At 68.8% G+C, this 42,166-nt stretch carries 39 protein-coding genes and 1 pseudogene (1 of these 40 only partly in view); 21 read left to right on the top strand and 19 right to left on the bottom strand.

What is annotated here, in order from left to right; translation table 11 throughout:
- Positions 1–756 precede the first annotated feature (756 nt).
- The 3 genes from dnaQ to F618_RS0102620 are packed head-to-tail and all read right to left on the bottom strand — an operon-like array spanning position 757 to position 2,694.
- Entirely contained in the window at positions 757–1,467 is a 711-nt protein-coding gene (gene dnaQ / locus F618_RS0102630) for a DNA polymerase III subunit epsilon (protein ID WP_019567691.1), read from the bottom strand.
- Positions 1,468–1,478: 11 nt separating this feature from the next.
- Complete coding sequence (rnhA, locus tag F618_RS0102625; RefSeq protein ID WP_018145389.1) at positions 1,479–1,940, bottom strand: ribonuclease HI; 462 nt, start codon at positions 1,938–1,940, stop codon at positions 1,479–1,481.
- Positions 1,933–2,694: a hypothetical protein gene (locus F618_RS0102620; protein ID WP_018939211.1), complete on the bottom strand. Its 762-nt coding sequence runs from the start codon at positions 2,692–2,694 to the stop codon at positions 1,933–1,935. The genes rnhA and F618_RS0102620 overlap by 8 nt, the downstream gene beginning before the upstream one ends.
- On the opposite strand from F618_RS0102620, the gene F618_RS0102615 reads away from it, so the two are divergent.
- Positions 2,693–4,273, top strand: a complete 1,581-nt coding sequence (locus F618_RS0102615; RefSeq protein ID WP_018939000.1) for a LysM peptidoglycan-binding domain-containing protein — start codon at positions 2,693–2,695, stop codon at positions 4,271–4,273. The two genes, F618_RS0102620 and F618_RS0102615, sit on opposite strands and share 2 nt — an antisense overlap.
- 94 nt (positions 4,274–4,367) lie before the next feature.
- Here the strand turns inward: F618_RS0102615 and F618_RS0102610 are convergent, their stop codons facing one another.
- From F618_RS0102610 to F618_RS0102575, 8 genes are all read right to left on the bottom strand, one after another.
- Positions 4,368–5,792, bottom strand: a complete 1,425-nt coding sequence (locus F618_RS0102610) for a rhodanese-like domain-containing protein (protein WP_019567690.1) — start codon at positions 5,790–5,792, stop codon at positions 4,368–4,370.
- 101 nt (positions 5,793–5,893) lie between these two features.
- Positions 5,894–7,234: a ribosome rescue GTPase HflX gene (hflX, locus tag F618_RS0102605; protein WP_026287993.1), complete on the bottom strand. Its 1,341-nt coding sequence runs from the start codon at positions 7,232–7,234 to the stop codon at positions 5,894–5,896.
- 24 nt (positions 7,235–7,258) lie between these two features.
- Complete coding sequence (gene hfq / locus F618_RS0102600) at positions 7,259–7,519, bottom strand: RNA chaperone Hfq (RefSeq protein WP_018175824.1); 261 nt, start codon at positions 7,517–7,519, stop codon at positions 7,259–7,261.
- Positions 7,520–7,647: 128 nt separating this feature from the next.
- Entirely contained in the window at positions 7,648–8,616 is a 969-nt protein-coding gene (gene miaA / locus F618_RS0102595; protein ID WP_018939003.1) for a tRNA (adenosine(37)-N6)-dimethylallyltransferase MiaA, read from the bottom strand.
- A complete protein-coding gene (gene mutL / locus F618_RS0102590; protein ID WP_026331123.1) occupies positions 8,616–10,493 on the bottom strand; it encodes a DNA mismatch repair endonuclease MutL in 1,878 nt (625 codons plus the stop codon). The genes miaA and mutL overlap by 1 nt, the downstream gene beginning before the upstream one ends.
- A 120-nt stretch (positions 10,494–10,613) precedes the next feature.
- The gene (locus F618_RS0102585; protein ID WP_051076222.1) at positions 10,614–11,918 is read right to left on the bottom strand and encodes an N-acetylmuramoyl-L-alanine amidase; all 1,305 of its coding nucleotides are present in this window, start codon (positions 11,916–11,918) and stop codon (positions 10,614–10,616) included.
- A 191-nt stretch (positions 11,919–12,109) separates the two neighbouring features.
- Positions 12,110–12,595, bottom strand: a complete 486-nt coding sequence (gene tsaE, locus F618_RS0102580) for a tRNA (adenosine(37)-N6)-threonylcarbamoyltransferase complex ATPase subunit type 1 TsaE (protein ID WP_019567688.1) — start codon at positions 12,593–12,595, stop codon at positions 12,110–12,112.
- A complete protein-coding gene (locus F618_RS0102575) occupies positions 12,592–14,076 on the bottom strand; it encodes a bifunctional ADP-dependent NAD(P)H-hydrate dehydratase/NAD(P)H-hydrate epimerase (protein WP_018952348.1) in 1,485 nt (494 codons plus the stop codon). Before F618_RS0102575 ends, tsaE begins: the two co-directional genes overlap by 4 nt.
- Positions 14,077–14,094: 18 nt before the next feature.
- On the opposite strand from F618_RS0102575, the gene queG reads away from it, so the two are divergent.
- From queG to F618_RS0102560, 3 genes are all read left to right on the top strand, one after another.
- Positions 14,095–15,264 carry a tRNA epoxyqueuosine(34) reductase QueG gene (gene queG, locus F618_RS0102570; protein ID WP_018939008.1) on the top strand — a complete coding sequence of 390 codons (1,170 nt, stop codon included), beginning with the start codon at positions 14,095–14,097 and terminating at the stop codon, positions 15,262–15,264.
- A 142-nt stretch (positions 15,265–15,406) separates the two neighbouring features.
- Complete coding sequence (locus F618_RS0102565; RefSeq protein ID WP_019567687.1) at positions 15,407–17,851, top strand: EAL domain-containing protein; 2,445 nt, start codon at positions 15,407–15,409, stop codon at positions 17,849–17,851.
- A gap of 110 nt (positions 17,852–17,961) precedes the next feature.
- A complete protein-coding gene (locus F618_RS0102560; RefSeq protein WP_018175830.1) occupies positions 17,962–18,753 on the top strand; it encodes a ferredoxin--NADP reductase in 792 nt (263 codons plus the stop codon).
- Between the two features lie 3 nt (positions 18,754–18,756).
- Here the strand turns inward: F618_RS0102560 and F618_RS0102555 are convergent, their stop codons facing one another.
- Both F618_RS0102555 and F618_RS0102550 read right to left on the bottom strand, forming a co-directional pair.
- Positions 18,757–19,362, bottom strand: a complete 606-nt coding sequence (locus tag F618_RS0102555; RefSeq protein ID WP_026287994.1) for a DNA-J related domain-containing protein — start codon at positions 19,360–19,362, stop codon at positions 18,757–18,759.
- The gene (locus F618_RS0102550) at positions 19,359–19,766 is read right to left on the bottom strand and encodes a YchJ family protein (protein WP_018939011.1); all 408 of its coding nucleotides are present in this window, start codon (positions 19,764–19,766) and stop codon (positions 19,359–19,361) included. The genes F618_RS0102555 and F618_RS0102550 overlap by 4 nt, the downstream gene beginning before the upstream one ends.
- Before the next feature lie 130 nt (positions 19,767–19,896).
- Between F618_RS0102550 and F618_RS0102545 the strand changes: the two genes are divergently transcribed.
- Positions 19,897–20,742, top strand: a complete 846-nt coding sequence (locus F618_RS0102545; RefSeq protein ID WP_019567686.1) for an SDR family oxidoreductase — start codon at positions 19,897–19,899, stop codon at positions 20,740–20,742.
- A gap of 281 nt (positions 20,743–21,023) precedes the next feature.
- On the opposite strand, the pseudogene F618_RS16555 reads toward F618_RS0102545, so the two are convergent.
- Positions 21,024–21,237, bottom strand: a pseudogene (locus F618_RS16555) (hypothetical protein).
- Between the two features lie 508 nt (positions 21,238–21,745).
- Here F618_RS16555 and F618_RS0102540 point away from each other — a divergent pair.
- Positions 21,746–24,523, top strand: coding sequence for a valine--tRNA ligase (locus F618_RS0102540; RefSeq protein ID WP_019567685.1), 2,778 nt, complete (start codon positions 21,746–21,748; stop codon positions 24,521–24,523).
- Positions 24,524–24,719: 196 nt separating this feature from the next.
- On the opposite strand, the gene F618_RS0102535 is transcribed toward F618_RS0102540, so the two are convergent.
- Both F618_RS0102535 and F618_RS0102530 read right to left on the bottom strand, forming a co-directional pair.
- Complete coding sequence (locus tag F618_RS0102535) at positions 24,720–25,394, bottom strand: YdcF family protein (protein WP_018937218.1); 675 nt, start codon at positions 25,392–25,394, stop codon at positions 24,720–24,722.
- A 10-nt stretch (positions 25,395–25,404) separates the two neighbouring features.
- Positions 25,405–26,718, bottom strand: a complete 1,314-nt coding sequence (locus F618_RS0102530; RefSeq protein ID WP_018145368.1) for an NAD(P)/FAD-dependent oxidoreductase — start codon at positions 26,716–26,718, stop codon at positions 25,405–25,407.
- A 221-nt stretch (positions 26,719–26,939) separates the two neighbouring features.
- Between F618_RS0102530 and F618_RS0102525 the strand changes: the two genes are divergently transcribed.
- From F618_RS0102525 to F618_RS0102465, 13 genes are all read left to right on the top strand, one after another.
- On the top strand, positions 26,940–27,212 hold the full coding sequence (locus F618_RS0102525; RefSeq protein ID WP_026182088.1) for a phosphopantetheine-binding protein: 273 nt from the start codon (positions 26,940–26,942) through the stop codon (positions 27,210–27,212).
- The gene (locus tag F618_RS0102520) at positions 27,209–27,823 is read left to right on the top strand and encodes a hypothetical protein (RefSeq protein WP_018937219.1); all 615 of its coding nucleotides are present in this window, start codon (positions 27,209–27,211) and stop codon (positions 27,821–27,823) included. Before F618_RS0102525 ends, F618_RS0102520 begins: the two co-directional genes overlap by 4 nt.
- Entirely contained in the window at positions 27,820–29,169 is a 1,350-nt protein-coding gene (locus F618_RS0102515) for an AMP-binding protein (RefSeq protein WP_019567684.1), read from the top strand. The genes F618_RS0102520 and F618_RS0102515 overlap by 4 nt, the downstream gene beginning before the upstream one ends.
- A 13-nt stretch (positions 29,170–29,182) precedes the next feature.
- Entirely contained in the window at positions 29,183–29,515 is a 333-nt protein-coding gene (locus tag F618_RS0102510) for a hypothetical protein (protein WP_018145364.1), read from the top strand.
- Complete coding sequence (locus tag F618_RS0102505; protein ID WP_019563580.1) at positions 29,512–30,411, top strand: lipid A biosynthesis acyltransferase; 900 nt, start codon at positions 29,512–29,514, stop codon at positions 30,409–30,411. Before F618_RS0102510 ends, F618_RS0102505 begins: the two co-directional genes overlap by 4 nt.
- A gap of 58 nt (positions 30,412–30,469) precedes the next feature.
- Positions 30,470–31,015, top strand: coding sequence for a LolA-related protein (locus F618_RS0102500; RefSeq protein WP_019567683.1), 546 nt, complete (start codon positions 30,470–30,472; stop codon positions 31,013–31,015).
- Between the two features lie 270 nt (positions 31,016–31,285).
- Positions 31,286–33,691 (top strand): MMPL family transporter, encoded by a 2,406-nt coding sequence (locus F618_RS0102495; protein ID WP_019567682.1) that lies wholly within the window; start codon positions 31,286–31,288, stop codon positions 33,689–33,691.
- A 67-nt stretch (positions 33,692–33,758) separates the two neighbouring features.
- Positions 33,759–34,946 carry a beta-ketoacyl-ACP synthase gene (locus F618_RS0102490; RefSeq protein ID WP_019567681.1) on the top strand — a complete coding sequence of 396 codons (1,188 nt, stop codon included), beginning with the start codon at positions 33,759–33,761 and terminating at the stop codon, positions 34,944–34,946.
- Positions 34,943–35,722: a beta-ketoacyl synthase chain length factor gene (locus F618_RS0102485; RefSeq protein WP_019567680.1), complete on the top strand. Its 780-nt coding sequence runs from the start codon at positions 34,943–34,945 to the stop codon at positions 35,720–35,722. The genes F618_RS0102490 and F618_RS0102485 overlap by 4 nt, the downstream gene beginning before the upstream one ends.
- 30 nt (positions 35,723–35,752) lie before the next feature.
- A complete protein-coding gene (locus tag F618_RS0102480) occupies positions 35,753–36,214 on the top strand; it encodes a hypothetical protein (protein WP_019567679.1) in 462 nt (153 codons plus the stop codon).
- Entirely contained in the window at positions 36,211–36,933 is a 723-nt protein-coding gene (fabG, locus tag F618_RS0102475; protein WP_018175843.1) for a 3-oxoacyl-ACP reductase FabG, read from the top strand. Before F618_RS0102480 ends, fabG begins: the two co-directional genes overlap by 4 nt.
- Before the next feature lie 7 nt (positions 36,934–36,940).
- Positions 36,941–37,666 (top strand): glycosyltransferase family 2 protein, encoded by a 726-nt coding sequence (locus F618_RS0102470; RefSeq protein ID WP_019567678.1) that lies wholly within the window; start codon positions 36,941–36,943, stop codon positions 37,664–37,666.
- Between the two features lie 92 nt (positions 37,667–37,758).
- The gene (locus tag F618_RS0102465; protein WP_018145355.1) at positions 37,759–38,154 is read left to right on the top strand and encodes a hypothetical protein; all 396 of its coding nucleotides are present in this window, start codon (positions 37,759–37,761) and stop codon (positions 38,152–38,154) included.
- 244 nt (positions 38,155–38,398) lie between these two features.
- On the opposite strand, the gene F618_RS0102460 is transcribed toward F618_RS0102465, so the two are convergent.
- Complete coding sequence (locus tag F618_RS0102460; protein WP_018145354.1) at positions 38,399–38,872, bottom strand: YhcB family protein; 474 nt, start codon at positions 38,870–38,872, stop codon at positions 38,399–38,401.
- Positions 38,873–39,031: 159 nt separating this feature from the next.
- On the opposite strand from F618_RS0102460, the gene F618_RS0102455 reads away from it, so the two are divergent.
- Positions 39,032–39,583, top strand: a complete 552-nt coding sequence (locus F618_RS0102455; protein WP_018145353.1) for a hypothetical protein — start codon at positions 39,032–39,034, stop codon at positions 39,581–39,583.
- A 67-nt stretch (positions 39,584–39,650) separates the two neighbouring features.
- Complete coding sequence (locus F618_RS0102450; RefSeq protein WP_018175847.1) at positions 39,651–40,220, top strand: hypothetical protein; 570 nt, start codon at positions 39,651–39,653, stop codon at positions 40,218–40,220.
- Between the two features lie 79 nt (positions 40,221–40,299).
- Here F618_RS0102450 and dacB read toward each other — a convergent pair whose 3' ends face one another.
- Both dacB and epmA read right to left on the bottom strand, forming a co-directional pair.
- Positions 40,300–41,709 (bottom strand): D-alanyl-D-alanine carboxypeptidase/D-alanyl-D-alanine-endopeptidase, encoded by a 1,410-nt coding sequence (gene dacB, locus F618_RS0102445; RefSeq protein WP_369772987.1) that lies wholly within the window; start codon positions 41,707–41,709, stop codon positions 40,300–40,302.
- A gap of 166 nt (positions 41,710–41,875) precedes the next feature.
- Positions 41,876–42,166: the 3' portion of an EF-P lysine aminoacylase EpmA gene (epmA, locus tag F618_RS0102440; protein ID WP_019567676.1), read on the bottom strand. The gene runs 669 nt beyond the window's last position; 291 of the gene's 960 nt are visible here — the last part of the coding sequence; the start codon falls outside the window, past its right edge; its stop codon occupies positions 41,876–41,878.

Genomic DNA, 42,166 nt, shown 5'->3' with positions numbered 1-42,166 from the left:
CCAAGAAACACGCCCGACTGCCGCGACCCCGGCCCGCTGCGCGGGCCGGGGTTTCCCTCGCTCCGAGGCTTTTCGCGGGCGGCGCTGAACTCGCTGCGCCTGCGGCTCCGCTCAGACATCCAGCGCCCCGTGTCTATTTAGAATCGTCCCGCGAAAAGCCTCTCCACTCGGCGCGACGACAACGGGGAGGAAGGTCAAGACAACGGCGATCCCAGCGTTCCTGCCGGTGGATGATGGCTAGGTCTTCGAGCATCTTCGGCACGCTCGGCCTTTGGCCATAGCGTGCCGCGCCCGCGAAGCGGGTGCCGGGGAGACGTAGGATGCGGATGAGCGCAGCGAATCGCATCAGGGTTTCGCACGACGTGGGGTATGGTGCGTTTCGCTGCGCTGAACCGCACCCTACGGGATACGGTCTGTTTTGACCTTCTCCTCCCGTATGGAGCCCCTCGCGGAGGGCGTGATGGGCCGGAAGAAGGCGCTGGATGTCTGAGCGAAGCCGCAGGCGTAGCGAGTTCAGCGCCGCCGGCCCAGCGCGTCCGGAGCGAGGTTCCCGGGCGGAATCCGGGTGCCCTTCTTTGGGTACTTTCTTGGGCAAGCAAGAAAGTACCTCGCGGTGCGCTCGCGAGAGAGCGCGTGGCAGGCGGCCGGACGAAGGCACGTAAACACTGGATGCCGAACCAGGGCCAGCCTCTCCCGGGAGGCGATTGGACGAACGTGCCTAGACTGCAGGCGCGGAGCCTGCGTCGGGCGATGAGGTCAAACGTTGGCGCGCCAGCGGCAGGTGCCGCCGGCCGCCTCGTCCAGCGTCTGCAGCAGCGCCTCGTGCGCCGCCTGCTCCTCGGGCGTCGGCTCGATCACCGGCAGCGGCTTGCCCGAGCGCCGCGCCTTGACCGGGCCGGCCGCGGCATCGCCGTCGCCTCCGGAATCCAGGGTCAGCGCCACCTGCCCGCCGGTCATCGCCAGATAGACATCCGCGAGCAGCTCGGCATCGAGCAGCGCCCCGTGCAGGGTGCGGCCGGAGCCGTCCACCTCGTAGCGCTTGCACAGGGCATCCAGGGAATTGCGCGCCCCCGGGTGCATGCGCCGCGCCATCACCAGCGAATCCAGCACGGTGCTGACCTCGGCCACCTCGGACGCCGGCGCCACATCGCCCAACAGGCGCAGCTCATTGTTGATGAAGCCGACATCGAAGGGCGCGTTGTGAATGATCAGTTCGGCCCCACGAATGAAGTCGACAAAGTCATCGACGACATCGGCAAATCGAGGCTTGTCGGCCAGAAACTCGTTGGTGATCCCGTGCACCGCGATCGCGCCGGCGTCGATCTCGCGATCCGGTTGCAGAAACTCGTGCAGCTTGCGCCCGGTGGGGCGGCGGTTGTCCAGCTCCAGGCAGCCGATCTCGATAATGCGGTGGCCGTCGGAGGGGTCCAGGCCCGTGGTCTCGGTATCCAGCACGATCTGACGCATCGTGGTTTCCTTCAGTTCTCGATCGGTTCGCCGGCCAGCAGGGCATCAATGCCCGCATTGGCCAGTTCGTCGGCGCGCTCGTTCTCCGGGTGACCGCTGTGGCCCCGTACCCAGTACCACTCGATGTCGTGGCGCTGGGCCTGTGCATCCAGCTCCTCCCAGAGATCACGGTTCTTCACCGGCGAGCCACTGGCGGACTTCCAGTTGCGCCGCTTCCAGCCGGGCATCCACTCGGTCACGCCCTGCTTCACGTATTTGGAATCCGTGACCAGCTCCACCTTGCAGGGACGCTTCAGGGTCTCCAGCGCGCGGATGGCCGCAGTCATCTCCATGCGGTTATTGGTCGTCTCGGCCTCGGCCCCGTAGAGCTCGCGCTCGCGCCCGTCGAAGCGCAGGATCGCACCCCAGCCGCCGGGCCCGGGGTTCCCGCGGCAGGCCCCGTCGGTATAGATGTACACGCGTTCGTCAGCCATGCGTTCGGCGGGCTCCAGAATGAGAGGAGCGCGAGGATACCAGCCCCGGACGCATCGCGGGGTTGGGCATGGCGAAGCGGAAACGCGGCTCCGGACGCAGGGGCATGTTCACCCGCTTGTGGGCCACGGTCAGGATCATGCTGGCCAGCGGCGGCAGACCGCGCAGGGTCCAGGCATCCATTGTGGCCAGGCGTTTCTGCCAGGCGGCGGGCAGCCCCGGTGGGAGCAGGCTCAGGCTCCACTGATCCAGCACCTCGAGATCCGCCGCCTCCAGTAACTCGCGATACTGGCGCCGCCGCAGGCCTTCGGGCAGAGGCGAGGCGCGCACCCCGTTGCGCCCACCGCGTTGCAGGCGGTTGCCTTCCAGCAGAAACACCCGTCCCTCGGGCTCCAGCACCCGGGCCGCCTCGGCCACCACCGCCGCCGGTTGCTCGCTCTGGGCGCAGGGATGGGCGAGCACGATGCGCCCGGCACAGGCGGACTCCAGCGGCCAGGCCTCGGGGTCCATGCGCAGCGCCGGGCGCGCCGAGGCGATCCGGATCAGCGGGGCCTGCAGGGCATCGCTGTCCTCCAGGATCGGCACCGGCGCCAGCTCCACCGCCAGCCCCCCGGGGCCCGCATCGCCATAGCGCCGAATGCGTTCCAGAAAGCGCTCGCGGACCCTCCGCCCCTGCGGCTGGGCATACCAGTGCGCCAACCAAGTCAGGAATGGGTCTTGGTGATCCCCCATCTCTGGTTTATCCTCCAGCGCCATGACACCACGCCTCCGCACACGACTGACCACCGCCCTGATTCTCGGCCTGACGGCGATCTTCGCCTCTGCCTGTAGCCTACACGACTCCGAGCGCACGCTGGACACCTCGGCGGCGGATCGGCCGATCGTGGAACCGCGCACGACCGAGGACGTGCAGGCCGCGATGGAACGCCAGCAGCGCGACGCCGCGCAACGTGCCGCCGAGACCGACGACCTGTGGGAGCGCGCGCGCCTGGGCTTCGGCTTCAACGACGCGCTGGACCACGAGCGCGTGGATCGCTATATCAGGCACTACCGTGACCATCCACGGATCATCGAGTACAGCACCCGGCGCGCGGAGCCGTTCGCCTACTTCATCCTGTCCGAGATCGAGGCGCGCGACATGCCCGCCGAGCTCCTGCTGCTACCGATCGTGGAGAGCGGCTTCGTCGCCCAGGCGACCTCGCGCAGCCGCGCGGCGGGGATCTGGCAGTTCATGCCGGCCACCGGCGACTATTTCGATCTGTCGCGCGATCACTGGTACGACGGCCGCCGCGACGTCTACAAATCCACCCTCGCCGCGCTGGACTACCTCCAGGCGCTGCATCGACGCTTCGACGACTGGTACCTGGCCCTGGCCGCTTACAACTACGGCCAGGGCAACATCCAGCGCGCGATCGACCGCAATGCCGCTCGCGGTGAGCCCACTGACTACTGGAGCCTGGACCTGCCGTCCGAGCCGACCGCGTACATCCCGCGACTGCTGGCCCTGCGCCACCTGTTCCTGGACCCCGATGCCCACAACATCGCCATCGCGCCCATCGCCAACGAACCCGCGCTGGAGATGATCGAACCCGGCCAGCAGGCGGACTTCTCGCTAATCGCGGAGCTCGCCGACCTGGATACCGAGACCCTCAAACAGCTCAACCCCGGCTACCACCGCCATGCCACCCACCCCGGCGGCGCCCAGCACCTGTTCGTCCCGCGCGAGGCGCTGCCCACCCTCGAGGCGGCACTGGAGACCCGCAACGATGAACCGCTGCTCCGGTTCCGCGAATACACGGTGCGCTCGGGCGACAACCTCGGCCAGATTGCCCAGCGCGCCGGCACCCGCGTCGCCGTGCTGCGCGACATGAACAACCTCGACGACGACATGATCCGCGCCGGTCAGACCCTGCGCCTGCCGGCCTCCGCCCCGAGCGAAGAGGCTCCGCTGCAGGTGGCCGGCGACAACGGCCAGTTAGCGGAGGACTATCAGGTGCAGGCTGGCGACAGCCTGTGGCACATCAGCCAGCGCACCGGCATGTCCATCGGCGCCCTGCGCGCCGCCAACGATCTCGAGCCGGATGCCATCCTGCGGCCCGGCGACACCCTTAAGGTGGTGCGTGCCGACCCCAACCGCGGTCCCGACGGCCAGCGCATCGAGTACGAGGTCCGTCCAGGCGATTCCCTCTCGACCATCGCGCGGCACCACCAGGTCAGCATCGGGGACCTGCGCCGCTGGAACGGGCTAAACGGCGACGGCATCCGAGCCGGAGAGACCCTGACCGTCTACCTGGCCAGCGCCGACCGGGAGACCCTCGCCCAAGGCGACGCCTGAATCACGACATGCCCCCACGCAAAAGGCCCCGGGTGGAACCGGGGCCTTTTGCGTAGGGGAGCGGGCGGCGCTTGCCACCCGCTCGGCGCCGAGATCAGGCGGCGCGCCGGTCGCCCTCGCCCGCCGCGGTCACACGGTCCCAGGCCTGCATGCCACCCACCACGTTGTAGACCTCGTGGTAGCCCAGCCGCTGCAGGATGGAGCCCGCAACCGTCGAACGGTAGCCACTGCCGCAGACCACGGCGACCGGTTCGGTCTTGTCGATACCGGGGATGCCGGTACGGGTGTCGGCCACCGGCTGGTTGACCGCGGCCTCGGCATGTCCTGCCTCGAACTCGGCCACGGCGCGCACGTCCACCAAGCGAATCCGCCCGTCGGCGACCGCGGCCTGCGCCGCCGGGGCATCCAGCTGGGCCAGGGTCGCCAGAGGCAGGCCGGTGCCGGCCCAAGCCGCCATGCCGCCGCGCACGTAGCCCTCGATATAGTCGCGGCCAGTGCGCACCAGATGGCGGACGGCCCGCTCGATCACCGCCGGATCGCCGGTCTGGTCGATCAGGACAATCGGCGTTTCATCCGGCGTAACCCAGCCGGCCCAGTTGGCGAAACCGCCGTCGATCCCGATGCCCAGTGCATTGGGAGTATGCCCCCCGCCAAAGGCCAGCGGATCGCGCAGGTCGATCACCGTCACCTCGCCGGCCGCGGCCCGCCGGGCCACGTCGGCCGGGTCCAGCGCCGTCATACCGGGCAACGGGATGACCGCCTTCGGCCCCTCGGAGTTGATCCGCTTGTTGCGCGGATAGAAATCCGGGATCGGCGGCAGTCCGTGCAGCAACTTGTGCACGAAGGCGTCCTCGTCCAGCGACGGGTCGAGGTACGGGTTGGTCCGGCGCTCGTAGCCGAGCGTGGAGACCGGCCGGCCGGCCATGCCGGCGCCACAGGCGGAACCGGCACCGTGCCCGGGATGCACCTCGACCCCGTCCGGCAGGTCCGCCAGCTGCTCGCGCACGCTGTGGAACATCTGCCGTGCCAGGGCCTGTTTGGCCTCCTCGCCGAGCAGGTCGGGCCGGCCCAGCGAGCCCACGAACAGGAAATCGCCGGTGATAATCGCGATCGGATCCTCGCCGGACCGGGCGCCGTCATACACCACGAACATCAGGTGTTCCGGGGTATGCCCCGGTACATGGCGGGTCTCGATGCGCACGTTGCCAAGCTCGATGCGGTCGCCCTCAAACAGGTCGTCATGCGGGAACTGCACCTGGAAATGCTCGCCCACATCGTGCCCGGACAACAGCAGACGGGCGCCGGTCTTGTCCGCCAGTTCGCGGGCACCGGAGGCGAAGTCGGCGTGGATGTGGGTGTCCATCACGCGGGTGATGCGATAACCGTTGCGTTCGGCGTAGTCCAGGTACACATCGACGTCGCGCTGCGGGTCAATCACGGCGATCTCGCCGCTGCCCTGACAGCCGACCACGAAGGAGTGCTGGGACAGGCCGGCATCGACAAAGCGTTCAAGGATCATGCGGACCTCCTCGCGTTGGCTTTTGCATGAATGTCTGACTGATTTGGTCAGGTATTAACACAAAAGTTCCTGGTGGCGCGGGGCGCCGGGAGGTCGCGTCGTCAGTGGTGGGCGGCGGTCGGTCCGGGTACTTCCGGCTGCAGGCGCACCGCTTCGGGATCCAGCCCGGCCGCCCGGAAGAGCTGCTCGAAACGCCGCTTCGGCACATGCAGGCGCAACTGGATCGACCCATCCGGCGTGGTCTGCTCGGCCTCCACGGCCTTCTCTTCGTAGAGCTGGGCGCGCAGGCGCCCGGCCGAGGCCGGGAGCTCGACCCAGCCCTGGGTCATGGACTCGGTGAAGGTCTCGGCCAGGCGCTGCTCCAGGCGCTCCACACCCTCGCCGGTATGCGCCGACAGCCAGAAGGCATCGTCCGCCATGCCGAAACGGTCGTCCGGGTCCTCGGCCGGGTTCTCCAGCTGGTCGATCTTGTTGTACACCCTCCAGCAGGGGACGTCCTCGGCACCGATCTCCTCGAGCACCTCCTCGACCTGCCGGATGCGCGCCTCGCGCTCCGGGTCGGCGGCGTCGATCACGTGCAGCAGCAGCGCCGCCTCGCGGGTCTCGGTCAGGGTCGCCTTGAACGCAGCGACCAGCTCATGCGGCAGGTCGCGCACGAAGCCCACGGTGTCGGCCAGGATCAGCGACTGGTGCGGGGCCAGGTCCAGACGGCGCAGGGTCGGGTCCAGGGTCGCGAACAGCTGATCCGCCTGGTAGACGTCGGAATGCGTGAGGCGATTGAACAGGGTCGACTTGCCGGCGTTGGTGTAGCCCACCAGCGAGACCGTCGGGATCTCGTTGCGCAGGCGCGCCTGACGGCCCTGTTCGCGGGTGCGTTCGACCTTCTCCAGACGCCGCTCAATGTGCTTGATGCGCCCGGCCAGCAGGCGGCGGTCGGTCTCCAGCTGGGTTTCCCCCGGACCGCGCAGGCCGATCCCGCCCTTTTGCCGCTCGAGGTGGGTCCAGCCACGGACCAGGCGCGTGGACATGTGGCGCAACTGGGCCAGCTCCACCTGCAGCTTGCCCTCGTGGGAGCGGGCGCGCTGGGCGAAGATATCGAGGATCAAGCCGGAGCGATCCAGCACCCGGGCCTTCAGGTGGGCCTCGAGGTTGCGTTCCTGGCTGGGCGAAAGGGCGTGGTTGAAGATCACCACGTCGGCACCCGACGCCTCCACCGCATCGCGGATCTCGTCGGCCTTGCCAGCACCGACGAACAGCTTGGGGTGCGGCCGGTCGCGCGAGCCGCGCACCACCGCCATGATCTCGGCCCCGGCGGAACGCACGAGCTCGTCGAATTCCTGGACCTGGGCCTCGATATCGGGGTTGTCCCCGACATTCAGCGCGACCAGGACCGCGCCATTGCCGACGCGCTCGTCGCCGGCACTCTCCGGACGCTCAAACAAGCTGGAGGAGACCTCCACTCATGTTCAGGACTCGGCCTCGGCGGAGGCGGGGGCCGCTGCCTCGCCCTCGAGATTCATGTTCACCTGACGGGCCGGCACGATCGTGGAGATGGCGTGCTTGTACACCATCTGCGAGACCGTACTGCGCAGCAGCACCACGAACTGGTCGAAGGATTCGATCTGCCCCTGCAGCTTGATCCCGTTCACCAGGTAGATGGAGACCGGGATCCGGTCCCGACGCAGCGCATTCAGGAAGGGTTCCTGCAACATTTGCCCTTTGGCCATCGGTGCGTTCCTTGATCGTTATTATTGGTTCGCGACCCGCGCCGGCGGCTCGAAGTCGGCCCGCCGCACGGTCAGGTTGAAGCGTAGCATACCGGCTTCGCGGCGCCGTTCCAGGCGTACACCGGGCGTTATTCGGACATCGCCGCTGCCGGGGCCGCCATCCGTGCAGCCTGGATGGCCCGCAGAGCCTGCGACAAATCCGCGTCCTCGGCGTTCAACCGGGCATGCAGGGGGAAGCGCCGCAGCCCGGTGAGCTGGCGTTTTGCGAGCTGTCGAGTCGCGGCGATGGCCCGCTCGCGAAAGGTCGCAAAGTCGCATTCGCCGGCCAGCCACTGCCAGCCCTGGCGATACCCCACCGCCCGCTGCGACGGGTGCTCCGCGGTCAGGCCGGGGCGACGGGTCAGGGTCATCAGTTCGTCGACAAAGCCGGCCTCCAGCATCACATCGAAGCGGTCGGCGATGCGCGCACGCAGGCGCTCGCGATCCGCCGGCCACAGGGCCAGCGACACCCAGCCCGCCGGGACCGTCGCGGCCGCGCCACTCTGGAAGCCCGACAATGGCTGGCCACTGGCCGCGTACACCTCCAGGGCGCGCAGGATGCGTTGCGGGTCGTTCGGGTGGATGCGCGCGGCGGCCTCCGGGTCCACGGTGGCCAGCTCGGCATGGAGGGCCACGGCGCCCTCGTGTTCCAGACGGCCACGCACGGACTCGCGGACCGCATCCGGGACCGGCGGGATCGGATCGAAGCCGTCCAGCAGGGCGCGCAGGTAGAGCAGCGTGCCGCCCGCCAGCAGGGCGACCCGGCCGCGGGCATGAATGGCATCGATCGCGGCGCGGGCATCGCGGGCAAAGTCGGAGGCGTTGTAGGTGTCCTCCGGGTCGCGGATATCCAGCAGGTGATGCGGGGCGCGGGCACGCTCGGCGGCGTCCGGCTTGGCGGTGCCGATATCCATGCCGCGATAGACCAGCGCGGAATCCACGCTGACGATCTCCGCGTCCAGGGCCTCGGCCAGCGCCAGCGACAGCGCGGTCTTGCCGCTCGCGGTGGGACCGGCCAGCAGGATGACCGGCGGCCGGTCCCCATCCAGTCCGGCCATCAGCGTCCTCGCAGGAACAGCCGGTCCAGCGCCGAGTGGTCCAGCTCCACCCAGGTCGGGCGCCCGTGGTTGCACTGGCCGGAGCGTTCGGTGGCCTCCATATCGCGCAGTAACTGGTTCATCTCGGGCAGGGTCAGGCGCCGCCCCGAACGCACGGAACCGTGGCAGGCGATCGTTCCCAGTACCGCGTTCATCGCCCCCTCGGCCCGATGGCTGTAACCGTCGGCCGCGAGGTCCGCCAGGACATCGCGCACGAGCTGCGCGGTGTCCTGGCCGCGCAGCAGCGCGGGCGCCGCGCGCAGGGTCAGGGTCTCGGGGCCGGCACGGTCGAGCTCGAAGCCGAGTTCCCCAAGCAGGCCCGCGCGTTCCTCGGCCAGTTCGGCCTCGGCCGGGGTGACGTCCAGGGTCTCCGGCACCAGCAGCGGCTGCGAGGTCACCCGTGCCCCCTCCCATTCGCGCTTGAGACGTTCATAGGTGATGCGCTCGTGGGCCGCGTGCATGTCCACCACGATCAGGCCGCGGGGGCTCTCGGCCAGGATGAAGGTCTCGGCTACCTGCCCCAGGGCAAACCCCAGGGGCGGCATGCCGTCCGGGTCCGCTGCGGGCGCACCGGACGTGGCGGATGGCATCGGGGTGTCATAAGCGGCGGGCCGCGCCTCGGCCACCGCAGACGTCCCGCGGAACTCGGCCCAGGCCGCACCAAAGCCTGGCTCGCGCCCGACCGGCTCAAGTCGCGGTTCGCGAGGGGGCGCGTACCCACCGACCGCACCCGGCACACCCAGCCCGGACAGCGGGCGATCCGCCTGCGCCGGCATGGGCATGGGGCGACCGGCGGGGGCCGGCGCACCCATGTCGGGTACCGCCGCGGCATGCCCGGAATCCCCCGGACGCAACGCGGCAAGCGCCTTGTGCAGGCTGTGGAAGATGAAGTCGTGAACCATGCGCGACTCGCGAAAGCGCACCTCCTGCTTGGTCGGATGCGCGTTCACATCCACCTGAGTCGGATCCAGTTCCAGGTCCAGCACGAACATCGGATGCCGCCCGTGGTAGAGCACGTCCTGATAGGCCTTGCGCACGGCCGCCGCCAGCACGCGGTCGCGGATCGCGCGGCCGTTGACGAAAAAGAATTGCTGATCGGGCTGCGCCCGCGACTGGGTCGGCGAGCCCAGCCAGCCGGACAGCGCCAGCCCGGCGCGCTGTTCGTCCACCGGGGTCGCATGCTCGAGAAAGGCATCACCCAGCAGCGCCCGCACCCGTTCGCCGGGGTCGTCGGCCGCCGGCAGGTCCAGGGTGACGCGGTCATTGTGGCGCAGGCTGAAGGCGACCTCGGGACAGGCAGCCGCCTGGGTGCGGATGACGTTCTCGCAGTGGTTGTATTCGGTGCGTTCGGTACGCACGAACTTGCGCCGCGCCGGGACGTTGAAGAACAGGTCGCGGACCTCGACGGTCGTGCCCACCGGATGTGACGCCGGGGCGGCCTCGCGGAATATATCGGAGCCATCCCCGGTCAGGCGCCAGCCGTTGCGCTCGTCCGCCACCATGGAGGTCAGCGACAGCCGCGAGACGGAGGCGATCGAGGGCAGGGCCTCGCCGCGAAAGCCCAGCGTATGCAACGCCTCGAGGTCGTCCATGCAGGCAATCTTGCTGGTGGCATGGCGCGACAGGGCCAGCGGCATCTCGTCGCGATAGATCCCGCTGCCGTTGTCGCTGATCTGGATCAGGCGGACGCCGCCCTGCTCCAGGCGCACATCCACCCGCGTCGCCCCGGCATCCAGGGCGTTCTCCAGCAGTTCCTTGACCACCGAGGCCGGGCGCTCGATCACCTCGCCGGCGGCGATCTGATTGATCAGTTGTTCGGAGAGCTTTGCGATCGCCACGCGCGACACCTGGGAGAGACGAGAACCGGGTGCCTAGCCTAACCGGGGCAGCGCCGGAGTGCCTAGCCGGCGGCCGAACAACGCCTGCAAGACGTGACGGGCTGCCCGGAGGTTCCGGGCTCAGGAGTCGCGGGGGATACGCAGGACCTGGCCGGCGTAAATGCGGTCGTCGCGGACATCGTTGGCCGAACGCAGGTCCGCCAGCGACAGGCGATAGCGATCGGCAATCCCGGAGAGGGTCTCGCCCGGGCGGATGATGTGCTGGTCGGGCTGGCCGTCGGCGATCAGCGTGCCCGGACGGGCATGGGTGGAGAAGTACGACCGCAGCCCGGTCAGCAGGGCGTCCGCCAGCGAGTTCTGGAAGGTCGTGCTGCGCAGCTTGCGCTCCTCGGAGGGATTGGAGATGAAGGCCGCCTCGACCAGGACCGACGGCACATCCGGCGAGCGCAGGACCGCGAAGTTCGCGCGCTCCACCTCCGGCTTGCGCACCTTGCCCACCCGGTGGAGCTCCGCGATCATCCGCTCGGCCAGGGTGTTGCTGGCCTCCAGGCTCCCGCTCTGGGCCAGGTCCAGCAGCACGTTGGTCAGGGAGTCGTCCTTGCCGTTGATCGGCACCCCGCCCAGGCTCAGATCCGCCTGGTTCTCGCGCTGGGCGAGGAAGCGCGCCGCCTCGCTGGAGGCCCCGCGCTCGGACAACATGTAGACCGACGAACCCTGCACGTTGCGATTGGCGATCGCGTCGGCGTGGATGGACACGAAGATATCGGCGTCCGCCTTGCGCGCCCGTTCGATGCGCTCGCGCAGGGGCAGGAAATAGTCTCCACTGCGGGTCATCACGGCCTTCATGCCGTGCTCGCTGTTCACGCGATCGGCCAGACGCTTCGAGATCTGCAGGACCACGTCCTTCTCGCGGGTGCCGGCGGGGCCGATGGCACCCGGATCATGCCCACCATGACCGGCATCGATGGCGACCACGACATCGCGCAGGTCCTCCTGCGAGCGCCCACGGCGGGAGCCGTTGTTCTCCGCCGAGCGCGGCGCGGCGGGTGCCTCGCCGCTGGTCAGATCCAGGACCAGGCGGTGCGGCGCACCCTGTGCCGGCATCAGCACGAAACTGCTCGGCTCCACCGGCTTGCGCAGGTCGAACACCACGCGCAGATCGGAGCCATTGCGTGCGGCATGGCGCACGGCCCTGATCGCCGAGCGCGGGTTATCGCTGATGGTCAGGTCTTCCACGGCCCGCGCGTTCTCCAGATCGACCACCAGGCGGTCGGGAGACTGCAGGTGGAACATGGAGTATTCCGCCTCGCCGTCCATGTCGAAGACCAGACGGGTGGTTCCGCCATCCACGGACATACGCACGCGCCGGACGTCCGTGCGAGCCAGGGCCGGCAAAGGCATCCCGACCAGCCCGAGGGCAGTCATGGCGCGCAGCAGCTGGCGGCGGCGCAGATCCGGCGATGTTGATTGGCCCACGGCGTTTCCCTTTGTAATCAGGGGTTCTGACTACATTGTGGACGCTTTTTCTGGAAAAGCAATAGCGATTTTCTTTCTTTATGAGCGAGATATCGCGCATTGTGCGCGTGGCGGGCCAACTCCGGGGCAGCCCCGGCGTGTCACCCTGTCACGATCTCCTGGTCCCGAAGCACCCGGTGGTAGGCCGCCGCCAGCGGCCCCTCCAGCCACAGCTCCCGACCTTCGGCTGTGCCCTCGCGATGCGCCAGGCGCACCACCAGATCCGGCGCCGGCAGCCAGCCCACACCGCGCTCCGGCCACTCCACCAGCCACAGGACATCGCCCCCGAAGGCCTCGCGCACCCCCAGGTACTCGAGTTCTTCGGGATCACCCAGGCGATAAAGGTCGAAGTGCAGGACCTCGCGCCCCGCCAGCTCATACGGCTCCACCAGGGTGTAGGTCGGACTGCGGACCGCGCCTTCATGCCCGAGCCGGCGCAGCAGACCCCGAACCCAAGTGGTCTTGCCGACACCCAAATCACCCTCCAGGAACACGATATGCGGGGCGTCGAGCGCCACCAGCGCGGCCCCGGCCGCCTCGGTCGCCTCCAGGTGCGGGAGGACCAGAGGGGCCGCTGCCCCCGTCATGCCCCACCCCCGGACGCGGCCGGCAGGGCTTCGGCCAGATCCCCGGCCAGCATCCCGCGCGCCCCGCCCAGGCGGTCACGCGCGATGCAGGCTGCGGCGCAGTGCCAGGCGGCCCCGATCTCCGCGGCGCTGCGCGCATCCGCGCCCTGCCCGCGCAGCGCGGCGATGATGCCGGTCAGCACGTCCCCGCTGCCGGCGGTGGCCATACCGGGGTGGCCGCCGGTGACACAGGCCAGCGGCTCCGCACCCGAACTGGCGACCAGCGTGCCCGCCCCCTTCAACAACACCACTCCACCCAGGCGCGCGGCCAGCGCCCGCACCTGCCCGGGGCGATCGGCCTCGATAGTGGCCACGTCCTGCCCCTGCAGACGGGCGGCCTCGCCTGGGTGCGGGGTCAGCACCCAGTCCTCGCCCCGGCGCGGGGCCTCGGCCAGCAGGTTCAGGGCATCGGCATCCACCACCCGGGGCAGGTCGGCATCCGCCACCGCCAGCCACAGGCCACGACCCCAGGCGTCCTGTCCCAATCCCGGTCCCACCGCGACGACATCGACGCGACGCATCAGGGCCTGCAACTCGCTGGCGTCCGCCACGCCACGCACCATCAACTCGGGTCGCTCCAGGTTCGCCCAGGCCGCATGCTCGGGGTGCGTGGCCAGGGTCACACGGCCGGCCCCGGCGCGCAGGGCGGCCGTCGCCGCCAGCCGCGCGGCCCCCGAGTAGCCGGGCGCGCCGCCCACGATCAGCACATGCCCACAGTCGCCCTTGTGCGCCCCCGGGCGCCGTACCGGCAGACGCTGCCGCCAGTCCTCTGGCCCGACCCGACGCGCAACCGGCGCGATGCCATGGGCCACCGAGGCAGGGAGATCGAGCGGGGCCACCTCCACCTGGCCGACCCGGTCGACCGCGGCCCCGGTATGCAGGCCCAGCTTGTCGGCGATCATGGTCAGGGTGTGATTCGCCCTGACCGCCTCCCCCAGGACCCGGCCGCGATCGATATCCACGCCCGAGGGCACATCGGCCGCCAGCACCTGCCGCCCACTCGCGTTCAACGACTCGATCACCGCGCCGTAGGCATCGGTCAGCGGCCGCTCCAAGCCGATCCCGAACAGGCAATCCACCCACAGGTCCGCGGCCGCCGGGTCGAAACTTTCCAGGGCATGGACCTCGCCGCCGCCCTCCTGCCAGCGCCGATGGGCCTGGCGACCATCGGACTCGGGGCGCGCCCGCGAGGGGCCGCCATGGACCCGCACCTCCAGCCCGGCCTCGGCCGCCAGCCGGGCAAGCACGTAGCCGTCTCCGCCGTTGTTGCCGGGCCCGCACAGGATCCCGATGCGGCGGGCCTGCGGCCAGTCGCGGCGCACCACCGCCAGCAGGGCCTGACCGGCACGCTCCATCAGCTCGCCCGGCGCCATCCCCGGCAGGGCCAGGCCGGCGGCATCCAGGGCCCGCATGCCCGCGTTATCGAACAGTGCGCTGGTCAATGCTTGTGGGTCGGGTTCATGATTCACGCCATCACCTCCGTCGCGGAAGCCGAAATCGTGCCTCAGCGCCTCGATCCACGCCAATCCACCGAGCTTGCCGAACGCATCCGCGACTGGGGACGCGAGCTCGGCTTCCAGGCCGTGCGCATCGCCCCCGCCGAGGTGCCCGAGGCGGATCGCCGGCATCTGGACGACTGGCTGGCCCAGGGCTCGCACGGCGACATGGACTGGATGGCCGACCGCGCCCCCCTGCGCCACGCCCCGGATGCCCTGATGCCCGGTGTGCAGCGCATCATCAGCGTGCGCATGGACTACTTCCCGCCGGCCACCCGGCGCCCGGCGATCCAGCTGGCCGAACGCGATCACGCCTATGTCTCGCGCTATGCCCTGGGCCGCGACTACCACAAGCTGCTGCGCAAGCGCCTGACCACCCTCGCGCGCCGGATCGAGGCGGAGGTCGGGCCGTTCGGCTATCGCGCCTTCACCGATAGCGCGCCAATCCTGGAAAAGGCCCTGGCCGCCCGCGCCGGGCTGGGCTGGATTGGCAAAAACACCAATCTGCTGGCGCGCGAGAGCGGCTCCTGGTTCTTCCTCGGGGAGCTGTTTACCGACCTGCCACTGCCACTGGACGAACCCGTGGACGAGCACTGCGGCCAGTGCACCGCCTGTCTCGATGTCTGCCCGACCCGGGCCTTCCGCGGGCCGTACGACCTGGACGCACGCCTCTGCATCTCCTACCTGACCATCGAACTGAAGGGTGCGATCCCCGAGGACCTGCGCCCGCTGATCGGCAACCGCATCTACGGCTGCGACGACTGCCAGCTGGTCTGCCCCTGGAACCGCTTTGCCGAGGTCACGGCGGAACCCGACTTCATCGCCCGCCACGGTCTGGATAGCGCCAGCCTGATCGAGCTGTTCGCCTGGGACGAGGCAACCTTCCTCGCCCGCACCGAGGGCATGGCCATTCGCCGAATCGGCCATGCGCAGTGGCTGCGCAACCTCGCTGTGGCCCTGGGCAACGGTCCGGCCACACCCGAGGCGGACGCGGCCCTGGCCGCCCGCGCCGAGCACCCTTCCGAGCTGGTGCGCGAACACGCCGCCTGGGCGCGCGAACAACTGCGCAATCCCCCGCACAGCGCGCCCCTGTCCACGGAAAACCTGTCCCGGCTCACCCAAGCGCCCGGGTAAGCCGGGCAAGCAGAAACCGCCCCGGAAGAGGCAAATCCGCACCTTCCAAGGTTGCCAGTGCCGGCGCAACCGGCGACACTCCGGTGCCGAATCACGCCCCGACGCGGGGCCCGGCCCGCCACCAAAGGTTCAGCCCGCCGCCATGCCCGATCACCCGGACACCACGCGCTATCAGCGGATCTTCGAACAGGCGCCCGAGGCTCATCTGGTCCTCGACCGCAAGGGCGGGATCGTCGCGGCCAACTACGCCGCCTGCGAACTTCTGGGCTATACCAGCGCCGAACTGACCGGCGGCGTGCACATCACCGAGCTGGACCTGCAGGCCACTCAGGACGACGTGGACCAGGCCCACTCCAACCCCGAACAGCGCCTCCCCGCGCACTTCGAGAGCCGCTACCGGCATCGTGACGGTGGCGAATTTCCGGCCGAGGTGCACATCAACGCGATCCGCACGGACGGCGAGCTCGAGGTCTTCGCGACCGTCCGCGACATCACCCGCGAGCGTCAGTCGGAGCAGGCGCTGAAGAGCCTGGAGACCCAGCTGGGCGCGACCATTCGCCATGCCCCGCTGATCCTGTTCGCGCTAGATGCTGAAGGCTGCTTCACGCTATCAGAGGGAGCCGGCCTCCGGACCCTGGGATTAAAGCCAGGCGATGTCCTGGGCCGCGACGCCCGGGAAGTCTACGCCGACCAGCCCAACGTGATCGATGCCGTGGAACGCGCTCTGAGGGGGGATAGCTTCGACGACGAGGTCCGTATTGGCGACACCTATCTACGCGTCTCATGGATGCCGCTGACCGATGGGGAATCCAGCCGCCCAGGCGTGCTCGGCGTGGCCTGGGACGTCACCTCGCTGCGGGCCGCGGAGGCCGCCACGGGTGCCGAACGGGACCGCCTGCTAACCACGCTGCAATCAATCAGCGACGGGGTCATCACCGCAGACACCCACGGGCGCCTGACCTACCTGAACCCCGCCGCCCAGGTACTGCTGGGGCTGGATGCCACCAGCGCCCAGGGCCGCCTGGTGGACGAACTGCTGGACCTGGAAGACACCCGGACGGGGGCCAGCGTGCTCCGCCCGGTGGAACACTGCCTGAACCTGGGCGGTACCGTGGAATCGCCCGAACGCATACTGCATCGCGCCGACGGCGAAACCCGCGTGGTACGCATGCTGGCCTCGCCCCTGCAACGCCCGAACCGCGAGGCCCAGGGTGTGGTGGTCGTGCTGCACGACCACACCGAGCTGTGGCAGATGACCCAGCAGCTCAACCATCAGGCGACCCATGACGACCTCACCGGCCTGTGCAACCGCCGCGAATTCGAGCGGCGGCTGGACCAGGCCCTGCACATTCAGGAGGAGGGCGAGACGCCGCATGCGGTGTTCTACATGGACCTCGACCAGTTCAAGATCATCAACGACACCTGCGGTCACCAGGCCGGCGACGAGCTCCTGCGGGAACTCTCCGAGCGCCTGCGGCACCTGATCCGCGAGAACGACACCCTGGCTCGGCTGGGTGGCGACGAATTCGGCGTGCTGCTGTGCCACTGCCCGCCCGAACGCGCCGAGGCGATTGCCAGGAAGATGCTGGAGACCGTGCAGTCCCTGCGCTTCGCATGGGAGGGCCGGCGTTTCGATGTCGGCGTCAGCATCGGTCTGGTGCCGGTCAGCGGCCCGGAACAGACCCTGCCCGAGATCCTCAGCCAGGCGGACTCCGCCTGCTACGCCGCCAAGGAAAACGGCCGCAACCAGGTCTACGTCTGGCAGCCCAGCGACCAGGCCCTGCGCCGCCGACGCGGGGAGATGGAATGGGTCGGCCGCATCCGCTCGGCGCTGGAGGAAGGGCGCTTCGCGCTGTTCGGCCAGGCCGTCCACCCGCTGGGTCCAGTCGCCCCGGACCTTGCCCATGTCGAGGTGTTGATGCGCCTGCGCGACGAGGATGGCCGGCTGATCCCGCCGGGCAGCTTCATCCCGGCCGCAGAGCGCTACCACCTGATGCCGGATATCGACCGCCACATCATCGACAACGCCTTCGCCATGCTCGCCCGGCATCGTGCGCCGCGCGAGAACTCATCCCACTGCGACCCCACTCTGGCGATCAACCTCTCGGGCCAGTCGCTGGCGCAGGAGAGCATGCTGGAGTTCGTCACCGAGCGCCTGCAGCACTACGCGATCCCGCCGCGCTGCATCATCTTCGAGATCACCGAGACCGCGGCCATCAGCCACCACGAACGCGCCCAGAGCCTGATCCGCACCCTGCGCTACATGGGTTGTCGTTTCTCCCTGGACGACTTCGGCAGCGGTCTGTCGTCATTCGGGTACTTGAAGAACCTGCCGGTGGACTTCATCAAGATCGACGGCAGCTTCGTGCGCGATATTGCCCACAACGCGGTGGACTCGGCCATGGTCACGGCCATTCACCGCGTGGGTCATGTCCTCGGCCTGCGCACCATCGCCGAGTGTGTCGAATCAGCCGCGACCATGGACCGCCTGCGCGAGATCGGCCTGGACTTCGTGCAGGGCTTCTACCTGTCGGAACCGGCCCCGCTGGAGCAACACCTCACGCTCATCGACAGCAACGTCCGCTGACGAGCGATACCCATTTCCGAGTGTTTTCCTTGGTTTTTGCCGGCGCTTTCGCTTCCGGTGCGCGGACTTGCTAGCGTAGGACCGAACAATAATCGGAAAACCACGCACTTATGCCTTATTCGGAACAACGCATCACCTCCACGCACCGCTGGTCGGACAAGACCTTCAGCTTCACCACCACGCGCCCGGAGGGTCTGGAATTCAAGAACGGGCAATTCGTGACCCTGGGGCTGCGCCCCGAGGGCAAGCTGATTCCGCGTGCGTATTCGATCGTCTCCGAACCCGAGGCCGAGGAACTGGAATTCCTGAGCATCCACGTGCCGGATGGCGCCCTGACCAGCCGCCTGGCCGAGGCTGGACCGGGTGATTCAATCTGGATCAACACCAAGGTCACCGGCTCGCTCACCTTCGACTACGTGCAGCCAGGTCGCACCCTGTACATGCTGGCCACCGGCACGGGGCTCGCCCCGTTCATCTCGCTGATCCGCAGCCCGGAGCTGTTCGAGCACTTCGACAATGCAGTGCTGGTGCACAGCGTGCGTACCGTCGAGGAACTGGCCTACCGCCAGGAGATCGAGTCGCGCATCAGCGACCGCCTGCGCTACGTGCCGACCGTGACCCGCGAGAACCACGACTTCGCCTGCCCGATCGCGCAGCAGCCCTACGACAACAACCAGCGTGGCGCCGACATGTTCCGCTCCGGCGAACTGAGCCAGATCCTCGATCTGCCGCCCGCGGATCCGGAACACGACCGCGTAATGCTGTGCGGCAACCCGGCGATGAACCGCGAGATGAGCGAGTGGCTCACCGAACACGGCTGGACCCAGACCAACTACAAGGGCGTGGGTACCTTCACCGTGGAACAGGCGTTCGTGACCACCATGTCGGACTCGGACGACTGAACCTCAGCCCCGGACCAGCAGGACCCAGCGGGCCGCGTTGATCCGCTGCAGTTTGGCCGTGTCGCCACCCCGGTCCGGGTGGTGGCGCTGCGCCATCCGGCGGTACTGTCGGCGGATCGTGTCGGCATCCACCGGGTCCGCAAGCTCCAGCACCTCCAGCGCCTGCTCGCGTTGCTGGTCACGCCCCAGCTGCGACCAGAACTCGCCCAGAAGCGCCTCCACCGCCGACGCATCCATGGTTTCCAGCTGCGCCAGGTCGAGGTAATAGGCGCGCAGTGGATCATGCGTCGCCAGAAGCCCATCCACCGCGCCACCTTCCCGCACCGGCTCGATCCCGATATCCAGGCAGTGGATACGCAAGCCTTCGCCGCCCTCCGCAAGGCGGTCGCGCAGCCGGTAGAGGCAGTGGAACAGCACAAAGTGCGCCTGAAACAGGCTCAAGGGCTCCTGCAGCCGCGCCCCGGAAAACGGCTCCACGCCCGCGTCGCGCAACTGCGTGATCAGGGCGTGCTCGGTCAGCCCGTCCGACTGCATGCGCAGGCACTCCAGCACCCGATCCAGCAATGCCGGATGGACCGGTGACGCGACCGAATCCGAAGCGGCTGTCATGCGCCCGGAAACTCCCCGTCGACATACACCCAGCGCCCGTCTTCGCGGCGAAAACGACTGCGCTCGTGCAGGCGTACGCCCTGACCGCGCACCCGTGACCGGGCAATGAACTCGACCCAGCCTGACTCGTCGTCCGGCCCACCCGCCTCGGTCGCACGTATCGCGAGCCCCAGCCAGCGCTGTTCCGAATCCAGCTCCATGGATGCCGGGCGTGTCGCGGCCGCCCAGGTCGCCAGCAGATAGTCCTCACGCCCTTCCACAAACGCGGCATAACGCGAGCGCATCAGCGCCTCCGCCGTGGGCGCCGAGGCCGTACCATCCAGATACGGCCCACAGCAGGCGGCACGGTCCTGCCCGGACCCGCAGACACACGTGTCGACCTTCTTTCGGCTCGCCTTGCCCAAGCCCCATCTCCCGTTCATCTGCGTTCCAGTCAGCATGCCCGAGCTATCGCCCACGGTCGAACCCTCACTTTGGCACTGGTCTTTCGCCAGCGAAATCGGTAGCGTGCGTATCACGATCCCGGAGGGAACAATGGCCAACATCCTGATCATGGGCTGCGGCGATCTCGGCGGTGCCGTTGGCCAGCAACTTGCCCACGGCGGACACTCCGTCTGGGGCCTGCGCCGCCGGCCGGAGCACATCCCCAAGCCGATCCAGCCCCTGGCCGGCGACTTCGGCGTCGCGGACGGCCTGCCGGAGCTGCCGCCGGCGCTCGACACGGTTTATTTCATCGCCACCCCGGGCGAGTTCACCGAGCCCGCCTATCGTCGCGCCTATGTTGACGGCCTGCGCAACACCCTGACCGCCCTGGAACGGGCCAGCCCGCAGCCGCGCCGCGTTGTATTCGTCTCCAGCACCTCGGTGTACGGCGCCGACGACGGCCGCTGGGTGGACGAGGCCAGCCCCACCGAACCCACCCGGTTCTCCGGGCGCGCCCTGCGGGAAGCCGAGCAGTTGCTGGCCGACAGTCCCTTTCCCGGCGTGGTCGTGCGCTTTGGCGGCATCTATGGCCCGGGCCGCGAGTACCACCTGCGCAAGGTACGCGAGGGCGTGCGTGGTCAGCACGAAGCGCCGGTCTGGACCAACCGCATCCACCGCGATGACTGCGTGGGCCTGCTGACCCATTTGTTCCATCTGGATGACCCCGACCCGATTTATCTGGGCGTGGATGACGAGCCCGCCCTGCGCCACGAGCTGCTCGCCTGGCTGGCACAGGCGATGGAGATCGATCCGCCCGGCACACCGCCGATGCCCGAGGGCGAAGTCTCCGGCAAGCACTGCTGCAACAAGCGCCTGCATGCCAGTGGCTATCGCCTCCAGTATCCCGACTACCGCAGCGGCTACCGCGCCCTGCTCGACCACATCGCCACCACCTGAGCCGCCTCCTCGCCACGCAATGGCTCGGGCGTATTCATCCTCTCGTGTTTATGTTGCCTTTGGTCCACCGCCAGCCCCACGGTGGCTAGCCAGGGTTCGTCATCAGGTGTTTACGGTGGCTTCGTCCGGCCGCCTGCCAGGCGCTCTCTCGCGAGCGCACCGCGAGGCACTTTCTTGCTTGCCCAAGAAAGTGCCCAAAGAAGGGCACCCGGATTCCGCCCGGGAACCTTGCTCCAGGGCCCTCGGGCCGGCGGCGCTGAACTCGCTACGCTGCGCTTCGCTCAGACATCCAGCGCCTTCTCCCGGCCCGAGAACCCTTCCGCAAGGGGCTCCATACGGGAGGGGGAGGTCAAAACAGAAGGTATTCCGGCCCCGTGGCACAACAACAGGCACAGCCGCTCGAAGGCCCCCAGCGCCCGCTTCGCGGGCGCGGCACGCAACGGCCAAGGGCCAAGGGCCGAACGTGCCGAAGATGCTCGAAGACCTAGCCATCATCCACTGGCAAGCACGCTGGGATAGCCGTTGTTTTGACCTACCTCCCCGTTGTCGTCGCGCCGAGTGGAGAGGCTTTTCGCGGGACGATTCTAAATAGACACGGGGCGCTGGATGTCTGAGCGGAGCCGAAGGCGTAGCGAGTTCAGCGCCGCCCGCGAAAAGCCTCGGAGCGAGGGAAACCCCGGCCCGCGCAGCGGGCCGGGGTCGCGGCAGTCGGGCGTGTTTCTTGGGTACTTCTTTGCACGAGCAAAGAAGTACCTCGCGGCGCGCTGGCGAGTCAGCGCCTGGCAGTATGCGGACCGGAGGCACTGTAAACACCCAACGACGAACCGGGACCAGCCACAACAAGGCAGGCGGCAGCCTGGAGCCACCGTAAACACCGGAGGACGAACCAGAGCCAGCCTACACGGCAGACAACCGCCAAGGGCATATCCCCCGGGCGGCCAGCGCGCCGCGCCGTTATAATGCGCGGCTTTCCCTACACTCCGACCCGAGCGCGCCCGCGATCATGGACAAGAGCTTCGACCCGAAAAGCATCGAACAGACCCAGTACGACCGCTGGGAGGCCGCGAATATCTTCGCGCCGCCGGCGACGGGCGAGGCCAACTACTGCATCCTGCTGCCGCCACCGAACGTGACCGGCACCCTGCACATGGGGCATGCCTTCCAGCACACGCTGATGGACACCCTGATCCGCTACCGGCGGATGCACGGCGACCGCACCCTGTGGCAGGGCGGCACCGACCACGCCGGGATCGCCACGCAGATGGTCGTCGAACGCCAGCTGGCCGCCGACGGCAAGGGCCGCCACGACCTCGGGCGCGAGAAGTTCCTCGAGGCCGTCTGGGACTGGAAGGCCGAATCCGGCGGCACCATCACCCGCCAGATGCGCCGCCTGGGCGATTCCATGGACTGGTCGCGCGAGCGCTTCACCATGGACGACGGGCTGTCCGACGCGGTGCGCGAGGTCTTCGTGCGGCTGCACGAGGAGGGCCTGATCTACCGCGGCAAGCGCCTGGTCAACTGGGACCCGGTGCTGCACACCGCGCTCTCCGATCTCGAGGTCCTGTCCGAGGAAGAGGTCGGCCACCTGTGGCACTTCCGCTATCCGCTGGCCGACGGCTCTGGCCATCTGACCGTCGCGACCACCCGCCCGGAGACCATGCTGGGCGACACCGCCGTCGCGGTGCATCCGGAGGACGAGCGCTACCAGCACCTGATCGGCAAGACGATCCGGCTGCCGCTGGTCGGGCGCGAAATCCCGATCATTGCCGACGACTATGTCGAGGCCGAGTTCGGCTCTGGCTGCGTGAAGATCACCCCGGCGCACGACTTTAACGACTACGCCATGGGGCAGCGCCACGACCTGCCGGTGATCAACATCCTGACCATCGACGCCTGCATGAACGACAACGTGCCGGCCGCCTATCGCGGGCTGGACCGCTACCAGGCCCGGCAGAAGGTCCTCGACGACCTGGATACAGAAGGACTGCTCGAAAAGATCGACGACCACAAGCTGATGGTCCCGCGCGGCGACCGCTCCGGCACCGTGGTCGAGCCTTATCTGACCGACCAGTGGTACGTGAAGGCCGGCCCGCTGGCCGAACCGGCGATCAAGGCAGTGGAGGACGGCCGCATCCGCTTCGTGCCGGAAAACTGGTCGAAGACCTACTTCGAATGGATGCGCAACATCGAGGACTGGTGCATCTCACGCCAGATCTGGTGGGGCCACCGCATCCCAGCCTGGTACGACGCGGACGGCAACGTGTACGTGGGCCGCGACGAGGCCGAGGTGCGCGAGAAGCACGGCCTGGGCGCGGACGTAACCCTGGAGCAGGACGAGGACGTCCTCGACACCTGGTTCAGCTCGGCGCTGTGGCCGTTCTCCACCCTCGGCTGGCCGGAGAATGCGCAGGAGCTCCAGGACTTCTACCCGACCAGCGTGCTGGTCACCGGCTTCGACATCATCTTCTTCTGGGTCGCCCGCATGATCATGATGGGCGAACACTTCATGGGCGATGTCCCCTTCCGCGAGGTCTACGTCACCGGCCTGATCCGCGACTCGGAAGGCCAGAAGATGTCCAAGTCCAAGGGCAACGTGATCGACCCGATCGATCTCATCGACGGCATCAGCGCCGACGACCTGGTCGCCAAACGCACCCGCGGCCTGATGCAGCCGCAGATGGCGCAGAAGATCGAGAAGGCCACGCGCAAGGCCTTCCCCGACGGCTTCCCCGCCTTTGGCACCGATGCCCTGCGCTTCACCCTGGCGGCACTCGCCACCACCGGGCGCGACATCAAGTTCGACCTCGGCCGCATCGAGGGCTACCGCAACTTCTGCAACAAGCTGTGGAACGCCTCGCGCTTCGTGCTGATGAACGTCGAGGGCCACGACTGCTCCGCCGCGGCCGATACCGCGGAGCACCGCACGCTGGCCGATCGCTGGATCCTTGACCGCCTGGCCGCCACCGCCGCGACCGCCACGCAGCAGCTCGATGCCTACCGCTTCGACCTCGCCGCGCAGACACTCTACGAGTTCACCTGGCACGACTACTGCGACTGGTACCTGGAGCTGACCAAGCCGGTGCTGAACGACGACGCCACGCCGGAGGCGGTCAAGCGCGCCACGCGCAATACCCTGGTCACCGTGCTCGAGGCCCTGCTGCGCCTGCTGCACCCGGTGACCCCGTTCATCACCGAGGCCATCTGGACCAACGTGAAACCGCATGCCGGCATCACGGATGACATCGAATTCCTGGTGCAGCGCCCCTGGCCCGGCCGCGACGGCTTCCCGCGTGACGCGACCGCCACGGCCGAGCTCGACTGGGTGAAGGACTTCATCACCGGGCTGCGCCGCATCCGCGCGGAGATGGACATCGCTCCCGCCAAACCGCTGCCGGTGCTGGTAAAGAACTGGACCGACGCCGACCAGGAGCGCTACACCCGCCACCGTGGCCTGCTGGAGTTCCTCGCCAAGCCCGAGAGCGTCACCTGGCTGGACGCCGCCGACGAGGCCCCGGAATCGGCGATGGCCCTGGTCGACGACATGCAGCTGCTGATTCCGCTGGCCGGGCTGATCGACAAGGACGCCGAGCTCGCGCGCCTGGACAAGGAAATCGGCAAGCTCGACAAGAACCTCGAACAGAGCGAGCAGCGGCTTTCCAACGCGAGCTTCGTCGACCGCGCCCCGGCCGACGTGGTGCAGAAGGAACGCGACCGCGTCGCCGAGATGCACGCCACCCGCGACCAGCTGGCCGCCCAGCGCGAACGCATCCGCGCGATGTGAGGGCGCTGTTCACCACGAGGCACACGCAAAAGACCGGAAAAGCATGTACGGGAGACGGGAAGGATCCAGGCTGACGGGCCGTACTGAGGACCGGCTGCACCCAAGGCGGTAGTAGCCTCGGGCCCATACCCCTTGAATCCCTGTTGATCGCTCTTGCCCGCCTTCGTGTCTTCGTGCGCTTCGCGCTTGAAGAACATCAGCTGATCCGTTCGAGCATGCCCCGGTGGCGGATCAGGCGCGCCAGGGTGCGGCCGGTGTGGTACCAGTGCAGCATCCAGCATTCGCGCGCCAGTCGCGCCGCCGATACGGTGGAGCCCGGCTCCGCCGGACAGGGGCAGACGCGCAATCCCATGCCGCGCGCGATGGCAACCGCCCGGGCGAGATGGAAGCGACTGGTCACCAGCACCAGGGGCGCATCACCGGCCTCCGCCGTCGCCGTCAGCAGATCGCGCGCATTGCGCAGATTCTCCAGCGTATGCCGCGAGGCGTCTTCGGTACGGATGCGCGTCGCCGCGATCCCGTGGTGTTGCAGAAAGGCCGCGCCCGCGGCGGCCTCGCTGGGAGCCCCGACGGAGGTCTGCCCACCCAGCACCAGGATCCGGGCATCGGGGTTCCGGCGCGCCAGACGCACGGCACGCAGCAGGCGCAGGCGGTAGCCCGGACCGGGCGCGCCCGACTCCAGCTGCTGCCCCAGCACCAGGATGCAGTCCCCGCGCCCGGGGCAGCGCCGCCGCCGCGACCAGTGCACGGTGTAGAGCCACAGCGCCAGCCAGGACAAGCCGCCGGTGGCCAGGATGATCAGATTCGACAGCGCAAAGGTCGCCAGGCCGTCCGGCCCGATGCGACCCAGTCCGACGCGCACCTCGCCCACGGGAGCCTTCTCAGGCCTCGTCTTCGGGCGTGGTGCCGCCGGTGAAGTGCAGCCGCGCGTTGCGCCGGCGCCGCGCCCAGAAGGCCAGGGCCCGCGGCAGGTTCAGCGCCATCTGCACGTAGTACACCGTCTTGAAGGCGCGCAGGGACCACTGCACACGGGTATTGCGGTAGACATCCCCGGCCAGCAGCGAGATCACCGCCTGCTCCATCCCGAAGGTATTGCGCGGACCCATGAACAGCTTGCGCATCACCGGGCTGTTGAAACGATAGATCAACCAGGAGAAACGGCGGACGCCACGGCGCACGTCGCGCTCAAAGGCACGCAGATAGCGTGCGGAGCGCGCCGGATGCTCCAGGCAGCGATCCACCGCATCGGCGGCGCGGAAGCCCCCCGACATCGCGATATAGACCCCGCTGGAGAACACCGGGTCGACAAAGGTGAACGCATCGCCGACCAGCAGATAACCCGGGCCGTGGGCCTGACTGGAGCGGTAGGAGAAATTGCCAGTGGCGTTGACCGGGCCGGCCAGCTCCGCGCCCTGCATGCGTTCGAAGGCCGGCGGGCAGAGCTTCAGCGTGTCCCACAGGAACGTCTCGGGCTTGGTCTTGCGCGTCTTCAGGTATTCGGGAAAACAGACCGCGCCCACGCTCATCGCCCCGTCGCGCAACGGGATCATCCAGATCCAGCCGTGCTGGAACCAGTAGATACTGATGTTGCCGGCATCGCGCCCGGCACGCCGCGGCACGTTGTTGAAGTGCCCGAAGATCGCGGCGCTGTTGTGTTCCGGGTTGCGCGCCTTCAGGTCAAGACGGCGCGCCAGGAAGGTATCGCGACCGGAGGCGTCGACCACGAAATCGGCCTCGAACTCCAGCGTGTTGCCGGAAGCATCGCGCGCGGTGACCTGCTGGGTCCCGCCCTTGGCGGGATCGGCCAGGGCGACATCGAATACAGTGACCTCTTCCAGCACCCGCACACCCAGGCGGGCGCTGTTTTCCAGCAACAGGTGGTCGAACTCCGAACGCCGCACCTCGCATGCCGACGCGGGTGTGTCGTCGTTCAGGGCACGCTCGAAGTAATAGGTTCGCGGCGCGTCGGGCGCCTCGGGGATGGTGAACTCGGCCCCGTGCTTGGGGATGCCGATTGCCGCGATGGCCTCGGCCACGCCCAGTTCCTCGAACAACGGCATATTCATCGGCAGCAGGGATTCGCCGATGTGGAAGCGTGGATGCCGGGCCTTTTCCAGCAGCACCACGTCGCGCCCCTTCTGCGCCAGTCGGGAGGCCACCGTGGAGCCGGCGGGGCCTCCTCCGATCACCACCACCTGGCAGCGCCCGTCGGTTACGGCTTCCTGTCCCGGTTGTCTCAAATCACGTCTCCGCTTGCCCGCCCGCAACCCCAGATAAGGCGACCCGGTCTGGTCGCGAGGGTACCACGGCCCCTCGGGTGTGGGTATCATCGGCGCCCACAGCAGGGTGACCCTCGCGCGAACGGCAAGTTCGGAGGCGATCACAAAATGCGCACATCACTGCACCGGGGGAACACGTGCCATCACAAACAGCGTTCGAACAGGAAGTCGCCCAACTGATCGTGGACAGCCTTAATCTGGAGGAGGTCGCGCCGGAGGAAATCGAGCCGGAAGATGCGCTGTTCCGTGAAGGACTGGGGCTGGATTCCATCGATGCCCTGGAGCTGGCCCTGGCCATCTCCCGCGCCTACGGCGTCCAGATCCGGTCGGATGACGAAAACAACCGCGAGATCTTCGCGTCCTTGCGTGCGCTGAGCGCCCATATCGAGGCCAACCGAGCCACGTCGTGAACACCCCACTCGCCGCCTGCGTGGCCCTGAGTTATCCGGTCGCGGTCGTCCTCGGCGTGACCTTCGAGATCCCGCTGGTGCCGCTGGCGGTCCTGGCCAGCCTGATCCTGGTGGCTGCATGGGCCTCGCTGGCCGCCACCGGACGTGGCGTGCTGGCCGCGAGCCTGGCCGTGGGCATAAGCCTGTTGCTCCTCGGCGGGATGGCCACCTGGCTGCTGTACGCATTGCCGGTACTCATCATGGGGCTCTTGTCGCTTCTGTTCGCGCGTTCGCTACGCAGCGACTCCACCCCGCTGATCACGCGCTATGCCCTGGCCATGGGGGCCTCCGACACCCCCGCGGTGCACCGCTACACGCGCAACCTCACCATTACCTGGGCCCTGCTGTGTGCCGGACTGGCGATCGTGTCCGCCTGGCTGGCGCTGTTCGCCACCGCCACCACCTGGGCCCTGTTTGCCAACGGGATCAACTACCTTTTGCTGGCCGGCCTGTTCCTGCTGGAGTATCCGCTGCGCCGCTGGCTCCTGCGCGACGAGCCGCACAACGGCTTCCTGGCCTACCTGATGGAGCTGGCGCGGGTCGATCACCACCGGATGCTGAGGCACCCGTGACAGATACCCCGCAGGTCACTCGACCACTGATCGCCGACACGCCCGCCCCGCTGGCGCGCATCGGCGACCGGGCGATCTCGCGTGCCGCCTTCCTCGCCGACGCACAGGCGCTGGCCGCACGCCTGCCGCAGGCGCAGGCGGCCTTCAACCTGTGCCAGGACCGCTACCACTTCGCGGTCGCCTTTGCCGCCATTCTGCTGCGCGGCCAGGTCAATCTGCTGCCCCCGAACCGCGGGAGCACCACCCTGGCCGAGATCGCCAGCCAATACTCGGACGCGCCCGCCCTGGTCGACGGCCCGGATGCCGAGATCGCAATCCCGATCCTGCGGGTATCCGCCCGCGGCGAAGCGGGCGAGGCCACCGGGGCGATCCCCGAGATCCCCGCCGACCAGACCGCTGTTCTGGCCTTCTCCTCCGGCAGCACCGGCACCCCCACGGCCCATGCGCGGACCTGGAAGGCCCTGCATGCTGTCACCTGGCAGGCGCTGGAATGCTTCGATCTGGTGGATGGCTCCGGACCGACCCTGATCGGCACGGTCCCGCCGCAGCACATGTACGGTCTGGAGTCCACGCTCCTGTACGCCCTGCTGGGGCACGCCACCCTGCTCGCCGGACGCCCGTTCTACCCCGAGGACATCCGTGCCGCACTGGCGGACTGCACCCCGGCCGTTCTGGTCACCACACCTTTTCATCTGAGCGCCTGCCTGCGTGCGGGGCTGGAGTGGCCGACCCCGGAACGCATCCTCTGCGCAACCGCGCCCCTGGACCCGGAAACGGCCGGCCAGGCCGAACGGGTGTTCGGCTGCCGGCTGGACGAGATCTACGGTTGCACCGAGGCCGGCGCCATTGCGACCCGCCGCACCACCCGCGAATCCGACTGGACGGCCTACCCCGGGGTGCAACTGCGCCGCAATGACGACGGCCTCGCGCGCGTCCAGGGACCCCAGCACCCCGAAGCGGTCCCGCTTCCGGACCACATCGAGGTCCGGGACGTCGGCCACTTCCGCATGGAGGGGCGCCTCGCCGATCAACTGAACATCGCCGGCAAACGCGCCTCCCTGGCCGATCTCAACCGCCGGCTCAACGCAATCCCCGGGGTACTCGACGGGGTGTTCATTCCGCCGGGCACCGATCAGGAAGCGCACGGCGTGACCCGGCTGGCCGCCCTGGTGGTGGCACCGGATCGCAGCGCGGCCGAAATCCAGGCCGCACTGGCCGAGTGCATGGACCCGCTGTTCCTGCCGCGCCCGCTGGTCCGCGTGGAGCACCTGCCGCGTTCGGCCACCGGCAAGCTGCCGCGCCAGATCCTGCTGGACCTGCTCGCCCACCACGGCCAGTGCGCCTGAGCCGCCCGCCCTGATGCAGACCCTCATCCAGTCCACCATTCGCCGCATCGGGGCCGGTCACCCATCCCTTCCCGGACACTTCCCTGGTCACCCGGTGGTGCCCGGCGTGGTCATCCTCGACCAGGTCGCGGCGGTGGCCCACGCCCACGGTCTCGGGCCGGTCGAGGCCCTCCCCCAGGTCAAGTTCCTCGCACCCCTGGGACCCGAGACGGCATTCCGGGTCGAGATCGATCCGCCCGGGCACGGCGGCCGTCAGGCCTTCCGCGTACTCGCGGCGGATGGCGAGGCCCCCGTCACCTTCTGTGCCGGCCAACTGATCACGACTCACGACACCGCGGACGCATGAGCCGCGGCTGGTTTCAGCAGGCGGAACGGGGCTCGCCCCTGGCCCTGCGCATCATCCTCTGGGTGGCCCTGAATCTCGGGCGCCGCGCCAGCCGCACCCTGCTCTACCCGATCACGGCCTACTTCCTGCTGTTCGCACCGCAGTCGCGCCGCCACAGTCGCAACTACCTGCGCCGCGTCCTGGGGCGCGAACCGCGCCTGGGCGATTTGGCCCGGCACCTGCACTGCTTTGCGGCGGTCATCCTCGACCGCGTCTTCCTGCTCGCCGGCAAGGACGCCTGTCTGGACATCCAGGTACACAACCGCGAGACCTTCCTGGAACACGTGGACAGTGGCCGCGGCGCGATCCTGCTGGGCGCGCACCTGGGCAGCTTCGAGGCCCTGCGGGCGCTGGCGGTGGGCAAGTACGACTTTCCGGTCAAGGTCCTGATGTACAACGACCATAACCAGAGCATCACCCAGGTCCTGGAGGCGCTGAATCCCGAGGTCGCCGCCTCGGTGATCCCGCTGGGGCGTACCGAGACCCTGATCCAGGCCCGCGAGTGCTTGGATCGCGGCGAGCTGATCGCAACACTGGGCGACCGCGTCGCCGAGAGCGACAAGATGGTCGCCTGCAACTTCCTCGGCGACACTGCGCTGTTCCCGCAAGGCCCGCTGCTGCTGGCCGCGGTGCTCAAGGTCCCGGTGATCCTGTGCTTCGGGCTCTATCGCGGGGGCAACCGCTACGATATCTTCTTTGAACCTTTCGCCGAGACCATCGAGGCCCCGCGCGGGCAGCGCGATGCAGCCCTGGCACACTGGGTACAGCGCTACGCCGATCGCCTCGAGGCGCGGGTGCGCGAGGCCCCCTACAACTGGTTCAACTTCTATGATTTCTGGGACGATGCATCCAAATAGGCGAGCCCATGGCTTTGGCCCGCGTATCCGCCAGTCCGGCATTACGCTGATCCTGGCCTTGGGCCTGCTCGTCCCTGTTTCGGCCCTGGCCAACGACACCCTCGGCGCCTTGCTCGAAGCCCTGACCACCGAGCGCGCGGCGACCCTCGCGTTCGAAGAACGCCGCGACGACCCGATGCTGGAATTCCCGGAGACCCGCTCGGGCTCACTGGCCTTCGAGCCCCCCGATACCCTTACCCGCCAGGTCGACGGCCCGCGTGGCGAGACCGTGCACATCGAGGGCGACACCCTCACCCTGGAACGCCGCGGCACCAGCCGCGAGATCGACCTCAACGAACAGCCCGCCCTGGCCACCCTGGCCGGGTTGTTCCGCGCCCTGCTGACCGGCGACCGCGAGACCCTGGAGAGCGACTTCGAGATCGACGTCACGGGGGGCATCGACGCCTGGACCCTGGAGCTGGTCCCGCAGGATCGCACCCTGCGCCGCATGGTCCCCGAACTGACCCTGAAAGGCGCCGACGGCGAACTGCACGAACTGGTCACCATCGAGGCTGGCGGCCACCACAGCCGCATGCGTTTCGAACCGCCGCAGTACGCGGACTAGTGGTCCTTCAATGGGATCATTGCGGGTTCAGCGCTCCTGTGGCGTTTCGCTGCAAGGCGCGGTGCGCAGGCAATGGCCGCAGCCCTTGGCAAGCGCCGCAACGCCGCAGCGGAGCGCCACAGGAACGCCCGAAGGGTTGGTCTGTCAACGCCCATGGCCGCGTTCCGGCTCTTGTAAAGGGCTATGACCATTGCCTGCGAGCCGCGCCTTGCCCTGAACGTTGACAGACCAACTGAACCCGTAATGATCCCATTGAAGGACCACTAGCCCTTGCTGCGCCGCCACCCCTCCCGCGTTGCCCTGACGCTCTGGCTGGCCGCCCTGCTCCTGGCCACGCTGACGCTGACCCTGCGCGGCGAACTGGTCACCGACCTCCAGGGCTTTGCCCCGGACCCGGTCAGCGCGGACGGGATCGCCCTGGACCCCGGGGCCGGCCCCGCCGGACGCATGCTGCTGCTGGCCATCGCCGGTGGCGAGGCCCGCGAGCGGGCGGCAGCCAGCGACGCACTGGTCGCGGCCCTGGACGATGCCCCCGATGTTGCCGGCATCCACAACGGCCGCCTCGACCCCGACGACCCGGCGCTGGATTTCCTGATCGAGCATCGCTACCTGCTAAGCCCCCGGGTCGATGCCGAACACTTCAGCCAGGACCGCCTGAGCGAACACCTGGAGGCCCGCCGCGACGACCTCGCCAGCGCCGTCCCGGAACTGCCGCGGGAACTGATCCCGCGTGACCCCACCGCACAGGCCCGGGTCGTCCTGGAGCAGCTCGCCGCCACCGGTGGCCAGGCGACGACCGGCGCCGAAGGCATCTGGGTCACCCCCGACCGGAGACGGGCCCTGCTGGTGCTGCGGAGCGCGGCCGACGGCATGGACCTGGATGCCCAGGCCGCCCTGATCGAACGCACGCACGCGGCCTTCAGCGCCATCGACGAACCGAATCTGCAGCTGCAGATTGCCGGCCCGGCGGTGATCGCGGTGGACTCCCGCGCCACCATCCGCGGCGAGGTGACCTGGATCACCGCAGGCGCCAGCGTCGCGCTGGCCCTCCTGCTGCTGGCGGTGTTCCGCCATCCGCACCCGGTCTGGCTGGCGGCCGTGCCACTGGCCAGCGGCATCCTGATCGCCGCGGCCGTGGTTACGCTGGTCTTCGGACACCTGCACGGGATCGCGCTGGCCTTCGGCATCACCGTGCTGGGCATTGCCCTCGACTACCCGCTGCACCTGTTCGCCCATGCACAACGAGGCGATAGTGAACCGGCCGGCGGCAAACGGGCCGACGGCGGGCGCCTCCCGCAGGTCGCGCGCGAGCTGTGGCCCGCCATTGCCCTGGGAGCCGGCAGCACGGTACTGGTGTATGCCCTGATGGCAATGACCGGGTTCTCCGGCATGGCCCAGCTCGGGCTGTTCGTATTGACTGGCGTGGCCGTGGCCGCCGTGGTCACCCGCTGGATCCTGCCCACGCTGGTCCCCACCCGCTTGCAGCGCGAGGGCCTGCCGCCGCTGCGCCTGCCCCTGCCCACGGGTCTCGCCCAGCCCCCCGCCATCGCGCGCTGGGGCCTCGCCCTGCTGGCCCTGGCCGCGATCGCCGTGGTCGCGAGTGCCGACCCCTTCCCCTGGGAGGATCGTCTGTCCGCCCTGCACCCGGTAGCGGAGGACCAGGTTGCGCTCGACCAGGACCTGCGCAGCGCCCTGGGGCTGCCGGACGTCCGCCATGCCCTGCTGGTCAGCGGCGAGACGCCGGAGCAAGCCCTGCGCGCCAGCGAGGCCCTGACGCCGCGCCTGGAGGCGCTGCGCGAGACCGAGGCCCTGGACGGCTTCGGCCATGCCGCGGACGTTCTGCCCAGCCGGGCACTGCAGCGCGAGCGTCAAGCCGCGTTGCCGGAACCCGATACCCTGCGCGCAGGCCTGGAGGTGGCGAGCGCAGGGCTGGGGTTTCGCGACGGGGCCTTCGAGCCCTTCGTGAACGACATCCAGACGGCCCGCCAGCAAGACCTGCTGGAACCCGAGGGCCTTCCCGACGGGCCGCTGCGCAATGCCCTGGAACCCCTGCTCCAGCCCCGCGATGACGGCACTGGCTGGATCGCCTGGGTGCGCTTACAGGGCGTCCATGACCCCGATGCCCTGACCCGCTGGGCCGAAGACGCGCCTCTGGCCAGCGTGCCGGAACTGGACGGGGTGGGCATCCGCCACATCGACTTCTTCCGCGCCTCCGAAGAACTGGTGATCGGCTTTCGCGTCGAGGCCCTGCAACGGCTCGCGCTGGGAATGGTCGCGGTGGCCCTCCTGCTGCTGGTCGTCACCCGGGCGCCGGGACGCAGCCTGCGTATCCTGTCCGCGGTGGGCACCGGGTTGCTGCTGACCCTGGCCACACTGATCCTGCTGGGCATCCAGCTGTCGCTGTTCCACCTGATCGCGTTACTGCTGATCACCGGGCTGTGCCTGGATTACGCCGTGTTCTTCAGCCGCCCGCTGCGGGATGCCACGGCGCGCCTGCGCAACCTGCGCTCGGTCAGTGTGTGTGCGCTGTCCACGTTGGTGGTGTTCGGTCTGTTGGCCCTGTCCAGCCTTCCGGTCTTGCAGGCCATGGGCCTCACGGTGGTGCTGGGCGTGGTATTTTCCTTCCTCGCAGCGGCCCTGCTGGCCCCCGAGGCCAGCCGCCGGCAAACTGCCTGAAGCAACGCCGAACTGGCCCAATCCACCCGGAAACCCCTCCGGCCACAACCCGCAGATACGCCCGTCCATGGACCCCCTGGTCATCACTGCCCACACCCTGACGAGTGCCGCCGGCACCGGGATCGCCGCCAACGCCGAGGCCCTGCGCAGCGGCACCAGCGGACTGCGTGCCTGCGACCTGGAGCGCGTCAACCTGGACACCTACGTCGGCCGCGTGCCGGGTGTGGAAGCCATCGCCCTCGAGGGTGCCCTGGCCCCGTTCCAGTGCCGCAACAACCAGCTGGCCGAACTGGGGCTGCGCCAGGACGGCTTCGTCGCTGCGGTGGCGGCTGCAGTGGAGCGCCACGGGGCCGATCGGGTAGCCGTTTTGCTGGGCACCAGCACCTCCGGGATCGCCGCCACCGAGGCCGCGTACCACCGGCGTGACCCGCAGACCGGGGCCCTGCCACCCGACTACGACTACCAGCACACCCAGAACATGTTCTCGCTGGCCGACTTTGTTGCCACCCGCCTCGGCCTGTCCGGCCCCGCCATGGTGGTCTCCACTGCCTGCTCGTCCAGCGCCAAGGTCTTTGCCGACGCGCGGCGCTACATCGCGGCGGGACTGTGCGACGCCGCCGTGGTCGGTGGCGTCGACAGCCTGTGCGGCATGACGCTGTACGGCTTCAACGCCCTGCAGCTGGTCGCCGCCCAGCCCTGCACCCCACTGGATCGCGACCGGACCGGGATCTCCATCGGCGAGGCCGCCGGCTTCTTCCTGCTGGAGCGCCCCTCCGCGAATGCCCACGGCGCACGGCTGACCGGTTACGGCGAATCCAGCGATGCCCACCACATGTCCGCCCCGCACCCGGAAGGCCTGGGGGCCGCGACGGCACTACAGCAAGCCCTGGACCGTGCGGGGCGGCAAGGCGACGAGATCGACTATGTGCTGATGCATGCCACCGCGACCCCGGCCAACGACCGTTCCGAGGCCCGCGCCCTGATCCACCGCCTGGGCCCGACCCCGCGCGCGGTGGGCAGCAAGGGCCTGACCGGGCATACCCTCGGGGCCGCCGGCGCGGTGGGGGTCGCGCAGGCACTGGCCAGCCTGGCCGGCGGCTTCGTGCCGGCGACCGCCGGGCTGCGGCACCCGGACCCGGAACTGGGCCTGGATGCACGGGCAGAGACCGAGGAACGCCCGGTTCGGCGGGTCCTGGTCAACGCCTTCGGGTTCGGCGGAAACAACTGCAGCCTGCTGCTGGAGGCACCGCAATGAACACCATCGGTCTGCATGCGGTCGGACTGCTGGGCCCGGGACTGGACGACTTCGAGACCGCCCGCGCCATCCTCGCCGGCACGGCGCCTCTGGCGGGTGATGCGATCAATATCCCACCCGTGCGGCTGCTCCCCGCCAACGAGCGTCGACGCACCACGACCACGATTCGCCTGGCCCTGAAGGTGGCGGAAGAGGCCACAACCGACAGCGATCGCAGCCAACTGCGCAGCGTGTTCGCCTCGTCCTCCGGCGACATGGACATCATCGATCGCATCTGCGACGCGCTCACCCAGCCGGAGCCGGTGGTTTCGCCGGTCCAGTTCCACAATTCGGTGCACAACGCCCCGGCCGGTAACTGGTCGATCGCCACCCGCAACCCCGCCCCGGCGACCGCCGTATCCGGCTACAACGCCACGGTGGCCGCCGGCTTGCTGGAGGCCGCGACGCTGCAACAGTGCGAGGGTGGCGAGGTGCTGCTCACCTGCTACGACGTACCGTCGATGGAGACATTCATCCGCGTGCGCCCAATCCACCATGCGTTCGCGGTCGCCCTGCGCCTGGGGCCGGTGGAGGGCGCCACCTGGCGGCTGCAGATGGACCTCAAGGGACCCGCCACCGCCGATCGCTGCGGGGCAGACGAACTGGAGGCCCTGCGCGAGAGCAACCCGGCGGCACGCGCCCTGCCGCTGCTGGAGCAACTGGCCCGGGGCACGGCCGGCCATGTTACGCTTGACGCCCCGTTGGGCCGGTCGCTGAGCATCCGCATCGAGCCCTGAACAATCGCTTGGATCAGGAAGATCCCGCGCATGCCATCCCGACCCGAAACCCTGGATCACGACGCCATCTGCCGGCTGCTGCCGCACGCGGGGGCGATGTGCCTGCTGGATTCGGTAGAGGCCTGGTCCGACGACGCCATCCACTGTCGTGCCGACAGCCACCGGGATCCGGCCAACCCGCTGCGCGGGGAAGGCGGCCTGCATGCCCTGGGGGCACTGGAATACGGCGCCCAGGGCATGGCCGTGCACGGGGCGCTGCTGGCGGATGGCGGCCCGCCCCGGGCCGGCTACCTGGCGGCCGTGCGCAACCTGCAACTGCGGGTCCAACGTCTCGACGGCCTCGACGACCCGCTGGAGATCCACGCCGAACGCATCCTGTCGGATACCCACAGCTCGATCTACGACCTGCGGGTCACCGCCGGTGGCCGGCCGGTGCTGAGCGCCCGCGCGACGGTGATCCTGCAACCCGCCGACGAGGAAAAGACCCCGTGACTGCACGCGCCCTGATTACCGGAGCCAGCGGCGCCATCGGCGCCGCCATTGCCCAAGCCCTGGCCGCGGCTGGCCATGAGGTGATCCTGCACGCCCATCGCAATGCCGACGCGGCCGAAGCAACAGCCGCGGCCATCCGCGCCGACGGCGGCCAGGCCCGCGTGCTGGTGTTCGACATCACCGACGAGGGGGCCTGCCGCGAGGCCCTGGAGCCCCTGGCGGCCGAGCAACCGGTGCAGATCCTGGTGCATAACGCAGGCATCCATGACGATGCGCCGCTGGCCGGAATGCGCCGCGAACAGTGGGACCGACCGATCGACGTCGGACTGAACGGCTTCTACAACGTCACCCAGCCACTACTGCTGCCGATGATCACCACCCGCTGGGGCCGGGTCGTGGCGATCTCCTCCGTCGCCGGGCAGATCGGCAATCGCGGCCAGACCAACTATGCAGCGGCCAAGGCCGGGCTCCATGGCGCCATTCGCTCGCTGGCCCAGGAGGTCGCCTCGCGCGGGATTACCGCCAACGCGGTCGCCCCCGGCATCATCGAAAGCCCGATGAGCGATTCGAGCTTCGATGCCGACCGCATCCGCACCATCGTACCCATGCGCCGTGCCGGCCAGCCCGCGGAGGTCGCGAGTGTGGTCGGCTTCCTCGCCAGCGAGGGCGCCAGCTACGTGTCCGGTCAGGTGATCGGCGTCAACGGCGCCCTCGCCTGACCCCGCCATGAGCCACGTCGTTGCCCTGATCCCGGCCCACAACGAGGCCGCCACCATCGAAGACGTCGTCGCCGGCGCCCGCGCCCACGTGGACCGGGTGATCGTGGTGGACGACGGCTCCGAGGATGCGACCGCAAGCCTGATCGAGGGCCAGGCGGAGGTCCTGCGCCTGCCCGAGAATGGCGGCAAGGCGGCCGCGTTGTGGGCCGGGATGCAGCATGCCCTGGCCACCGGGGCCGATGCCGTGGTGACCCTGGACGCCGACGGCCAGCACGACACCACGGAGATCCCGGCCCTCATCGCCGCCTGGCGCGAGACCCCCGAGCGGCTGATCCTGGGGGCCCGACTCAAGGGCCGCGAACATACCCCGCCGCTGCGCCTGTTCGGCAACCGCATGGCGGACTTCTGGATTGCCTGGGCCTCGGGGCAACCGCTGCAGGATTCGCAGTCGGGGTTCCGCCTGTATCCCGCGGCGCTGTTGCGACGCCTCGAGCTGCGTCATCACCGGGCGCGCGGCTTCGTGTTCGAAAGCGAGGCCCTGATCGTCGCCGAGCGGCTGGGATTCCCGGTGCGGGTGGTCCCGGTACGCTGTATCTACCCGGAGAACCACCGCCCCAGCCATTACCGCGCGACCGCGGACACCCTGCGCATCATCGCCATGGTCGCCGGCCACCTGCTGCGCCGCGGGATGCGCCCGCTGGGGCTGTTGCGCTCGCGGGGCCTGGTGCGCTGAAGGCCCCGGCGTGCCGCTCCGGGCCGCGCCCTTGGAAACCAACGGCACGCGTGTCTACACTCTCGACGCACCCATCCCAGAAGGAAAACGCCATGAATACCAGGACGTTGCTGGTCATCCTGTTTGCCAGCCTGATCGCGCTGGCCGGCTGCCGCGGCACGGTCCCCGTGCACAACGTCAGCGATACCACGGTCACCGATGTTGCGGGTGAACGCCCCAGCGCCGAACAGATGGAACGCGCCATCCGCACCGCCGGAACGGCGCTGGGCTGGCGCATGGAAGAAGTGGAACCGGGGCTGCTCGAAGGGCGACTTGCGCTGCGCGACCACGTCGCCGAAGTGGAGATCCCCTATGCGGCGGGTGAATACAGCATTCGCTACAAGGACAGCACCAACCTGAACTACGCGGACGGCAATATCCACCCGAACTACAACAACTGGATCCAGAATCTGGACAACCAGATCCGGGCGCAGATCTCCGCCCTCTGATCCCACCCCGCAGCGCGTCGGGCACACCCCGGCGCGGTGCGCACGCTCCAGGGCAAAGGGCCTTTCATCACGAAGCGCATGAAGGCGGGGAGATCGGAAAGAATGCGGTGACGGAAGCGTCTTGCGCCTCCGTTGCGGTCTTGCCCACCATCCAGTCTTTACACCGACCGGGTGATGCTTTTCAGGTTTTCTTCGTGCCTTCCTGTGCGTCGCGGTGATCCCAAACCGACTCCTCGGTCACGGGTCAGTCGGGGCGCGGGCGTTCGTCCGGCTTGCGTGCCTCGCCCTCGGAACTCTTGGGGGTCGGCTCGTCGTCCTGGGCGTCCGATTCGTTGGCGCCGCCGGCCGCCTCGCCGGGACCGGCACCGTAGTCTCGGCGCGTCATGTGCGACAGCAACTGCCCGGCCCGGTCCTCGAGGCGATCACGGGTCGGCTTGTCCGCCAGTTCCTCCGCGCTCTGCGCCAGGTGGTGGTAGAGGTCGCGGTAGGAACCCGCCATGGTCGCGAACAGCGTGGCCGTGCGATCGAAATGGTCGTTGACCTGGCTGCGGTAGCGGGTCAGTTCCTGCATGCGCCGGTCGAGTTCCTCTTCCAGCTCGCGGATCAGCTTGCGCTCGTCACTGGTGACGCGGCCCACCCAGAAACCCACGAGGGCGGCAACCACGATAGCCAGGATCCCGAGGGCCACCCACAACCCCACTGCTGTCTGTTCTTCCACCACGACATCCTCTGCAAATGGAGCCGCCATTGTGCCGCAGGCCCTCGCCGAACGCACTGCCGGGCATGCTAACCTCGCCACAACAGGGACACCGGAACCACGCAGGAAGGCCCCCGGAAGCCGTTTCAATCCGCCGTACAACCAAGAGTCAGACCCACCATGATCGAACCGCAACATGCCCAGCAGATCCGCCAGGCCCAGGCCGGCCTGATCAACCTGGTGGTGCAGGCCACCCAGAACCCGGAGACCCGCCGCGAACTGGAGCCAGTGCTGAACCAGGCCCACGAGGCCGGCTGGGGCGAGCTGATCCTGCGCATCCGCCGCGTGCTCGAAGGCGAACGCGACACGTCCCTGCTGCAGGGGCTGGACGACGAGGACACGGTGATCCTGACGGCGATCCTGGCCGGCCTGCAGGATCCCTCCACCCTGCCGGACCCCGAGCAAAGCGGCGATCCGGCGCAGGCCGCACCGGGGCTGGCCCAGATGATCCACGGCGCGGCCCACGGAGACGCCCAGTCGCTGCACTGGCTGTCGCAGATGGCCGAACAGATGAGCCGGGCCGGGGGCGACATGGCGCGTCTGGGTGGCATCACCAAGCGCCTGGTGGACGGCGAGCGTGACCCGGATGTGCTGTGCCGCGGCATGGACGCCCAGGGCGAGTCGCTGGTGCTCTCGATCCTCTCGGAGCTGGGCAAGCTCGAGCACCACTGACCAACCCGTGCGCCATTCCAGCATTTGCAGGCCGCGCGGCCGAGGCACGTTCCGCCTCGAGCATCTGATGCTGGCCGTAATCGCCCTGTGGCTCCTGCAAGGCTGCGCCGCAGTCACCCTGCAGCCGCCGGCCGAACCGGAAGACCCGGTCACTGTGGCACTCCTGGACCACGGCCATCACTCCAGTCTGGTCCTGCCGACCGCGACCCCGGACGCCTGGCTGCGCTATTCCTACGGCGACTGGTCGTTTTACGTCGAGCGGCGAATCAACCCCCTGCAGGGGCTGGCCGGGCTGTTCCTGCCCACACGGGCGGGCCTCGGCCGGCAATCCCTGACCGGCTCCGACCTGGAGGACGCGACGGCAACCCAGTTGCGCGTGCCGCTGGAGGAACTGCATCTGCTGACGGTCCCCGGGGCCAGGGTTACGGCACTGCGCGAGGCGCTGGAGGGAATCTGGCAGGCGGGCCACGATGACCGCAAGGTATCGACAGAATGGGACATGGCCTTTGTCGAACACCCCGAGGCCTACACCCTGCGCAACAACTCCAACCGCATGGTCGCGCACTGGCTGACGGCCCTGGAGGTCGATGTCTCGCGCCTCCCGATCATGTCCAACTGGAAGCTCGACTCACCCTGAGGTCAATCAGGGCCCCCTCACCACGAAGCGCGCGAACCTAACCCTTCGTGCGCGCTTCGTGGTGGATAAACGCCGGGCGTCAAAGGCGGTGGGCCCACTCCAGGACGGCATCCTGCAGGTTCCGACCGAGGCCCTGATGCGCGCGGGGGTCGTTGACCAGCACTACCACGGCCAGGTCGTCCCCGCCTTGCGTGCGCACGTAGCCGGCGACCGCAGAGACCTCGTTGAGGTGCCCCGTCTTCAGGTGCATCTGCCCGCGCAGGTCGCGCTGGCTGCCGTTGCGGAAGCGATTGCGCAGGGTCCCGTCCAGCCCGGCCAGGGCCAGGGAGGACTGGAATTCCGGACGGTGAGAGTGCTGCCATCCGCCCTCGAGGATCTGGCCCAGCTGGCGCGCGGTCATGCGGGTGTCGCGGCTGAGCCCCGACCCGTTGTCGACCACCATGCCGCCCACCTCGACCCCCAGGCCGCGCAGCGACTCCAGCAGGGCCTGCTGACCCTTCTCCAGCGTGGCCGGCGGGGTAAAGTGACGCGCCCCCAGGGTCAGCAGCAGGTGGCGGGTCATCACGTTGGAGCTCCACTTGTTGGAGACCCGGATCAGATCCGCCAGCGGCCGCGAGGTATGGCGCAGGATCGGTTCGTCGTACAGCACCGGCAGCACGCCGGGGCGAATGTCGCCGGTCAGCTCACCGCCCCACTGCGCCCAGTGCAGACGGAACATCTCGGCGTGATTGGCCTCCGGCGTCAGGACCGTCCGCAGCAGTTCGTAGTCCCCGCAGTTAACCGGGTACTCGCCGGACAAGGTCACGCGTTGCGCCTCGGGATCGGCGTCAAAGCGGATGCCCCGTTGCCAGGCCCCACAGCTGCCACGCGACGGCTGCAGGCGATTCTCGATCGTCAGCCCCGGCAGCGGCGGATCCACGGTCACGTCAATCCCGTTCCCATGCCGCTCCGGCCGCACACGGAAGCGCTGGGCGTTGGCGTTTACGTGCAGGGCATAGGGCAGCTGGTTGTAGGCCCGCAGCGGCTGGTCATTGAATGCGGCCGGATGGCCCGGAGGCAGTTCGAAATGCGAGGCGTCGAGGATGACGTTGCCCTCGATGCGCCGCAGCCCGGTCTGACGCAACTGCCCCAGCATGCGCCAGTGCTCCTCGCTGACCATGCCGGGGTCCCCGGTCCCGCGGATCACCAGATCGCCGCGCAATACACCGTCGCGCACCGGACGCGTGGCCCACACCTCGGTGGTCCAGGTGTACTCCGGCCCCAGCTCGTGCAAGGCCGCCAGCGAGGTGGCCAGCTTGATGGTGGAGGCCGGGTTGTACGGCTGATCGGCATTCAGGCGCGCGAGGACCGCGCCATCGGACATCCGCTGCACCCACAGGCCCACATTTGCCGGCGGCAGACGCTGGCTCTCGATCGCCCGCTGCAGCGGTCCCGGGAGATGCTCGAACTGGGCCTGTGCGGCCAGCGGTGCCAGCCACAACAAGAGGATCAAAGCGACGGATACGAAACACCAGGAAGGTCCGGACCGGGGCCCGGGGCGACGCGAAAAACGACAAGGGGACATTGAGACCAGCCATCCTGCATGAGAGCCTTCGGCAACGGCCCCTATAGTGTGCCGCCATCTCGGCCGCGACAAGCCCTCCGGGTGGGCTTCGTCACGCCCAGCGGAAATCGATCACCTGATCGATACGCGACACCCCCAACAGACGCATCAACAGCCGGTCCACGCCCAGGGCCACGCCCGCGCAGTCCGGCAGACCCGACTCCAGCGCCGCCTCCAGGTGATCGTCCACGGGCGGAAGGGGCTGGCCGCGCGCGCGGCGCTGAGCGATGTCCCGCTCGCGGCGCTGGCGAAACACTGCGGGGTCGGTCAGCTCGTGATAGCCGTTGGCCAGCTCCAGGTCGCCCCAGTAGAGCTCGAAACGGGCGGCATAGCCCGGCCGGTC

It is taken from the genome of Thioalkalivibrio sp. ALMg13-2 (assembly GCF_000381185.1).
GTDB lineage: Bacteria > Pseudomonadota > Gammaproteobacteria > Ectothiorhodospirales > Ectothiorhodospiraceae > Thioalkalivibrio > Thioalkalivibrio versutus.
Note: the sequence above shows the minus strand (reverse complement) of the source record. Positions and strands in the feature narration are given on the sequence as shown.

Excerpts from the sequence above, each read along its gene's own strand:
- dnaQ (WP_019567691.1), bottom strand. The coding sequence starts at position 1,467 with ATGCGTCAGATCGTGCTGGATACCGAGACCACGGGCCTGGACCCCTCC.
- rnhA (WP_018145389.1), bottom strand. The coding sequence starts at position 1,940 with ATGGCTGACGAACGCGTGTACATCTATACCGACGGGGCCTGCCGCGGG.
- F618_RS0102615 (WP_018939000.1), top strand. The coding sequence starts at position 2,693 with ATGACACCACGCCTCCGCACACGACTGACCACCGCCCTGATTCTCGGC.
- F618_RS0102620 (WP_018939211.1), bottom strand. The coding sequence starts at position 2,694 with ATGGCGCTGGAGGATAAACCAGAGATGGGGGATCACCAAGACCCATTC.
- F618_RS0102610 (WP_019567690.1), bottom strand. The coding sequence starts at position 5,792 with ATGATCCTTGAACGCTTTGTCGATGCCGGCCTGTCCCAGCACTCCTTC.
- hfq (WP_018175824.1), bottom strand. The coding sequence starts at position 7,519 with ATGGCCAAAGGGCAAATGTTGCAGGAACCCTTCCTGAATGCGCTGCGT.
- miaA (WP_018939003.1), bottom strand. The coding sequence starts at position 8,616 with ATGGCCGGACTGGATGGGGACCGGCCGCCGGTCATCCTGCTGGCCGGT.
- F618_RS0102585 (WP_051076222.1), bottom strand. The coding sequence starts at position 11,918 with ATGACTGCCCTCGGGCTGGTCGGGATGCCTTTGCCGGCCCTGGCTCGC.
- tsaE (WP_019567688.1), bottom strand. The coding sequence starts at position 12,595 with ATGACGGGGGCAGCGGCCCCTCTGGTCCTCCCGCACCTGGAGGCGACC.
- queG (WP_018939008.1), top strand. The coding sequence starts at position 14,095 with ATGATTCACGCCATCACCTCCGTCGCGGAAGCCGAAATCGTGCCTCAG.
- F618_RS0102565 (WP_019567687.1), top strand. The coding sequence starts at position 15,407 with ATGCCCGATCACCCGGACACCACGCGCTATCAGCGGATCTTCGAACAG.
- F618_RS0102560 (WP_018175830.1), top strand. The coding sequence starts at position 17,962 with ATGCCTTATTCGGAACAACGCATCACCTCCACGCACCGCTGGTCGGAC.
- F618_RS0102555 (WP_026287994.1), bottom strand. The coding sequence starts at position 19,362 with ATGACAGCCGCTTCGGATTCGGTCGCGTCACCGGTCCATCCGGCATTG.
- F618_RS0102545 (WP_019567686.1), top strand. The coding sequence starts at position 19,897 with ATGGCCAACATCCTGATCATGGGCTGCGGCGATCTCGGCGGTGCCGTT.
- F618_RS0102540 (WP_019567685.1), top strand. The coding sequence starts at position 21,746 with ATGGACAAGAGCTTCGACCCGAAAAGCATCGAACAGACCCAGTACGAC.
- F618_RS0102510 (WP_018145364.1), top strand. The coding sequence starts at position 29,183 with ATGCAGACCCTCATCCAGTCCACCATTCGCCGCATCGGGGCCGGTCAC.
- F618_RS0102505 (WP_019563580.1), top strand. The coding sequence starts at position 29,512 with ATGAGCCGCGGCTGGTTTCAGCAGGCGGAACGGGGCTCGCCCCTGGCC.
- F618_RS0102490 (WP_019567681.1), top strand. The coding sequence starts at position 33,759 with ATGGACCCCCTGGTCATCACTGCCCACACCCTGACGAGTGCCGCCGGC.
- F618_RS0102485 (WP_019567680.1), top strand. The coding sequence starts at position 34,943 with ATGAACACCATCGGTCTGCATGCGGTCGGACTGCTGGGCCCGGGACTG.
- F618_RS0102480 (WP_019567679.1), top strand. The coding sequence starts at position 35,753 with ATGCCATCCCGACCCGAAACCCTGGATCACGACGCCATCTGCCGGCTG.
- F618_RS0102470 (WP_019567678.1), top strand. The coding sequence starts at position 36,941 with ATGAGCCACGTCGTTGCCCTGATCCCGGCCCACAACGAGGCCGCCACC.
- F618_RS0102465 (WP_018145355.1), top strand. The coding sequence starts at position 37,759 with ATGAATACCAGGACGTTGCTGGTCATCCTGTTTGCCAGCCTGATCGCG.
- F618_RS0102455 (WP_018145353.1), top strand. The coding sequence starts at position 39,032 with ATGATCGAACCGCAACATGCCCAGCAGATCCGCCAGGCCCAGGCCGGC.
- F618_RS0102450 (WP_018175847.1), top strand. The coding sequence starts at position 39,651 with ATGCTGGCCGTAATCGCCCTGTGGCTCCTGCAAGGCTGCGCCGCAGTC.